Source organism: Rhizobium sp. BK538 (assembly GCF_014197575.1).
Classification (GTDB): Bacteria; Pseudomonadota; Alphaproteobacteria; order Rhizobiales; family Rhizobiaceae; genus Rhizobium.
Window position 1 is genome coordinate 114,050 of the sequence record NZ_JACIFT010000007.1, and the last position, 57,117, is coordinate 171,166.

The window sequence follows — 57,117 nt, forward strand, 5'->3', positions numbered from 1 at the left end:
CCGCCGAACTGCCACCGCATCAGGTCTCGAAAGCCGAGAGGCTCGATACCATCCGGATTGAAGAAGTGCGTGCCGTCGAAGTGATCGGAGACAGGCCCCTGATAGTAGGGATTGCGTCGTTTGGCCGTGGGCATGCAAGAGCGATTCCGTTGAAGAGAAAGCAGATCTGGGATTGGGCGCGCGGTTTTGAAAGGTCGAAACGCCGTCTTTTCTCGACTTTGCCTTGACTCCCGGCGCTTTTTCCTGTTTACCGCCGCGCAATCTGCGACGAGCTTCAAGACTCGAGCCACCGACCGGGACCCGCAAAGGTATAAACTGATCCCGGAGGTCCACACCCGACAGCGCGATGCGCCCTCGGGTGCTTTTTGGCTTTGCGTCTTGTTTTCGTCAAGGAAAAGCACAAGGTTTCCGTCATCCCGGAAATCACAAGGAAGAGCCGATGTTTGAAAACCTCCAGGACCGTCTTGGATCCATTCTGAATGGACTGACAGGCCGTGGCGCGCTTTCGGAAGGCGATGTTTCTGCAGCGCTGCGCGAGGTTCGCCGTGCCTTGCTGGAAGCAGACGTGGCGCTCGATGTCGTGCGCTCATTCACCGACCGCGTCCGCGAAAAGGCCGTCGGCGCCGAGATCCTGAAGTCGATCAAGCCTGGCCAAATGGTCGTCAAAATCGTCCACGACGAGCTGATCGAGATGCTCGGCGGCGAGGGCGTCGGCGTTGATCTGCATGCAGCGGCCCCCGTCGTCATCATGATGGTCGGCCTGCAGGGCTCCGGTAAGACGACGACGACGGCGAAAATCGCCAAGCGGCTCACCGACCGCGAAAAGAAAAAGGTGCTGATGGCATCGCTCGATACGCGCCGTCCGGCTGCGCAAGAGCAGCTTCGCCAGCTCGGTGTCCAGACGAGCATCGACACGCTTCCCGTGATATCAGGCCAGTCGCCGACCGACATCGCCGCCCGCGCCGTGCAGGCAGCCAAGCTCGGCGGCCATGATGTCGTCATCCTCGACACCGCCGGCCGCACGCATATCGACGAGCCCTTGATGGTCGAAATGGCCGACATCAAGAAGAAGTCGAACCCGCATGAAATTCTACTGGTCGCAGACTCGCTGACCGGTCAGGACGCCGTCAACCTCGCCCGCAATTTCGACGAACGCGTCGGCATCACCGGCCTCGTGCTGACCCGCATGGACGGCGACGGCCGCGGCGGTGCGGCGCTTTCAATGCGCGCGGTGACCGGCAAGCCGATCAAGCTCATCGGTGTCGGCGAGCGCATGGGCGAACTCGAGGAGTTCCATCCCCGCCGTATCGCTGATCGCATCCTCGGCATGGGTGACATCGTTTCGCTGGTCGAGCGCGCTGCCGAAAACATCGACGCCGAGAAGGCGGCCGCCATGGCCGCCAAGATGGCCAAGGGCAAGTTCGACCTCAACGATCTCGCCGACCAGCTGCGCCAGATGCAGAAGATGGGGGGCATGGGCGGCATCATGAGCATGATGCCCGGCATGGCAGGGATGAAGGACAAGATGGCCTCGGCCGGCCTCAATGACAGCCTGTTCGGCCGCCAGCTCGCCATCATCGGCTCGATGACCAAGGCCGAACGCGCCAACCCGGATATTCTCAAGCATTCGCGCAAGAAGCGCATCGCCGCCGGCTCAGGCACGGATGCCGCCGACATCAACAAGCTTCTGAAGATGCACCGCCAGATGGCGGACATGATGAAGATGATGGGCGGCAAGGGTAAGGGCGGCCTGATGAAGCAGATGATGGGCGGTCTCGCCGGCAAGATGGGCCTCGGTGGCCTCGGCGGTGGCATGCCCGATCTTTCGAACATCGACCCCAAGCAGCTCGAAGCGCTCCAGAAGCAGGCTGAAGCTGCCGGTCTCGGAAAGCCGGGCGGTGGCTTGCCTGGCCTCGGCGGAATGTCGGGTGGTTTGCCGGGCCTGGGCGGCGCCAAACTCCCTGGCCTTGGCGGCGGTTTCCCGGGTCTGCCCGGCTTGCCGAAGAAAAAGTGAAGGGTCGCTTAGAAGATGATTGATCCTGAAATCAAAGCCCAGCTTTCGAACTATCGCCAGTCGATCGACAACATCGACGCGGCGCTGGTCCACATCCTGGCCGAACGGTTCCGCTGCACCAAAGAGGTCGGCGTTCTCAAGGCCAAGTACAAGTTGCCGCCGGCCGATCCGGCGCGCGAAGAATACCAGATCGAACGCCTCCGCCGCCTGGCGAAGGATGCCAATCTGGATCCGGATTTCGCCGAGAAGTTCTTGAACTTCGTCATCAAGGAAGTCATCCGGCATCATGAGCAGATCGCTGCAGACCACGCCGAAAACGGCGCCGCAGCAAAATGAACCATACCGCCGGATCAGGCGGTCCAGAAAAGTCCAAGGAGTAAAGAAAATGGCACTGAAAATTCGTCTCGCCCGCGGTGGTTCCAAGAAGCGCCCGTACTACCACATCGTTCTCGCCGACGCCCGTTCGCCGCGCGATGGCCGCTTCCTGGAAAACCTCGGTTCCTGGAACCCGATGCTTGCCAAGGACAACGACGCTCGCATCACGCTGAACAACGACCGCATCAAGCACTGGCTTGAGCAGGGCGCACAGCCGACCGACCGCGTTCTGCGCTTCCTCAACGAAGCCGGCCTCGCAAAGCGAGACGCCAAGAACAACCCGGTCAAGGCAAAGCCGGGCAAGAAGGCCCAGGAGCGCGCTGCCGAAAAGGCTCAGAAGGCCGCCGACGCCGCCGAAGCTGCTGCTTCCGCAGAATAATCGGGGACTTTCCCTTATCGAACGGGCGGCATGGCGACATGCCGCCCGTTTTCGTTTCCATTCCACCGCACTTCGTTTAAGAGAAGCCCAGATTTGCGGCTTCATGTGAAGGACGTCATGGCAAAGCTTGAAAATCCGGTTCTGATGGCAACGATCGGTGGCGCCCAAGGGCTGCGCGGCGAAGTGCGCGCCAAGGCCTACACAGCCGACCCGACCGCGCTCGGCGATTACGGCAACCTGCACAGCCTAGATGGGCGTACCTTCGAGATTCTCGATATCCGCGAGATGAAGAACGTCGTCGTCGTTCGCTTCCGCGGCATCAACGACCGCAATGCTGCTGAGGCGCTGAACGGGCTGGAGCTCTACATCGAGCGCGATAACCTGCCGGATGAGGAGCTTGAGGAAGATGAATTCTTCTACGCCGATCTCGAGGGGCTGGAAGCGCTCGACGACCAAGGCGTCAGCTACGGCACCGTGACCGGCATCTTCGACTTCGGCGCTGGCGATCTCCTGGAATTGAAGGGACCGGGCAAACGCCCGGTACTGATCCCCTTCTCTGAGGCCTCAGTCCTCGATATCGACCTCGAGGGTGGCAGGATCACGATCGATCCGCTGGCTGCCGGCCTCGTCGATACCGAAGATGACAGCGCGAAATTCACGCCCGACACGCCGAAAAAGAAGAAGTGAGGCCGCCGATGGCGTTTCGCGCGACCGTGCTGACCCTTTACCCGGAGATGTTTCCGGGTCATCTCGGCTACTCCCTCGCCGGCAAGGCGATGGAGCGTGACCAATGGTCGCTCGATACCGTGCAGATCCGCGATTTTGCCACTGACAAACATCGCACCGTCGATGATACACCCGCTGGTGGCGGCGCTGGCATGGTGCTGAAACCCGATGTTCTCGCCCGCGCCATCGACAGTGCTTCCAAGAACGACAGCCGGCCACGCCTGCTGATGAGCCCGCGCGGCAAGCCGCTGACACAGGAGCGCGTGCGCGAACTCGCATCCGGTGATGGCGTCATCATCGTCTGCGGCCGCTTCGAGGGCGTCGATCAGCGCGTTATCGATGCGCGTGAATTGGAGGAAGTCTCGATCGGTGACTACGTGCTCTCAGGGGGCGAACCGGCGGCGCTGACCGTACTCGATGCGATCGTCCGTATTCTGCCTGGCGTCATGGGCAACGATCTTTCCGGACTGCATGAAAGCTTCGAAGGCGGCCTGCTTGAGCATCCGCACTACACCCGGCCGCAGGAATGGGAGGGTCGGGAAATTCCAGCGATCCTCACATCTGGCAATCACGGCGCGATCGACAAATGGCGCCGCGAGCAGGCACTGCAACTGACCCGGGAACGACGCCCGGACCTGCTGGACGAATAAGAGATGGCCGGCCGCCAGGTATCCACATTTAACGGTCGGGTTGACAAAATTTCCGGGCCGAAGGGGTGACAAAGCCTGCGCAATACGGTATGCGCACGCCCGGAATGGGAAAACTCCCATCAACCACGTAAAGAAAAACAGACGAATTCGCTCCTGCCCTCACCGGCAAATATCTGCGGCTCGACCAAGGATAGATCGTTCAGAGCGCTCTGGCTGTTGAACCAACAAAGAGGTTGAGTCATGAACATCATTCAGCAGCTTGAGGCCGAACAGGTCGCCAAGATCGAAGCCCAGCGCACGCTTCCGGAATTCTCCCCAGGCGATACCCTTCGCGTCAACGTTCGCGTCAAGGAAGGTAATCGTACCCGCGTACAGGCCTACGAAGGCGTTTGCATCGCTCGCTCCGGCGGCGGCCTGCAGGAGAACTTCACTGTTCGCAAGATCTCCTACGGCGAAGGCGTCGAGCGCGTATTCCCGGTCTACTCCCCGGCTATCGAAAGCGTAGAAGTCGTTCGCCGCGGTAAGGTCCGTCGCGCGAAGCTCTACTACCTGCGCGACCGTCGCGGCAAGTCGGCTCGTATCGTCGAGAACACCGGCACCCGCGCCCGCAAGCTGAACGACGCCGAGCGTCAGGCCGTTGCCGAGGAAAAGGCACGTCTGGAAGCCGAAAAGGTTGCAGCAGCTCAGGCGCTCGCAGCCGAAAAGGCAGCTCAGGAAGCCGCCGAAGCCAAGGCAGCAGCAGAAGCTGCCGCAGCGGCTGAGCCGGCAGCAGAATAAGTTTCAATCCTTAGCGATTGTCGGGAAAGGCGGCTTCTGGGCCGCCTTTTTTGTTGCGCGCAATAGAGCGCCACTGCACTCCGACGGCGTCCCGGGCGATCTCCGGTCCTTTGCGAGCCATTGTCCGAAAATTCCGAACAGCCCGTGCGGAATGTATGCCGTTATCGCCGGAGCGAACCTGCCCTATTTCTACCCCGTCTTTAAACGGAGTAGACCATGTCCAACCTTGAAAAATCGGGCACATTCACACTCGGCGACCGCACGGTGACGCGGCTCGGTTACGGTGCGATGCAGCTTGCTGGCAAGGGCGTCTTCGGGCCACCGAAGGACCGCGCCGAATCGATAGCTGTGCTGCGCGAAGCCGTCGAAAGCGGCGTCAACCATATCGACACCAGCGATTTCTACGGTCCGCACATCACCAACCAGATCATTAGGGAGGCGCTGCACCCTTATAAGAGTGATCTTGTGATCGTCACGAAGATTGGAGCAACGCGTGGCCTAGACGCGTCGTGGAATCCGGCCTTCACAAAAGAAGCACTGACGCAGGCGATCCATGACAACCTTGAGAATCTCGGCCTTGACGTGATCGATGTGGTCAATCTACGAGCCATGTTCGATGTCCATGGCCCTGCCGAAGGATCTCTAGAAGAACCGTTGACCGTCCTCGCCGATCTTCAGCGCCAGGGTCTCATCAAACACATTGGCCTCTCCAATGTCACCGCCAAGCAAATCGCGGACGGGCGAAGGATTACCGAGATCGTCTGTGTTCAAAACCAGTATAACCTTGCGCATCGCGGGGATGACGCGCTGATCGAACAGCTTGCGGTGGAAGGGACTGCCTACGTGCCGTTCTTTCCGCTTGGCGGCTTCACGCCATTGCAGTCATCCACGCTATCTGATGTTGCGGCGGAGCTCGACGCAACACCGATGCAGGTAGCTCTTGCTTGGCTCCTGCAGCACGCGCCAAACATCCTGCTGATCCCCGGCACCTCATCACGTACCCACCTCAAAGAGAACCTCGCGGTTGCCGATATCGCCTTGCCGGACGACGCCATCGAGAAACTCGACGGCATTGCAAAGACTGGCTAACCTCTTGGACCTGGACCAGACGGAATGTTCTCCGGGTACTGGCAGTGACATTTGCGACCTATCCCGCAAAAATCTTTGCATGGAAAGGCGGTCTTTGGGCCGCCTTTTCTGTTTTTGGGTGAGCGCATGCGGCAATGCTCTTGCCATTCGCTTCGCAACTATGACAGGTTTCGCGGGCTATTTCGGGGAGATATTTAATGCCGTTCCGCCGCACCGTCCTTGCAGGACTGACCGCTTTGATCCTGTCGCCGCTGGCGACGTTGGCCGCCGACCTTCCGGACCTCAAGGGCAAGTCGGTCGTCGTCGTTACTGAAAATGCCTATCCGCCGCTGCAGTTCGTCGACCCGAAGTCGGGCAAGGCCATCGGCTGGGAGTATGATGCAATGAACGAGATCGCCAAGCGGCTGAATTTCAAGGTCGAGTACCAGAATACCAGCTGGGACGCGATGATCCAGGCTGTGTCGGACAACCAGTACAACATTGGCATGACCGGCATCACCATCAAGGATGATCGCAAGGCCAAAGTGGATTTCTCCGATCCCTACATGCGCTCGCAGCAGTTCATGCTGGTGCGCGGCGACGAAAGCCGCTTCACCGACGCCAAGACCTTCGGTGCCTTCAATGACGGCCTCGTCGGCGCCCAGCCGGGCACGTCGCCCTTTTATACGGCTGTCTATGAAATCCTCGATGGCAACGAACAGAACCCGCGCGTCAAGCTCTTCGAAACCTTCGGCGCCACCGTTCAGGCCCTCAAGGCCGGCGATGTCGACGTCGTGCTGACCGACAGCGTCGCGGCCAAGGGCTATGTCGATGCCTCAAACGGCGGCCTGAAGGTCATCGGCGGCCCGCTCGGCACCGAAGACTTTGGCTTCATCTTCCCGAAGGGCTCCGATCTCGTCGGCCCGGTGAATGCCGCGATCGCAAGCCTGAAAGCCGACGGCACCTTCGACGCGCTGAACAAGAAGTGGTTCCTCGACTACAAGATGGGCGAATGATCCTGTCTTCGGTTAACGCGTAATGGCTCCTCAGCCAGCCCCAAGCGGGCATAGTAAGGGCGACTACCCCTGGTGGCTGGTCGCCCTTGTCGCGATCGGCATCGTCCTTGCCGTCGTCATCATCACCAACGACATCTATGCGCAGGTCTTCCGCACTGTCTTTAACGGCGTCGGCGTCACCATTTTCGTAACGCTGGTGGGATTTGCGCTGGCGACCATTCTCGGCCTCGGCATCGCGCTGCTCGGGCTCTCCGACAGCATTGCGCTCCGCCAGATCTCGCGCTTCTACATCGAGGTCATCCGCGGCGTGCCGATGCTGGTGCTGCTGTTCTATGTCGCCTTTGTCGGCGCCCCCGGCATCGTCGCCGCCTACAACTTCCTGACCCGCCCGCTGGTCCAGGCCGGCTTGAGCGAACCGGTGATGGTGCGCGACTTCTCGCTGATGTGGCGAGCGATCATCGCGCTGATGATCGGCTACTCCTCCTTCATCGCCGAAGTCTTCCGCGCCGGCATCCAGTCGGTCGACCACGGCCAGATCGAGGCCGCCAAGGCGCTCGGTCTGTCGCGCTATCATCGCTTCCGCTTCGTCGTCTTCCCGCAGGCGATCAAGGTGATCTTTCCGCCGCTGTCGAACGATTTCGTCGCCATGGTCAAGGACAGTTCGCTGGTCTCGGTGCTCGGCGTCTCGGACATCACGCAGATGGGCAAGATCTACGCCTCCGGCTCGTTTCGCTTCTTTGAAACCTATTCGATCGTCACCTATATCTACCTCATCCTGACAATCGGTTTGTCGCTTGCGTTGAGGCAAGTGGAGAAGCGCATGCGCGGGAAGGACCGGCGCTAGCGTCCGAATGATTCGAATTGCCGCCGTCGCGAAAAATTGGTATGTGACAGCGCATGGAATCCAAGTTCAGTTGCATTGGGGCGCATATTTTCGTGCTGCAGGATCATTACCGCCTGCCGGCACGCTTCTTTGCGGCCGTTTCCGGTGCACTCAACAGCCGACTTCGTTGATCGAACGACGGCCCGGCGGACCTCACCGCCACCAGCTCCATTTCTCCATACGCATCCAAGAACGGACCTACCGCCATGAGCGCACCGCGTACCCTTTACGACAAGATCTGGGACGACCACCTGGTCGATCAGCAGGACGACGGCACCTGTCTTCTCTACATCGACCGCCACCTGGTCCATGAAGTCACTTCGCCGCAGGCTTTCGAAGGCCTGCGCATGACCGGCCGCAAAGTCCGCGCGCCTGAGAAGACGTTGGCTGTCGTCGACCACAACGTCCCGACCTCGCCCGATCGTCATCTCGGCATCAAGAACGAGGAGAGCCGTATCCAGGTCGAGCAGCTCGCCATCAACGCTGCCGAGTTCAATGTCGAGTACTACTCGGAGAACGACAAGCGTCAGGGCATCGTCCACATCATCGGACCGGAGCAGGGCTTCACGCTGCCTGGCATGACGATCGTCTGCGGCGACAGCCACACCTCGACGCACGGTGCCTTCGGCTCACTCGCCCATGGCATCGGCACGTCTGAGGTCGAGCACGTGCTCGCGACCCAGACGCTGATCCAGAAGAAGGCAAAGAACATGCTGGTGCAGGTCGACGGCGTGCTGCCGGCTGGCGTCACCGCCAAGGATATCGTGCTCGCCATCATCGGCGAAATCGGCACCGCCGGCGGCACCGGCTACGTTATCGAGTATGCCGGCGAAGCCATTCGCGCGCTGTCGATGGAAGGCCGGATGACGATCTGCAACATGTCGATCGAAGGCGGCGCCCGCGCCGGCCTGATCGCGCCTGATGATACCACCTTCGAATACATCAAGGGCAAGCCGCGTGCGCCGAAAGGCGAGGCGCTGGAACAGGCAATCGCTTACTGGAAGACCCTGAAGTCGGATGAGGGCGCGCATTTCGACCGCGTTGTAAAGCTCAACGCCGCCGAACTGCCCCCGATCGTGTCCTGGGGCTCCTCTCCGGAGGACGTCATCTCCGTTCAGGGCGTCGTTCCGAACCCGGACGAAATCCCGGAAGAGACGAAGCGCGCCTCCAAGTGGCGGGCGCTTGACTACATGGGCCTGAAGCCCGGCACCCCGATCACCGAGATCAACATCGACCGCGTCTTCATCGGTTCCTGCACCAACGGCCGTATCGAGGACCTGCGCGCCGTAGCCAAGGTCGTCGAAGGCAAGACCGTTGCCTCGACCGTCAATGCCATGATCGTTCCGGGCTCCGGCCTGGTGAAGGAGCAGGCAGAGCAGGAAGGCCTCGACAAGATCTTCAAGGCCGCTGGCTTCGACTGGCGCGAGCCTGGCTGCTCCATGTGCCTTGCCATGAACGACGACCGTCTGAAGCCCGGCGAACGTTGCGCCTCGACCTCGAACCGCAACTTCGAAGGCCGCCAGGGCTTCAAGGGCCGCACGCACCTGGTCTCTCCAGCGATGGCTGCCGCTGCCGCGATCGCCGGCCATTTCGTCGATATTCGCGAGTGGAACTAAGACAGGAAGCCTCCCTTCGGAAACGAGGGGAGGCTATCTCAGCAGACACCGGACGCATTCGGTGAGACAATAGCGGCGTTCGAACCCTGAGCACGTTTCGGATGGGCAACATGAACGCCGCAAAGTCGACCGCCAAACGGCGCCTCCTCCTTCTTCGTCACGCCAAATCCGCATGGCCGGCAGACGTTGCCGACCACGACCGTCCGCTTGCGGGTCGCGGAGAGAAGGCAGCCCCGCTGATGGGGCGCTATCTTGCCCGTGAAAGGCTTACTCCTGATCTTGTACTGGTGTCATCAGCTCGCCGCACCCAACAGACTTGGGAGCTCATCGCCAAAAAGCTTCCATCCTCAATTGAAAAACAGGATACCGTAGACTTGTACGAAGCCTCCGCGGCCAAAATCGCTGCGGTCATAAAGTCGATCGATCCATCGGTTCGGACGCTTATGCTGATAGGGCACAATCCTGGCTTTCAGGATCTTGCTGATGGCCTGATCGGCGCTGGCGATCCGGAGGCATGTTCTGGCATCAGGCAGAAATTCCCGACGGCCGCCCTTGCGGTGATCGACTTCGATGTCGATCGCTGGAAACAGCTGAAGCCAAAAAGCGGCACGCTGGAACGGTTCGTCACGCCGCGCTCGCTCGCCTAAGCGAAAGCTGCGTCTCCCTCCTCTGACATGGAGAGAAGGGAGAGCAAAGTTTAGATCAAAAGTTAGCGGTGTAGGGATCAGGCCCCATGCGGGCGCTCTTGTCGTCGAGCGTGGCAATCGCCGCCATGTCGGCCGCATCGAGCTTGAAATCGAATACCTTGAAATTCTCCTCGATCCGCGATGGCGTCACCGACTTCGGAATGACGACAAGGCCGCCATCGATATGCCAGCGGATGATGACCTGCGCAGGCGTCTTTCCGTGCTTCTTGGCGATCTCGCCAATCGTTGCATCGGCAACCAACTTGCCCTGACCGAGCGGGCTCCAGGATTCGGTGACGATGTTCAGCTTCTTGTGTGCTTCCTGCGCCGCCTTCTGCTGGAAATCCGGATGCAGCTCGATCTGGTTGATAACAGGAACGACGCCTGTGTCGCCGATGATCTGCTCCAGATGATCGGGATAGAAGTTCGAAACACCGATGGAACGGGCGCGGCCTTCTTCCCTGATCTTCACGAAGGCCTTCCAGGTTTCGCGATACAGCCCGCGGTGCGGCGATGGCCAGTGGATGAGGTAGAGATCGACATAATCCGTACCGAGCTTCTTCAGGCTGCCCTCGAACGCGCGCATGGTCGCGTCGTAGCCCTGGTCTGTGTTGCGGAGCTTGGTGGTAACGAAAATGTCCTTGCGATCTAGGCCGGACGAGCGGATGCCCTCGCCGACGCCTTCCTCGTTGTCGTAGCCGGAAGCCGTATCGATGTGACGATAGCCGGCGGCAATGGCCGTGCGGACCGTCGGTGCTGCAATCTCCTGGGGTGTCTGCCACACGCCGAGACCGACCTGGGGAATGGAATGTCCGTCATGGAAAGTGATGATGGGTTGTTGTGCCACAATATATCTCCGGAAGTTTGAAGAATTGGACGGGGCGTAGTTGAACCCGCAGCCTTTGCGGACTTCCCTGCGCGCATTTCAGCCCTTGCGCCGGTCGAAAAGGCATATAGGTCAGCTCGGCTGGTTTATCACCCCCGCACATCAAAGAACGCGTACGGTCGTGCCCTTGCGCATGAAGGGAAGAAGACGCCGCATATCGCGCGGATGAACGGCCACGCATCCCGCGGTCGGCTCGTAGCCCGGTTTGATCAAATGGAAGAAGATTGCCGAGCCGCGATTTCGCGCGCGCGAAATGATGTTCCAGTCCATGACGAGACAGACATCGTACAGCCCGTCCTTGCGCATCATTTCCTCGTGGCTCGGTCGAAACGGCGCTTTGACGAGCCTATTGTAATTCGCATTCTCGGGCTGGTCACACCAGAGCATTTCCTCGCTGATGCGACGAATCGCGAGCGGCGTCTCAAGGCGCACGGGCCGCTCACCGCGGCGGAAGCCGGAAATCAGCTTCATCGAGGCTATGGGGGTGGCACCATCTCCCTCGCGCTTGAGAACCGTTCGGCCTGAACGACCGATTGCGGCGGGCACCGTAATCGTGCCGAGCTGGACCAGAGCCCGACTTTTTTTGCCCGGTGCAGGACGAACGAGAAGGGTCATCGACTTTATCCGCCTCGAGCGCCTTGTTTTCTCCATTTTTCTCACATGTGTTGGCCATTGCTAGGATCACGATTGAAATCACATAGCATCGTATACGACAACAGCTTGGTCGCCCGATCTTTGCCAATGGTGGAAAATTGGCGTAGGACTAACGGGACCGAAGGCGAGGGATAGAGCCGCATGACCGCACGCACGATTCTCTTGGTGGATGATGATGACGACCTCCGGGAGACGCTCACGGAGCAGCTTTCTCTCTACGACGAGTTCACGGTCCTTCAGGAAATGACGGCGGCCAAGGGTGTCGAGCGCGCGCGATCCACGCCGATCGATCTGCTGATCATGGATGTGGGCCTGCCCGATATGGACGGCCGCGAGGCTGTGAAGCTGTTGCGCAAGGGCGGACTAAAAGCCCCGATCATCATGCTGACCGGCCATGACACGGATTCCGATACGATCCTTGGCCTGGAAGCAGGTGCCAACGACTACGTGACCAAGCCCTTCCGCTTTGCAGTTCTGCTTGCGCGCATCCGCGTTCAGCTGCGCCAGCACGAGCAGAGCGAGGACGCCACCTTCAATGTCGGCCCCTACGTCTTCAAGCCGAGCCAGAAGCTCCTTACCATGGACAGCGGCCAAAAGATCCGCCTGACCGAAAAGGAAGCGGCGATCATTCGCTATCTCTACCGCGCTGAGCAGAGGGTCGTCACCCGCGACGTGCTGCTGGAAGAGGTATGGGGTTACAATTCCGGCGTGACGACGCATACGCTGGAAACCCATGTCTATCGTCTGCGCCAGAAGATCGAACGCGATCCCTCCAATGCCGAAATTCTGGTGACGGAAAACGGCGGCTACAAGATCATACCGTAAGATGGCACTAAACGATGACATTCGACTGTTGTCGCAGCTGCCGCTGTTCCACGGCATGTCCGAGGATCAGCTGCGGCTGATCGCCTTTGGTGCGGATCGACGCGTCATTTCAGCCGGCCAGATGCTCTTTCGCGAAGGCTCGCCGGCGGAAAGCGCCTATGTCATCCTCAGTGGGGGCGTGGAGCTCAGCCGGATCGGCCGCGATGGTCAGCCCGAAATCCAGAGCACGGTCGGGCCCGGCACGCTTCTATCCGAACTTGCGCTGATCACCCTGGTCGAGCGCAAGTTTACCGCTGTTGCGACGGAAGACACCAGCATCATCCGTATCACCCGCTCGCTCTTCCATCGGCTGATCGAGGAATATCCGGATGCTGCCCGGCTGATCGAGAGCCGCATCCGCGACAACATCGCCGAGCTCGCGGCCAAAGCCGCGGCCCAACTGCACCGCTTCACCTGACAGATCAGAGATCGAAATGCGCCGTGACCGGCACATGGTCGGACGGCCGTTCCCAGCCGCGTGCTTCCTTCAGGATATCGATGCGCTGCAGGTGCGGTCCAAGGTCCTTTGAGCTCCAGATATGGTCAAGGCGGCGGCCACGATCGGCCGCTTCCCAGTCCTTGGCGCGATAGCTCCACCATGTATAGAGCTTTTCGTTTTCTGGGATGTGCTGCCGCATCAAGTCGAGCCAGGCGCCACGTTGCATCACCTCGAGAAGACCTTCGGTCTCCACAGGCGTGTGGCTGACAATCTTGAGCAGCTGCTTGTGTGACCAGACGTCGTGCTCGAGGGGGGCGATGTTAAGGTCGCCGACAAGGATTGCCGAGGTGTTCGCCTCGCCATTTGCCTTGAGTTGTTTCATTTCCTCGACGAAATCAAGCTTGTGCCCGAACTTCGGATTGATCGTCCGATCCGGTTCGTCGCCGCCGGCTGGTACGTAGAAATTATGCAGGCGAATGCGCCGGCCACCGCGCTCGAAGACGGCCGAGATGTGTCGCGCGTCGCCGACGCTGCAGTAGTCCTGGCGGTGGTCCTCGACCAGTGGAAAGCGCGAGGCGATGGCAACGCCATGATAGCCCTTCTGGCCATGGATGATGATGTGTTCGTAGCCCATCGCGCGCAGCGGCGAGGCAGGAAACAGGTCGTTCGGAACCTTGGTTTCCTGGAGGCAGAGGATGTCAGGCTTGTGCTTGAGGACGAATTGCTCGACGATCGGCATGCGCAGCCGCAGAGAATTGATATTCCAAGTAGTGACCGAGAAGCCCATTCGATTGCCTTTCAAAACCAGATGAACTGGCTTTAGAGCATAGGCTGCGTCGATGGAACGGATGCGCAAAGAAAAACGCCCCGCGGAATGGCAGGGTGTTTCGTCTGTAAACAGCAAGATTAGTCGCGGTAAGCGGCCGTTCCCGGGATCACTTCGTACGGCACCCTGAACACCTTGTCGTCGAACTGGACGCCGGTCTTGACGTTGAAGACCATTACCGACGTATCCTTGCCCTGGTTGTCGGTGATCGTCCACTGGCGAAGATCATAGGTCTTCGGATCGAACATCATCGTAATCGTCGAGTTACCGAAAACCGTGTTGTTGCCGAGGGCGATCGTCGTCAGGTCGGACTCCTGCTTGACGCTCTTCACCGAACCGGCCGACAAATCGATACGCTGCGCCAACAACAGGCTGAGCGGCGTCTTGGAGAGCGGATAGAGATCCCAGGTCTTGAGCTTCATGTTTCCGACAGCGACGTTCTTCCCGTCCGCGATGACACGGATCGGTGACGGGTTGTCATAGTTGAAGCGCAGCTTGCCGGGGCGCTGGATGTAGAACTTCCCACCCGTCTGCTCGCCGCGCGGGCCGAATTGAACGAATTCGCCCTGCATCGTGCCGACACTCGAGAAGTGGTCCGCGATCGCCTGTGCTGTAGCGTTGTTGGAAGCAGCGGATGCCGCCTGGGCACAGGCAGCAATTGGAATTGCAGATGCCGCAGCGACCGCCAGCGTACCCAAAAGATGGCGCCGGGTCAGCGAGATGCGGTCCACGATGGAATCGGAGTTGTTCATCTATGTCTCCTTTATGCAATTTGAATGCTGCGGAAACGCGGCGCCTTCATGGCGTAGTTCGCAGACCTGCATAAACTAACGGTTTCGAGGCAATCAGGTTTCCGTGAAGCCGGCGTCATTCAATTGCTGCCGGCTTCAGCGGTCGAGAATATCGCCTTCGGTCGGAACCAGAATCTCGCGTTTTCCAGCATGATTGGCGGGACCGATGATGCCTTCCTGCTCCATCCGCTCGATCAGTGATGCGGCGCGGTTGTACCCAATGCCAAGTCTGCGCTGAATATACGACGTTGACGCCTTTCCGTCACGCAGAACAATCGCGACGGCCTGATCGTAGGGATCGTCGGAATCGGAGAGATTGGACGTTCCGGCCGGACCGCCGCCGTAGTCGCCATCTTCGTCGTCATCAGCCGTGATGGCGTCGAGGTACTGCGGTGCACCTTGCGTCTTCAGATAGGAGACGATCTCTTCCACTTCCATATCGGCAACAAACGGGCCATGGACACGTTGGATGCGTCCGCCACCGGCCATATAGAGCATATCACCCATGCCGAGCAGTTGCTCCGCACCTTGTTCACCGAGAATGGTGCGGCTGTCGATCTTCGATGTTACCTGGAAGGAGATGCGCGTCGGGAAGTTCGCCTTGATGGTGCCGGTGATGACGTCGACGGACGGACGCTGCGTGGCCATGATGACATGGATGCCGGCCGCGCGCGCCATCTGCGCCAGGCGCTGCACCGCGCCTTCGATGTCCTTGCCGGCGACCATCATCAGGTCTGCCATCTCGTCGATGATGACGACGATGTAAGGCATCGGCTGCAGGTCGAATTCCTCCGTCTCGTACATTGCCTCGCCGGTATGGCGGTCGAAGCCCGTCTGCACGGTGCGCGAGATCACTTCACCCTTGGCAAGCGCCTGTTCGACGCGGCTGTTGAAGCCATCGATGTTGCGGACGCCGATCTTCGACATTTTCTTGTAGCGCTCTTCCATCTCGCGGACGGTCCACTTGAGCGCAACAACGGCCTTCTTGGGATCCGTCACCACAGGCGAGAGAAGATGCGGAATGCCGTCATAGACGGACAATTCCAGCATCTTCGGATCGATCATGATCAAACGGCACTGCTCGGGCGTCATACGGTAGAGCAGAGACAGGATCATCGTGTTGATGGCAACCGACTTACCGGAGCCGGTCGTACCAGCCACCAGCAGGTGCGGCATCTTTGCCAGATCCGCGATGACAGCCTCACCGCCAATGGTCTTTCCGAGCGCCATGGCGAGCTTCGCCTTCGAGCCTTCGAAGTCCCGCGATGCGATCAGTTCGCGCAGATAGACCGTTTCGCGCGTCGAATTCGGCAGCTCGATACCGATGGCGTTGCGGCCCGGCACGACGGCGACGCGGGCGGCGATCGCGCTCATCGAACGGGCAATGTCGTCGGCAAGGCCAATGACGCGGGACGACTTGATGCCGGGAGCAGGCTCCAGTTCGTAAAGCGTCACGACGGGACCCGGACGAACATGGATGATCTCGCCCTTGACGCCGAAATCCTCGAGCACGCCTTCGAGCATACGCGCATTCTGTTCCAGCGCATCAGCGGACAGCGTCGAATCCCGCACAACATTCTTCGGTTCGGCAAGCAGGTGCATCGACGGAAGCTGGAAGCCTTCGGGACGAATGAACGACCCCTGCTGCTCGCGTTCGACGCGGGCACCAGGCTTCGGCCGCGCCGCAGGCTGCACGACGCGCGGCTCCGGGCGCCCGCCAGTAGACTTGGCCGGCGCGCGTATCATCCAGTCGTCGTCATCAGGCAAGATATCGGCGGGCCGCGGCGGCATGTCGTCGAACGGCAGATCGACGTCCTCGTCGTCATCATTGAGCGAAATGGAGGGCGCAGAAACGACGCGACGCTGCGAAGCAGCGCGTGGGTCCATCGATGGCTCCATGCGTTCTCCGCGCCCGGCCGGCGTCTTGGCGCGAACCGGCTCGTTCAGCTTGCCGAACTCGTCATCATTGAAGTCGTAGGGCGACTCGAAATCCTCCTGCCGCCGCTTGCGCGGACCCATGCCGAGCAGGCGGCGCATGCGCGCCTGGCTCATATACCAGGCGTGCGTCAGCGCACCGAAGGCAAGCCAGCCGCCGTCATCGTCGTCTTCGTCCTCGTCGCCCACCGAGCGCAGCTTGGAGCGCGTGTTTGCGTATTCCGCCTCAGCCTCGTCCTCTTCATCCTCGCTGCGACCGACGAGACCGGCGGCAAACAGCATCATCCACACCGTCGGGACAGCAAACACGCAGCCGACCGCGGTCGCAAATGCGCCGGTCGGATAGGCGCCAACAAACAGCGCCGGAAACCGCAGGATCATATCGCCGATGACGCCGCCGATGCCGTTGGGGATCGGCCAAGTGAGCGGCGGCGGAAAGCAACCGATGACGGCGGAGGAGAGCACGGAGCCGAGGCCCCATGCCGCAGCTCGCGCCGGAATACGACTGAAACGGCGGCCGGAGATCAATGCGAGAGCCCAAGCGACGACGGGCAGCAGCGCGACGACACTGGCAAGACCGAAGAACTGCATGGCGATGTCGGCGAAAGCGGCGCCGCCGTAGCCCAGAATATTGCTCGGTTCGTTCCCGGTCGCATAGGAATAGCTTGGGTCCGCGACGTTCCAGGTCGCGAGCGCTGCGACTGCCAATGCAAGCAGCAGGAAGATCGCGAAGCCAAAAAGCGTCTGCGCCTGCCGGAACATGAAACCCGAAAGGGAAAAACGGTCCGGCCGGCCATCCATTGCTGGCGATGTGCTTCTTGCCATGTGTGTACCCGTCCAATGCGTGAGAGCGTGCGAATCGCCAAGCGTCTGCGCTCAGTACCTTCGCCCCACCTAATCAGAGGACGGTTAAAGCGGTGTTAACCATGCCGTCCCCACATCTTGCACCGGAAAATAAAAAAGCCCGAACCTGTGGAGGTCCGGGCCAAGAGCGGCCTGTTCGGATGAATAGGCCGCGACGGGCTGTTCAGCGGCGCCTGCTTGCGCAGGCGCCGCAATGCCTTGATTACGAATGGTAGGCTGCTTCGCCGTGGGTTGCGAGGTCGAGACCTTCGCGCTCGGCTTCGACGGAGACGCGTAGACCGATGACGACATCGACGATCTTGTAGAGGATCGCGGAGCCGACGCCCGACCATACGATCGTCGTCAAAACTGCCTTCAGCTGAGCGAGAACCTGGGTTGCAGTACCCGGATAGCCCGCCGCGAAATCAGCCGTGGAATAGTCGACGATGCCCGCACCACCGAGCGCGGGGTTGACCAGGATACCGGTGCCGATAGCGCCGAGAATCCCGCCGATGCAATGAACGCCGAAGACGTCGAGCGAGTCGTCGTAGTTGAACTTGTTCTTGACGACATCCACGAAGAAGTAGCAGACCGGCGAAACGATGAGGCCGAGAACGATCGAACCCATCGGCCCGGCGAACCCAGCTGCCGGGGTGACGGCAACGAGACCGGCGACGGCACCCGAAGCTGCACCGAGCATCGAAGCCTTGCCGCGTGCGAAGTTTTCAACGAGGCACCAGGATACAGCAGCGGCGGCCGTTGCGACGAACGTGTTGATCATCGCGAGCGAAGCATAGGCGTTGGCTTCGAGGTTAGAGCCGGCGTTGAAGCCGAACCAGCCAACCCACAGAAGCGAAGCACCGACCATGGTGAGGGTCATGGAGTGCGGAGCCATGATTTCCTTCTTATAGCCCGTCCGCTTGCCAAGCATGATGGCGCCGATCAGACCGGCAATACCGGCATTGATGTGGACGACCGTGCCGCCGGCGAAGTCAAGCGCGCCGTAGGAGAAGATCAGACCCGACGGAGAGGTGTAGGAGCTCGGACCGCCCCAGAACCAGACCATGTGTGCCATCGGGAAGTAGACGAACGTGACCCAGAGGATGACGAAGAGCATGACAGCCGAGAACTTGATGCGCTCGGCAAAGGCGCCAACGATCAGGGCCGGCGTGATGCAGGCGAAAGTCATCTGGAAGCAGACGAAGGTCAGCTCTGGAATCGCAACGCCCTTCGTGAAGGTCTCGGACACGGTGGTCGTATCGACACCCGCGAGGAAGGCCTTCGAGAAGCCGCCGACGAAGCTGTTGAGCGAACCGCCATCGGTGAAGGCCAGCGAATAGCCGTAGGTAACCCAGATGATCATGACCACGGCCGTGATCATGAAGACCTGCATGAGAACCGAGAGCATGTTCTTGGCGCGAACGAGACCGCCGTAGAAGAGGGCAAGACCCGGGATCGTCATCAAGAGGACGAGAACCGTGGAAATCAGCATCCAGGTATTGTCACCCTTGTCGACCGTCATCGCAGGAGCGGCAGCGGCGGCAGCAGGCGCAGCCGTCGTGGCGGCATCCTGCGCGAAGGCAGCGATCGGCGCGAGCAGCGCAGCCGACGCAGCAGCAAGCCGCGTATATGTGGAAGAAAACTTCGAAATTGACATTGAAAGAGGCTCCCTTGCTCTGCCGCTCTTACAGCGCTTCTGTGTCGGTTTCGCCGGTACGGATGCGCACGGCATGGTCGATCGAATAGACGAAGATCTTGCCATCGCCGATCTGGCCGGTCTTGGCGGATGACGCGATAGCCTCAACGGCCTTGTCGACGAGTTCGGAGGCAACCGCGATCTCGATCTTGAGCTTCGGCAGGAAGCTGACCGCGTATTCGGTGCCGCGGTAAATCTCAGTATGCCCCTTCTGGCGCCCGTAGCCCTTCACTTCGGTCACGGTCAGGCCCTGAATGCCGATCGCCGTGAGGGCTTCGCGCACCTCATCCAGCTTGAACGGCTTGATAATGGCCATCACAATTTTCATCTGGTTTTCCATCCTTCGTTACCCTCGGCGCGGAGCCGACTCTCCTTGCCACTGACGTTCCCGAACAGCGACTGGGGATATACATTCAAAGGGCGTGCCAGATTCGAGACGGGAAACTAACTCATTGAAAAATAAAAGTTATATAAATTGACGCCAATAAACAGGCAAATGATTGCCCAATAATCGCTCAGAAAATATCCAAATGAATAAATATGCCTATAATTTATTCATTTGCCCTTTTGCGAATCAGTCCCTCCTGCGCCACAGACGCAATCAGGACACCGTCTCTCGTAAACAGACTACCGCGGGTCAAGCCCCTCGCGCCCGAGGCCGAGGGGCTGTCCTGCGTATAAAGAAGCCAATCGTCGAGTTTTGTGGGCCGATGGAACCACATGGAATGATCGAGGCTGGCGACCTGGATCGTCTGGTTGAAGATCGACGTCCCATGCGGATGGAGCGAGGTATCGAGCAGGGTCATATCGGACAGATAGGCAAGAATGGCAGCCTGATAGTACCGATCGTCGGGAACCGGCCCTGTTGCCCGAACCCAGACATGCTGCACCGGATCAAGCTTCTTGTCCGAGAAATAGTGCGTGAGCGATATCGGCCGGATTTCGATCGGCCGTTCGCGCTCCCAGTATTTGCGAATCGGGGCCGGCGCGTTGGCGAGGAATTGCGCCGCAATCTGCTGTTCATCGAGCAGCTTCTCGGGAACAGGCACCTCAGGCATGGCGATCTGATGATCGAAGCCGGGTTCCTCGATCTGGAACGAACAAGATAGGGCGAAAATCGCCTTTCCATGCTGGATGGCCACGGCCCGGCGTGTATTGAAACTCGACCCATCGCGAATCCGCTCCACCTGATAGACGATCGGCACCGAAGGATCGCCGGGGCGCATGAAATAGGCGTGCAGCGAATGCACGGTTCGGTCGCGCTCCACCGTACGCTGTGCGGCCATCAATGCCTGGGCGATGACCTGACCGCCGAAAACACGCTGCCAGCCAACCTGCGGGCTGCGCCCGCGAAAGATGTCGACTTCGATCGATTCAAGATCCAGCGTGGAAAGCAGGGTCTCCATCGCAGTCGGTTTTTCGGTGTCACGCGTCATTTTGTATAGCTCCGGACGGTAGGAAGTGCGGCAGCGATGATCTATATAGATCAATACGATATTCACAAGAAACGGAGCGAAACTCCATGCGGGACATGCTGGTTGTAGGCGCGGGTTATGTCGGGCTTTCCGCGGCTGTAGCGGTCAAGCAGGCGGCGCCTCATCTCGACGTCGCCGTCGTTGAAGCAGCGCCGGCGGGCGTCTGGCAGAAGGACATGCGCGCCTCGGCCATTATCGCCGCCGCGGCCAGAATGCTTGAGGTTTTCGGCATCTGGGACGAGATAGAGGCCGACGCGCAGCCGATCACCAAGATGATCGTTACCGATTCGAAGACAGCCGATCCCGTACGCCCGGTCTTCCTGACCTTTGATGGCGAAGTGGAGGATGGACGGCCTTTCGCGCACATGATTTCGAATGTCGCACTTGTTCGAGCACTTCGAGGAGCATGCGAACGGCTTGGCATCGAAATTCATCATGGCTTTGGCGCGACCGGGCTTTCCATTGCCGATACGCATGCAACGGTTACGGCCTCGGATGGCAGTGTGCAGGAAGCCCGGCTCGTCGTCGCCTGCGACGGCATCCGCTCACACCTGCGGGATCTGGCAGGCATCAAGACAGTCTCTTGGGACTACGGCCAGTCGGGGATCGTCACGACGGTCGAGCATGAGCGTCCGCATCATGGATGTGCGGAAGAGCATTTCCTTCCGTCTGGACCTTTTGCCATCCTGCCGCTGAAAGGGAACCGCTCCTCGCTCGTCTGGACGGAGCCGACACCTGAAGCCAACCGTCTCGTCACATCCGACGAACTCATCTTTGAGGAAGAGTTGGAGCGCCGCTTCGGTCACAAGCTCGGTACCTTGAGGGTTGTCGGCGAGAAGCGTGCCTTCCCGCTTGGGCTGACGCTTGCGCGGGCTTTCGTGGCGCCGCGCGTGGCGCTCGCCGGCGACGCTGCGCACGGCATTCACCCGATTTCGGGTCAGGGCCTGAACCTCGGCTTCAAGGATGTCGCCGCGCTCGCCGAAACCGTCGTCGAAGCCGACCGGCTTGGCCTTGATATCGGCTCGATCAACATTCTCGAGCGCTATCAGGCATGGCGCCGCTTCGACACCTTCCGCATGGGCGTCACTACGGACGTGCTGAACCGGCTCTTTTCGAACGACATGGCGCCGCTGCGCATCGCTCGCGATATCGGTCTGGGTATCGTGGATCGCCTCCCCGGCCTCAAATCGTTCTTCATCGGACAGGCTGCCGGCACCACCGCCAGGGACAATCCCCGCCTGCTGGCAGGGCAGACAATTTAGTCAGTCGTCCAGCCCGCGCGCCTCTGAGACGAGCATGATCGGAATGCCATCACGGATCGGATAGGCGAGGCGCGCCTTCTCCGAGACGAGTTCATTATGCTCCCTGTCATAGGTGAGCCGCCCTTTGGTCAGGGGGCATACCAGCAATTCCAGAAGCTTCGGGTCAACACGGCTTAGCTTTTCATCCATAAGATGATTCTACTGCAGAACCGTGTCCGAGTCACCGAAGACACGCGCCAGCACGATCTCTGTGATCGCGATCAGCGTTTCCGCCCGCGTTTTCAGATCGGGAGCCTCCAGGAGTGCCTGTTTCTCAGCCGGTCCGAACGGCGACATCATCGCCAGCGAATTGACGAGCGTCAGGTTACTGGCGCGCTCGACGCTTTCCCAATCGGCCTCGAGCTTGTTTGCGTCAAGATAAGCTTTGAAGGCGGCTAGAAGCGCGGCCCGATCAACCGCATCCTCCTCGTCGCGTGCGGAAAGATCGGCGATGAAGGGCGCGATGCGGAAGGTTCGGAAAGGATGATGCGTTTCCTTTTCCTCAAGCAGGCGGAAACGGCAGATGCCGGTGAGGGAAACGATGTAGCGACCATCACCCGTTTCGGCGAACGAGGTAATGCGCCCAAGGCAGCCAACCGGGGCCAGATGAGCCTCCCCCGGCCCTTCCTGGTCGCCCAGTGCGGGCTGGACCATCCCGATCAGTCGATTGCCTGACAAAGCGGCATCGAACATGGCAAGATAGCGCGGCTCGAAAATATTGAGGGGCAACTGCCCTGTCGGCAGCAGCAGAGCGCCGCCAAGCGGAAAGACCGCGATCGTATCAGGCAGATCACCGGGCTTCAAATATCGTGCATTCCCCACTTGCATAGAGACTGGTCCTGCATTGCCAGCGGGCGCGACACGATGCGCCCGCACAAACGGAAATGTGGGGCCCGCCTCCAAAAACACAAGGGCGGCGGGTCGAAACTTGAAGTCCGAATTATGAAAACAGCATGGCGGAGAGCTTGCGCCGCGCCGAGACCGTAACAGGATCCTTGAAGCCCCAGACATCAAAGAACTGCAAGAGCTGACGGCGTGCGCCATCGTCGTCGAAAGCCCGGTCCTTGCGCATGATGTAAAGCAGATGCTCTGCCGATTCTTCGCGCCGACCCTCGACGTTGCGGATCTTGGCAAGTTTCAGCCGGGCTTCGTGATCGTCCGGATTTCGCGCCAAATCCTGCTCCAAAGCAACGGGATCACCGAGCTTGCGCGCTTCCTCAATCTGATCGAGCTTCTTCGACACGGCCTGGATTGCCGGGTCCTTCGCCATTTCCTCCGGCAATTCTGTCAGCGCCTCACGCGCACGCTCATGCTGGTTTGCGGCAATCATGCATTCCACCATTCCCGCCAACGCCTTGGCATTCTCGGGATCGGCCTGCATGACGGCGCCGTAAAGCTGGGCGGCGCCGTTGATGTCGCCGGATGCCAACAGCTCGTCAGCCTCCTTGAGGACACCTTCGATTTCGGCCGCCTGGTCGGCGCCGGCAGGACCGGCGATACGATCGATGAACTGATTGATCTGGCTCTCCGGCACAGCGCCCATGAAGCCATCGGCAGGGCGACCGCCGACGAAGGCGATCACGGCCGGAATCGACTGGATGCCGAGCTGCCCGGCGATCGAGGGGTGGTCGTCGATGTTCATCTTGACCAGCTTGACGCGCCCTTGCGCTTCATTGACGACCTTTTCGAGCACTGGGGTCAGTTGCTTGCAGGGCCCACACCAGGGTGCCCAGAAATCGACGAGAACCGGCTGGTTGCGCGATTCCTCGATGACATCCTTTGTAAAATTCGCGGTCGTCGTATCCTTGATGTAACCGCCCGCACCGGGGGCTGGGGCCGCTCCATAATTTGCAGTTGCCGTCATCTGGCCAATGGAATTGCTGTAAGGATTGTCGTTGCCGCTCATGGATATCTCCCGCCGTGCCGGTCAGCCGGCTTTTCTAGCGCTAAAATCGTATGTCAGGACGTCACTTTCAAGACAAGCGGCTTATGCCCCGTCGCTTCTATAAAGCGAATAAGATCGCTGCTTGCGATCGATGTCGTGGCATCATTGGACAGCGGATGGCAATTGATGATCGCGTCTTCCATCAGATCGGCATCAAGAACGAACGTTACGTTTCCACCCGTATCATTGATGGCCCCAAAAGCCGTGACAGCCCCGGGGACGACACCGAGATACTCCATCAGCTTTTCCGGCTTTCCGAACGAGACCTTGCTGGCGGCGCCGATCAGCGTGTGCACCGTTTTCAGATCCACCGCCGCGTTCTCCTCCACCGTCAGCAGGAAGAACTGATCCTTCTTGTCTTTGACGAAGAGATTTTTCGTATGGCCGCCAGGAATCTCGTCACGCAGCGCGACCGATTCGGCAACCGTGAAAACGGGTGCATGGCTTTTGGTGCTGTGCTTGATATCCAGACCATCGAGAAAGGCAAAAAGGTCATCTCTGGTCTTCGGCGTCGCGTCGGTCATCGTAAAATCCATGCGGTCGGGAGGAGCGATAGGGTGCCTGATTACGTCCCGCCACCGTCTTTTGCAACGCCCGGAGTTGACGCTTTACCCTGCATTTGCGGCGCTTCCGATGACTTCAACCGAGGTTCGAGAATTTTTCTTCGAATTTCCGTCATTTCCCTGTTGCATTTGAAAATCGTTTGGGCGATATAGCGCCCGTCGCCGCAAGGTGGCGCCCACGGTCCTCACAACTACCCCGGACCGATGCGGATTGAGCGGGTGTAGCTCAGGGGTAGAGCACAACCTTGCCAAGGTTGGGGTCGAGGGTTCAAATCCCTTCGCCCGCTCCAGTTTTTCTTGTCCAGGCCAGAGACATAGGTAACAAAACGTACCTAACACATGGGTAACAACCTCGTGCCGAACGGGTTGTCGATTGTTTGCAAGGTTCTCTGCTCCAGGTCGATGCATCCTAAATCATGGTGCATGAAGCAAACGGCTCACTGCGGCTCGATGAGATCGCCGGACAACAAAAAACCGACGATCGGCGGCGCCAAGTGTCGGTTCTCGGAATATGGTTAGCGGGAATAATTGCGAGACGACGTCCAGGCGTTCTCCGCGGCTTCCTTGGTGGGAGCATTGCCGCGCCCATCCCCACGCTCCGCATTGTCGCGTTCAGCTTCCACTTGCCGCTCGGCGATGTAGGGCGTCAGCATTTGCTCCAAATGAGCTGCGGTCAGGCTTACTGCAAAGCTTCTCATCTCATCCCTCTAAGTGTTTACATTGTGTAAACACTTACCGCCTGGCGGCGCCCATCGAAACGGTTCGATCGAGCTCTCCACGTGCTTTTGTTCAGGATAGGAGGAACCATCCCGGAGCTAGGGCATGGCAACCCCGAGTCGCTCGGCATGGGGCGCCAGAGACGCCATGATGTTAGGGTGCAGCACCACTCCATCTACAAGGGCGCCACGCTTTAGCGCCAGGCCGTTCTCTCCCGGCAGCCGAACTCGCGTAACTCCGGGCCGCGGCGGATTGCTGTGGCAGGCATCGGCGAGCCAGCCGGTCTGCCGCAGAAAGGCATCTCGGCCACCAAAGGCGTCCGGATCGAAAACCTGAACCGTGACGGCCGCGTTCGTACCCTTGAGGTCATCCACACGGCCAAGTCCAGCAAGACCCTGCGTGAAGGCTTCGACATGAAGTGCCATGCCATAGCCCTTCTGGCCATGATCAAGCCCTCCGACCGGCAGTAGCGTGCCGCCGCGTTCGATCACCCGCGGATCGCGACTCGCCTCGCCGTTTTCATCCATCAGCCACTCGTGCTCATACTGTCGGCCTTCGCGGACCAACCGCTGCGCCATGTTGACCGTCGTGATCGACGCGCTGATGTCGATCAGGATCGGATCGCCGGGCGTCGGAATGCCATGGGCGACCGGGTTGGGCGTATAGACGCCTTTTCTTCCCCCGAAGGGCGCGACCTGTGCACCGGATGGGCTGGAGCTTGCAATGCTGACCATATAGCCGCGATCGGTTGCAATGGTGAGATAGGCGGCAAGGCAACCGATATGATGGCTGTCGGCAATTGCGATCGTCGCTGTGCCATAGGTGACGGCGCGCTCGCAGGCGAGCTTGACCGCCTCGGATGTCAGCCATGCACCGGGAAGGCGTCGCCCACACCAGGCGACGGCTGGGCCGCGATCGGACAGGATACCCGGCGCGCCCTCACGCTTCATCACGCCATCGGCAATGCTTTGCAGGTACCAGCCGGCCAATGCCAGGCCATGCGTCGTATGCCCCATCAGATCGGCTTCGACGAGATAGTGGGCAACGGCGGCCGCCTTTTCCTCCTCGAGCCCGGCAGTGGCAAACAGCGCCTGCGCGAATTGGCGCAACGTATCCGGTGCGTAGCGGGTATCGGGTGTCTCGCCCATGTTCATCTCCATGATGTCTCGCCACCAAACCGGTCAGCGCGCCAGAAAGCGGGGGTCAAGCGTCCTGCCATCGAGCGCCGCAAGCACGTTCTCGGCCGACATGATCGAAACGGCGTATTTCGCATCGAGCGTGACGCCTGCAACATGCGGGGTCACCAGCGTGTTCGACAGCTGAAATAGCGGATTGTCGATGCCGGGCGGTTCGAGGGCGAAACTGTCCAACCCGGCACCGGCGAGATGCCCATGTTCAAGAGCCGCGATCAACGCCTTCTCGTCGACGACTTCGCCACGCGCCGTGTTGATCAGGAACGCGCCCTGCTTCATCAGCCCGATGCGGCGGGCGTTGATCAGGTTCTGCGTCTCCGACGTCAACGGGCAGTGCAGGCTGACGATGTCTGAGTTTGCAAGAAGCGTATCCAGATCGGTTTCGCGGCTGACGCCATCTTGAAAGGCGCCGTCCAGCGTATGCGGATCGAAGGCCGAGACGATCATGCCGATGACGCCAGCTATCCTGGCAACCGTCTGGCCGATAAAACCGAAACCGACAAGACCGAGCCGCCGGCCGCGCAACTCGCGCCCTTTGTACTGGTTCTTGTCCCAGATGCCGTCGCGGATCAACGCGTCCTGACGCGGCAGATCCTTGACCAGCGCCATGATCAGCGCGAGCGCGTGCTCGGCGACCGAGTGCCCATTGCTGCCTGTCGTCATAGAAACCGGAATGCCGAGCGCTGTAGCCGCGTCCACGTCGATGTCGTTTGTTCCGACACCGTGCTTGGCGATATGCCGGAGCCTGCCGCCCACCTGCATTTCCTCCGGCCCGAGAAGATCGGCGAGCAGGCGCACGATGACTGCATCCGGCTTGTGGGCCCTCATTATTGCGATGACGGCTTGCCGGTCGATATAGGGCGGCGTGGCAATGACATTTGCCCCGGCATCTTCCAGAAGCGCACGACCTTCCGGCGCCAGTTCGCCGCCGAGAACGACAACAGTCTTTTCCATCGCTCATCTCCTCCAAAGAGCAAAGCGGCAGGCGGCGCAACACTGCGCCGTCGACGATCCAGAGCGCTTTCCGGGCGTTACGCCGCCTGTCGGCGTGGGGAGCGCGCCATCAGCCGCGCATAGGCAATGGCCGAGAGCATGTTCACATGGTTGGCCTTGCCCGTGCCGGCGATGTCGAAAGCCGTGCCGTGGTCGACAGACACACGGTCGATCGGCAAGCCGAGCGAGACGTTGACGGCCGTATCGAAGGCGATGAGCTTGATCGGGATGTGGCCCTGGTCGTGATACTGCGCGATCACCAGATCGAAGGCCCCATTGTAGGCTCGGGCAAACACGGTGTCGGCCGAGATTGGCCCCACGACATCGATGCCCTTTGCCTGCGCCAGCTCGACGGCGGGCGCCAGGAATTCGATATCCTCGGTGCCGAACAGACCGTTCTCGCCGCAGTGCGGGTTGAGACCGGCAACCGCGATACGCGCCTTCTTGCCAAGACGCATGAAATGATTGTGACCCGCCTCGATCGTTGCCAGCACGCGCTCGGTCTTGGCGCGCTCGATCGCCCCCTTGAGCGAAATGTGTGTAGAGACGTGGATGGTGTTCAGCCGCTCCGAAGCGAGCAGCATGAACGAGCTTTTCGAACCGGTAAGGTGCGCCAGAAGGCCGGTGTGACCGTCATAGTGATGACCGGCAAGGTTCATCGCTTCCTTGTTGATCGGCGCGGTGACGATGACATCAGCATTGCCAGACATCGCAAGATCGACGGCGCGGCTGATGTATCGCACGGAAGCATCGCCCGCGACCGGGCTGACCTTGCCGATCTCAGGCAGCGGCGCGCCAAGCTCCACCTCCTCGACGGCAATCTTGCCCGCACCCGATGCATCTGCCGGCGCAAAGGAAAGACCTGCCGCTGCGCTACGGTTGGCACGCTCGAGTGCTTGCGTGTTGCCGACGATGACGAAATCCCGCCGCTCTTGCTCCGGCATCGTGGCAAGCGCCTTGACGATCACCTCGGGGCCGATGCCGGCCGGATCGCCGAGCGTTACGGCGACTTTCGCATTCCTGTCCATCACTCACGGTCCTCTTTGAATGGAAGCCAGCCTCAAAAGGCGGCTTCGTAGATCGAGCGGATATCTGCGCGCGAAAGATCACGCGGATTGTTGTCGAGCAGGCGACGGATGGCAAAGGCATCGTCGGCCATCGCGTCCAGATCGCTTGCCGGTACGCCGAGGCCTGAGAGCTTCATTTCAATCCCGAGTTCGGCGCAGAAGGAAAAAGCGGCGTCAAAGACGGACTCGACACTGTCGGAGGTCTTTTGGCCAAGCGCCTCCATAATGGCACGCGTTTTCTCGGAAACCGCCGGGGTGTTGAACGCTAGAACATGCGGAAAGATCAGGGCGTTTGCCGCACCATGCGCCACATGCCAGCGCGTACCGAGCGGGTAGGCGAGCGCGTGACCGCCGGCCGTATTGACCGGGCCAAGACAGAAGCCGCCATAGAGCGAGGCTAGCGACAGGCCTGCACGCGCCTCTGCGTCGGATCCGTCCTTGACGGCGCGGGCCAAATATTTTCCGACCAACCGTGTACCCTCGATCGCGTAGAGGTCGATCATCGGATGCGCCTTGCGATTGGTGAAGGCTTCAACACAATGCGCCATGGCATCGACACCCGTCGCCGCGGTCGTGCGTGCGGGCACGCTGAAAGTCAACGCCGGGTCGACGACAGCGATATCGGCCAACATATGCATGCTCTCGACAGCAAGCTTGGCCATTGTCTTCGGATCAGTGACGAGGGCTCGGATGCCCGCCTCGCTGCCGGTGCCCGACGTCGTCGGCACCTGCGCCAGCGCAACGCGTCGCGGCCCTCTGACCTTGTTCGGCCCGACAACCTCATGCAGCGTCTGCGGCGAGCTGGCGAGCACGGCGGCAAGCTTGGCAAGATCCATGGCGCTGCCGCCGCCGAAACCGACGACGAGCTGAGCATCTGCCGCATTCGCCACCGCCAGCACTTTGTCGAGATTGGTGATATCCGGCTCGGGTGTCACATCAGCAAACACCGTGACTTCACCCTTGAGCGCCAGCGCATCGACACGCGTCGCATTGAAGGCGTCAGAAATGACGAGAACCCTGATATAGCCTTTCTCGCTTGCCCACTTGCCGAGCCGCTCCGCCGTGCCGACGCCGAACTCGATCAAATGCGGCCGGACGATTGTTATCGGCGAATCCAAGCTGACCACTGGATCACTCCTCCCTGCAAATGCCGCGACGCCCCGCGTCACAAAGATGTAAATTTGTTATACAATGCCATCGCATTTGGCAAGCGAGGAGATCACGGGAGCTGGAAGAAATTGCGATTCGCCTTGTCGTTGCGTGCGCAAAGCAAAATCGAAATTCCGGTTATTACACTGATACAAATGATAAAATGGCAAACACCCCCATCTAGCGGTGTTGAGTCCGGACAGGCACTGAATCGCTAGGCAAGTGATATGAAGTTGTCAAAACAGAAGCGCGATTCGACGCGGCTGCCTCTTCTGCGAAGCCGCGTCGGATCGATGAATGCTCACAACTGACAACCTGTGAAGGCGTCACGCAATCGCGTCAGCCGAAAGCCGGACATATTTTATGGCTCGGCGGTAATAGGTATAGGCGACGTGCACGGCGCCATCGGCCCCCTCGACGATCGAAGGGTAGGAAAACTCGCGGTTGACGGAGTCCTTCGAGTTATTGCTGAGGCAATATCCATCTCCGGTGTCGAGGTCGATGCGGCGGGGGAAGCTGGCGCCGCCGTCGCGGGAGAAAGCGAGGCTGAGTGGTGCACGAGGCACGCCCCAGACAGCCTTGCGGCGCTCGACCGTCGGTGCTGGCGCGACCTTGGTCTCCTCATCGCCTTCGATCTCGTCGTACAGCGATTGACGCCGGGCATCCGACGTCAAGGCATTGGAATGGTTGTAAACCATTGCGATCATGCCGTTTTCTAGCTTTGTCGCCTGAATCGACGAGTTGTTGTTCGGCAGACCGATCGGCCGAGGCGCGCTCCAATGCTCACCACCGTCACTCGAGCGGCTATACAAAACCGATTCGGCGAAGCGATTGCGATAGAAGGCCACAAGGTTGTCATCGTCTATCGGCACGATGTTCATATGGACCGCCCCAATGCTATCCGGGACCTCGGCCATGGCCCAGCTCTTGCCCTGGTCGCGCGAGATCAGCACGCCTGCCGTATCCACGTCGCCCGTCCAGCGTTCGCCCGGCAATCCGATGCAGCGAAAGACCGGCAGAAGCCAGGAGCCGGTTTTGTTGACGATGACCGGTTGGCGGACGAAGGTGCCCGGGATGTCGCAGAGAACACGCACCACTCCGAAGGTTTTGCCGCCATCCTCAGAGATCCGACATTTGACAACAGAGCCATCCTGGTTGCCCGATGTTTGCGAGGTATAAAGCAGCCAGACGTTTCCGTCTGGTGCATTGAAAATCAATGGGTTTTGCTCGGATTTCGCCGAATCGTCCGACATCTTTTCCGGTTGCGACCAATGCGTTGCTCCCGGTGCGAGGCGCGACATGTAAATCGAGATGTCGCCCATGCCCTCCATCGTGCCGCCGAACCAGACGCAGGTCAGCGTCCCATCAGGTAAAAAGGCGAGATTGGCGGCGTGGTTCTGAATGCAGGGAGAGGGAAGATATGCATCGGCGCGTCCCTTCTCGCTCGAATTCGCAACGATCTCTCCGGTCATCAGTGCCGGCACGGCCTCGGGTGGCAAACCTGTAAAGCTCATGATCGCGCTCCTTACGGCAGCTTGGCGTAGGCTTCGGAAAGCGCGGCACAATCGGCGTCGCCGATCGGCATAAGTGGCGCGCGCGTGCGCCGCCACGCAGCATTGCCGGTCTTGAGGCTCACCATGGCCTTGATCGTCGGGATCTGCACATAGGAGTTGGAGAGTGTTCTGTAGGCATTGATGCGGGCTTGGGCTACTTCGACCTCGCCTGCTTGCGCCTCGTCATGCACCTTGTCGTAGACGGTGCGCAGCGAATCCGCGACGAGATTGGAGGTTGCCGTGATGCAGCCCGCACCTCCAGCCTTCAATAGCGGTAACAGCAGCGGATCGGCGCCGGCCAGGACGGAGAAGCCCGGATAGGCCGCGATGATTGCCTGCATGTTGTTGAAATCTCCGGCAGATTCCTTAATTCCGACCACCGTGTCGGGGAAGGCTTCTATCAACCTACCGATCAACGGAATAGAAAGCGGAACACCCGAGACCTGCGGGATATGATAGAGAATGACCTGCAGCCTGGCGTCGGCGATCTTTTCCAGAACCTGCGAGTAGGCAGCAAACAGTCCATCGTCGGATACGCCCTTATAGTAGAAGGGTGGCAGCATCACGACCTTCGTCACACCGAGTGAAAGGGCGTGCTTGGTCAGTTCGACGGTTTCCGGAATGGCGACGACACCTGTCCCTGGGAGTAACATGTCGGCCGGCACACCCGCCTTGAGCGCCGCCTCCAGAATTCCCCGGCGCTCGCTGGATGAGAAGGAATTTGCCTCACCCGTCGTGCCAAGCAGGGCGACGCCGTGGCACCCCTCCTGCAGCAATCGCTGGCAGTGCTCGGTGAAGAGACCAAGGTCCGGGCTGCCATCCGCAGTGAGCGGCGTCGCGGCCGCGCTGAACACGCCTGTAATCTTGTGATTGCTCATATCGTCCTCCTCGGATGAACGCCACGAAATAGGGCGGCGGCGGGAAACCCGACCCGCAAGATGGCACTTTCTTCATCCCTCGAAGCTTTGTTGTCAATATGACAATACCGAAAGCTTCGCCGGTGAATTTTTAATATACTGAAAACATTCACGAAAATATTTAGATATTTCGAAAGCGGGCGATCATGATTAATTTTTGTTGACATATTTACATTATCGCGCAAGTGTCTGCGCCATGTCGTGACGCACTTTCGGGAAACAGAGTGAAAGTGGTGCCGTCACTGATTTTGTCATGGGAGGACACGATGACTGATCGGAATGAAGGGAATATTGCGCAGAAAGCGCAGATGTCGCGTCGCGAAGCGCTGAAGCTTGGCCTCGCCGCCGGCGTCGGCCTCACAGTCTTCGGCATGAATGCACGCATCGTACTTGCCGATGATGGCCAGGTTCTAAAGGTTGCTAATCCGGCCTTCAACCAAGATTGGTCGCCACTGCGCGGCGGCGGCGTTCCGTTCCGCTGGAACTCGATCTGGTGGGCCTCGCCGATGTATTTCGACAGCGAAGGCAAGATCAAGCCTTACGTCTTCACCAGCTGGGAATCCCCCGATAACAAGGTCTGGACCTTCAAGATCGACCCCAAGGCTGTCTTCTCCGACGGCAGCAAGATCACCTCGGCCGACGTCAAGGGATCCTGGGAAGTCGCCTCCATGCCCAATACCAAGAGTCAGCGTGCAGACCAGGTGCTGAGCAAGGTTCAGGGCTATAAGGAAATCGGCGCCGGTTCCGGCAACGAATTGACGGGCGTCGCCACCCCTGATGAAGGCACGGTTATCGTCACCCTGACGGAAGCCGACCCGATCTTTTTCATGCGCCTGGCCAACCACATCGTTCCGATCGCCAAGGCCGCTCAGTCGCGCGGCAGCGACGGCGAGGAAGTGGCCGACTGGTATAAGCCCGACAATAGCGCCGTTTATTCCGGCCCGTTCAAGCTCACCAGCATCGACATCGACGCCGGCAAGCTGGTGTTCGAGCCGAACGAGAATTTCTTTGGCCCAAAGCCGAAACTCTCGCGCATTGAAATCACCTCGATCGAAGACAACGTCACCGCGACGTCGCTGATCAAGTCGGGCGAATTCAATGCCCACACCGAATTGGTCACCTCGACGATCATCCAGGACCTCGGCCCTGAGTTTTCCGCCGGTCCGCTGATCCCGACCAGCCAGCACTTCTGGTTCAACATCAGTCGCGCGCCGATGGATGATCCGAAGGTTCGTCAGGCTCTGATCATGGCGATCGATCGCGACGGTCTCTTCAAGGCTTCCTATCCGGATGGCCCACACAAGAAGGCCGATCAGATCCTGAATTCCGTGCCCGGCGCCGACAATTCCGGCTTCGAGCCCTATCCTTACGATCCCGCAGCCGCCAAGAAGCTGCTTGCGGAATCGACCTACGGTGGTCCCGAGCGCCTGCCGAAGATTCTCTTCGTCGGCATTTCCGCACCGGCAATCCAGGCAGCAGCTCAGTTCATTGCCGAGCAGTGGCGCCAGAACCTCGGCATAACGGCCGTCGACATGAAGCCGCAGCAGGACTCCTATGCCGGTCCGGACCAGAATGCGGTCCAGATCTTCCGTGATGACGTCGGCACCCGCGTTCCCGATGCCGTTTCCTACCTTGCCGGCTGCATCGCCTCGACCTCGTCGAACGCACAAAACAAGCTTGGCGGATACAAGAACGACAAGGTTGATGCGGCGCTCGCCGAAGCTGCGACGAAGGCCGTTGACGATCCGCAGCGCATCAAGCTCGCACAGGATGCCCAGAAGGCATTCCGCGAGGATTGGGCCTTCATTCCGTGGTACTCTCAGGCGATGTCGCGCTGGGCCACCAAGGAGGTCAAGGGCATGGACAAGAACCTCGACTGGCAGGTCGTGGCGCCCTGGGATATTTCGATCGGCTAAGCCGGCACGAATTCTGAAATAGATAGCCCTCGGGCATACTAGCAACCGCGCGAAGACCGCAAGGCCTTCGCGCAAGTTTCAAGAAGACATCGCATGTCCGCGTTGATGCGGAACGTGTCTGCCAACCGGTGGGAGGTAACCTTGTTACGCTACGTGCTGACCCGGTTTGCCATCTGGATTCCGTCCGTTCTGATCGTGATGCTGGCCGTCTACGCGCTGGCCTTCTACGGCGCCGGCGATCCGATTAAGTTGATCTTTCTGCGCGCGCCCGGCGATGTCGCCTATAATCCGCAGCGCATCGAAGCCATCCGCGAAAGTGCTGGTCTGAACAGGCCCTTCATCGAGCAGTTCGGCCTCTACGTCTGGAACCTGTTGCATGGCCAGTTCGGCAATTCATTAATCTCGGGCCGCTCAGTCTGGGCCATGGTTTCGGCTGCGGCCCCTGTCTCCTTCAAGCTGGCACTCTGTTCCATCATCCTGACGACGATCGTTGCCATTCCGCTTGGCATGATCGCTGCGATGAACCAGAACAGCCGGCTCGACTATGCAATCCTCGGCTCGGCTCTGTTCTTGTGGGCGATCCCGGCCTACGTTGCCGGTCCGCTGCTCATGGTCGGTCTCATCGTTCTCCTGCCGGGCGCCAGCGTGCCCTATGGATGGGGCGGCATCTTCGACATGCGCATCCTGCTGCCGCTCGTCGTGCTTTCCTTCCAGCCGATCGCGCTGATCGTGCGCCAGACGCGCGCCGCCGTCATCGAGGTGCTGTCTGAGGATTTCGTCCGCACCGCCCGCGCTAAGGGCGTGCCCGAAATCGTCGTGGCGCTGCGCCATATCCTGCGTCCGGTGCTGACGCCCGTCGTGACACAACTCGGCCTGATCATGATCACGATCGTCAACGGCGCAATCTTCGTAGAGCTGGTCTTCGGTCTGCCCGGCCTCGGTCGCCTGACCGTGCAGGCGCTGACCAATTCGGACTACCCCGTCATTCTGGCGATCACGCTCATCGGATCTTTCCTGGTGATGATATCGAACCTTCTCGTCGACGTTCTCTATCCGCTGCTTGATCCGCGTGCCAACGATGCAAGAAGGAGCCGCTGACCATGTCCGCCGTCCCTCTCTCTCCCGCCGCAACCCAGGAAGAAGCACCTGTCAGCCTCTGGCGTGACGCCTGGTATCGCCTGAAGCGCAATAAGCTCGCCGTCTTCGGCCTGGCCGTCGTCGCGATCCTCGCCTTTACCGCGATCTTCGGCCCCTACCTCACGCCCTACGACTATCTGAGCCAGGATCTCCAGTCCCGAAATGCCGTTCCGTCGCTGCAGCATCTCTTCGGCACCGACGATCTCGGCCGTGATGTGTTCAGCCGCGTCGTCTTCGGCACCCGTACGGCCTTCCTGGTCGCGGTCATCGTCACCGTCATCGCGGTTCTCGTCGGCACGATCCTCGGCGCCATCGCCGGCTTCTTCGGCAATCCGTTCGACCGCGTCATCATGTGGCTCACCGACATGACCATGTCCGTGCCGAACCTGCTCCTCGTCGTCGTCATCAATGCATCATTGAAATCACCGATCACAAAGTGGATGGAGGCGCAGTATCTGGTGACGCTCAATCCCTTCTATCGCCAGACCATCTGGGTCGATTTCATGCTGGTCTTCGGCTCGATGGCGCTGATCTCCTGGCCGCCCTATGCGCGCCTCGTTCGCGCCCAGGTACTGTCGATCCGCAGCCGGCCTTATATCACCGCAGCCCAGGCGCTCGGCCTTTCGAACTGGATCATCATGAAGCGCTATGTCGTTCCGAATGCGCTCGGTCCGTTGATCGTTTCCGTCAGCGCCGGTCTCGGCACCGCTATGGTCCTGGAAAGCGCCTTCAGCTTCCTCGGCGTAGGCGTCAATCCACCGACCCCAAGCTGGGGTAACATGATCTCCGACGGCTTGCGTGTCTGGCAGCATTATCCGCATCTTCTGGCCGCACCGGCAGCCGTTCTCGGCCTTGCCTCTGTCGCCTTCAGCTTCCTCGGCGATGGCCTCAACGACGCACTCAATCCGCGGGGAGCTAAGTGATGAGCACCACCCGATCCAATGAAAAACTGCTGGATGTTCGCGGCCTGACGGTCGAGATCGATGGAAGAAATGGCCCGGCGGTCGTGGTCGATGGCATCGACCTTCACGTCAACAGAGGTGAAACCCTCGGCGTCGTCGGCGAATCCGGCTGCGGCAAGAGCCTGACCATGCTGAGCCTGATGCGGCTGCTGCCGAACAAGATCAAGGTGACCAAGGGTTCTGCGAGCTTCGACGGCAATGACTTGCAGAAGATGTCAAACAAGGAACTGCGCAAGGTGCGCGGCGGCGATATCGGCTTCGTCTTCCAGGATCCGATGACCTCGCTCAACCCGGTCATGCACATCGGCGACCAGATCTGCGAGCCGTTGATCTATCACCGCGGGATGAGGAAGGCAGAGGCTCGCGTCCGCGCCGTCGAACTGCTGCGCCTCGTCGGCATTCCCGGCCCCGAAGAGCGGCTGCGGGCCTATCCGCACGAACTCTCCGGCGGCATGCGCCAGCGCGTGATGATCGCCATCGGCCTTGCCTGCAATCCGAAACTGCTGATTGCCGACGAACCGACGACCGCGCTCGACGTCACCATCCAGGCGCAGATCGTCGATCTGGTGAAGGACCTGCGCGCCAAACTCGGCATGTCGGTCGTCTGGATCACCCACGATCTGGCTTTGATTGCCGGCCTCGTCGATCGCGTTGCCGTGCTTTATGCCGGAACAGTGGTGGAAGACGCGCCGGTCGATGAACTCTACGCCCGACCGAGCCACCCCTACACGCGTGGTCTGCTAGCCTCGATTCCGAAGCTGTCGGATGCGCCGGCAAGCCGGCTCTCCTCGATCGGCGGCACGCCGCCGGAGCCGGGTCGTCGCCCGAAGGGCTGTCCGTTTGCGCCGCGCTGTCCGCTGGCGGAAGCGATTTGCCACGAGCGAGTACCGAAGCTCGAGCCGCTGGCGGGCGCCGGCAATCACCGGGCCGCCTGCTTCGTCGTCCAGAAAATGCAGGAGGCCGCGTGATGGGTGCCCAACCGCTGCTCAAGGTCGAAAACCTCGTCAAGCATTTCCACGTCAAGCTCGGCGCCTTCGGCGAGCGTGCTGCGACCGTCTATGCGCTCGACAACGTCAATCTCGACATCATGGAAGGCGAGACGCTGAGCCTCGTCGGCGAATCCGGCTGCGGCAAGTCGACGACCGGCTTTACCATCCTCAACCTTTACAAGGCGACCAGCGGCAAGGTCGTCTACAAGGGGCAGGATCTGGCGACGCTGGATGAGAAACAGATGCGGCCGTTCCGCCGCGACCTGCAGATTGTCTTTCAGGATCCCTATTCCACGCTCAACCCGCGTATGACGATCGGTGAGGCGATCGGTGAACCGATCCTCTTCCACAAGCTCTGCACCAAGGCGGAGCTGAAGGACAGGGTCGCCTCACTCCTGACCGACGTCGGCCTGCCCACGCGTTTCGCCCAGCGCTATCCGCACGAGCTTTCCGGCGGCCAGCGCCAGCGTGTCGTCATTGCCCGCGCGCTCGCCTGCCGGCCGAAGTTCATCGTCTGCGACGAGGCAATCTCGGCGCTCGACGTCTCGATCCAAGCGCAGATCATCAACCTGCTGCTCGATCTGCAAGAGAAGTATGGCCTGACCTACCTGTTCATCGCCCATGACCTGGCCGTCGTGCGCCATATCAGTACCCGTGTCGGCGTCATGTATCTCGGCCGCCTGGCGGAGCTCGCGACGCGCGAGGAGCTGTTCGAAAACCCGCTGCACCCCTACACCAAGGCTCTGCTCTCCGCCGTTCCCGAAACCGATCCGGAACTGGAACGCACGCGCAAGCGCCAGATCCTGCAAGGCGACGTGCCGAGCCCGCTCAATCCGCCGAGCGGCTGTCGCTTCCATTCGCGGTGCCCAATCGCCATGGACGTGTGCAGCAAGGTTGTGCCGGAATGGAAGGAAGCCAAGCCTGGCCATCTTGTCGCCTGCCACGCTGTCAACGCAGGACAGACCGCATGATGCTAAAGGTCGCGATCATCGCTGACGATTTGACCGGCGCGCTCGACACGGGAACCCCCTTCTTCGACGCCGGACTTTCCGTCGCTGTCGCGATCGACGTCGGGGCCATATCGGAAACGCTTGCGACCGATTGCGAGGTCGTGGTGGTCAACACGGCTTCAAGAGCTCTCCCGGAGGAGGAAGCGGCAAGGAAGGTCAGCGCTGCGGCGAAGGCCCTTCTTGCCGCCTCACCTCAAATCGTTCTGAAAAAGATCGACTCCCGGCTTAAGGGGAATGTTGCGGCAGAAAGCGAAGCTTTGACTGCCGTCTTCGGTCACGGGGCAATCGTGGTGGCACCAGCCATTCCCGATCAAGAGCGTTTGACCCGCAACGGTCACGTCGTCGGTCGTGGTGTCGACAAGCCGCTACCGATTGTCGAACTTTTCGAGGCAAATAACGGCCAAGTGATCGTCCGCGATGCTGAAACGCACAGCGATCTCGACCGGGTGGTTGGCGCTTACGACTGGAAGACGACCCTTGCCGTCGGCGCCCGCGGTATCGGAGCTGCACTTGCCCGCAAGATCGGCCAACCGAACAGGGCAAGCAAACCTTTTGCCGCATCGAGCCGGACTGTCTTCGCTTTCGGCTCCCGCGATCCGATCACGACAGAGCAGATGACCAAGTTGCAAGTTTCCGGCGCTTTGACGTCAACCATCGATGCGCCCATGGGAGCGTTGACGTACGAGGAACGATTTGGCCTACCAATACTTTTGCGGTGCACGGGCGAAATCACCGGCGAAGCTGCAGCAGTTGCCGACCGCTTCGCGAAAGGCGTAAAATCGGTCATAGAGATGATGCGCCCGGAAATGCTGGTGGTCGGCGGCGGCGATACGGCGTTGGCAGTGTTTCACGCACTCGGAATTCGAGTCCTGAGGCCACAGGGCGAAATCGAGGCGGGTATTCCCTGGTTTGACGTCGTAACGTCAGATGGCCTGCGTTTCCGATGCGCGGTTAAGTCCGGGGGCTTCGGTAGTTCTGATAGTTTGGTAAGACTGATTGCACAGAATCAGGCGGCATAAGACAATGCCGGCGGGGAGAATGAAAGTGGACGAAGCAAACGGTGTATCGGCGAATGCGCAAGCGGCGCCTGCGGCTAAGCCGGAGCGCGGCAAGGCCGTCAAGCTGGTCGATCGGGTCTTCGACCAATTGCAGGAGCGTATTCGCTCGGGAAACTATCCGCCAGATTCACGCCTGCCTGGTGAGCACGAGCTTGCATCGATGCTTGGTGTCTCGCGCCCCATCGTGCGCGACGCGTTGGCACGGTTGCGCGATCAGGGGATCGTCTATGCCAGGCAAGGAGCCGGTACCTTTGTCAGCGCCCACGGCTCACCAACGGCGCAGCTTTCCTATTCGCCGGTCAAGACGATCGCCGACATCCAGCGCTGCTATGAGTTTCGCCTGACGATCGAGCCCGCGGCCGCCTACTTTGCCGCCAAGCGCCGTGACGAGGCGGCGATTCAGAAGATTGCCGCAGCGCTAGCCGATCTGCGTGAGGCAACCAGCCACCAGCTTCATCGCACCGACGCCGACTTCACGTTCCATCGTGCGGTCACGGAAGCTGCCAACAATCACTACTACACGGCCTCGATCGATGCCCTGAAGGCGCATATCGCGGTCGGCATGCACCTTCACGGCCTATCGCTCCTTGGTCCGCGTCAAGGCCTTGAGCAAGTCTATGAGGAGCACAACAAGATTTACCTCGCTATCGTCGAAGGCCGCGCGGAAGATGCGCGGGCGCTGATGAAGGCGCATCTCGAGGGGTCGCAGAACCGCCTCTTCGAAGGCCGTGCGCTGGACCTTTCGATGTAGGCTGCGGCAGTCGGCTTGACAGCTCGGCTGCTCTGGCTCTAACCTTTTCACATTCACCAGGGGGGTCCCGGCAGGGGGCTGAGATACTGCTATCGTGCGCAGTGACCCGTTGAACCTGATCCAGTTCATACTGGCGTAGGGACGGTGCAAGCGCTCGAAGGCATTGGATTCTCGCGTGGAATCCGTGTCGGCGTCTTTTCATCATTCCGGCTGAGGACTGGGTCTCCAAACCTAAAACTTGGAGCCTCAACCATGAATATTGCCGCAAAGAACATCACCCCGGCCGTTACGACAGGCCCATTGCCGGCCTCTCGGAAAATCTACATTCCGGGGGAAATTCACGCCGACATCCGCGTGCCGATGCGCGAAATCAGCGTCCACCCGACATCAGGGGAACCGCCGGTCACGGTCTATGATTCCTCAGGCATCTATACGGTCGAAGGTGCTGACATCAGCATCGAGCAAGGGCTTCCGGAACCGCGTCGCAATTGGGTCCTCGCTCGCGGCGATGTCGAAGCCTATCAGGGCCGCCAGGTGCGCCCTGAGGATAACGGCTTTGCCAGTGGCGAACGGCTGACGCCGGAATTTCCTGCCAAGCGCCAGCCGCTCCGCGCAAAGGACGGCAAGGCCGTCACCCAGCTCGCCTATGCCCGCGCCGGCATCATCACGCCCGAGATGGAGTTCATCGCGATCCGCGAAAATCTCGGCCGCAAGGCACAGGCGGAAGCCATCACGCGCGATGGCGAGAGCTTCGGCGCTCGGATTCCGGATTACGTCACCCCGGAATTCATCCGGCAGGAAGTGGCTGCCGGTCGTGCGATCATTCCCGCCAACATCAATCACCCCGAATCCGAACCGATGATCATCGGCCGGAACTTTCTGGTGAAGATCAACGCCAATATCGGCAACTCCGCCGTCACCTCTTCCATGGCCGAAGAGGTCGAGAAGATGGTCTGGGCGGCACGCTGGGGCGCCGATACCGTCATGGATCTTTCCACCGGCCGCAACATCCACAACATTCGCGAATGGATCATTCGCAACTCTCCACTGCCGATCGGCACCGTTCCCCTCTATCAGGCACTGGAGAAGGTCGAGGGCATTGCCGAGAACCTGACCTGGGAAGTCTATCGAGACACCCTCATCGAACAGGCGGAGCAGGGCGTCGACTACTTCACGATCCATGCCGGGGTGCGGCTTCACTACATCCCGCTGACCGTCAACCGCGTCACCGGCATCGTCTCGCGTGGCGGCTCGATCATGGCCAAGTGGTGTCTTCATCACCACCGCGAGAGCTTCCTCTATGAGCACTTCGAGGAAATCTGCGACATCTGCCGCGCCTATGACGTCTCGTTCTCGCTCGGCGACGGCCTGCGTCCGGGTTCAATTGCCGATGCCAACGACGCCGCGCAATTCGCCGAACTGGAAACCCTCGGCGAACTGACGAAGATCGCCTGGGCTAAGGACTGCCAGGTGATGATCGAAGGCCCCGGCCACGTGCCGATGCACAAGATCAAGGAAAACATGGATAAGCAGCTCGCCGTTTGCGGCGAAGCACCGTTTTATACGCTGGGGCCGCTGACCACCGACATCGCACCGGGCTACGATCACATCACCTCCGGCATCGGTGCTGCTATGATCGGCTGGTTCGGGACGGCGATGCTCTGCTACGTCACCCCGAAGGAGCACCTGGGTCTCCCCGACCGCAACGACGTCAAAACCGGTGTCATCACCTACAAGATCGCCGCTCATGCCGCCGATCTCGCCAAGGGACACCCGGCAGCTCAATTGCGCGACGACGCACTGTCGCGCGCCCGCTTCGAATTCCGCTGGGAGGATCAGTTCAACCTGTCGCTGGATCCCGAGACAGCCCGCAGCTTCCACGACGAGACACTGCCGAAGGAAGCGCACAAGGTGGCGCACTTCTGCTCCATGTGCGGCCCGAAGTTCTGCTCGATGCGGATCTCGCACGACATCCGCGCCGAGGCGCAGAAGGAAGGGCTCGACGCCATGGCGGCGAAATACCGCGAGGGCGGCGATCTCTATATGCCGATCGACGCCACCCAAGGGTCGCGTGACTGAGATGCATGTCCTAGTCAAAGGGGCCGGCGTTGCCGGCCTCGCGGTCGCGCACGAACTCAGTCTTCGTGGTGTCGACGTCACCGTTGCGGATCCAAGCTCTAGCCAAGCAGCCTCCTGGCTCGCGGGCGGCATGCTCGCGCCCTGGTGTGAGCGTGAAAGCGGGGACGAAGCCGTCTTGCTGCGCGGCCGCGATGCCATCGACCGGTGGGACACGATGCTGTCGGGCGAGGTACACCGAAACGGAACGCTGGTCGTTGCTCCCGCGCGCGACCAAAGCGAACTCGATCGGTTTGCCGGTCGCACCAGCGGCCATGAATGGTTGGGCGAAGAGCAAATCGCCGCGTTGGAGCCGGCTTTTGCCGGGCGCTTCAGGCGGGCCCTGTTCTTCGCGTTGGAAGGACATCTCGATCCAAGGCGCGTGTTGGGTCTGCTGCGAGAAAAGCTCCTCGCCCGGCGTGTCGCATTCATCGAGCAAGTCACCGAACATACCGACTACGACGACATCGTGGACTGCACGGGCGCAGCACGAATCGGGCAAACGAGCGGACTTCGCGGCGTTCGCGGCGAAATGCTCTATCTGGAAACCCGCGAAGTTACCCTCGCCAGACCCGTTCGCCTGCTGCATCCCCGCTTCCCCGTTTATGTCGTTCCGCGTGGAGATGGCCTCTTCATGGTGGGCGCCACCATGATCGAGACGGAGTTCGGCGGTCCGATCTCGGCGCGTTCGATGATGGAGCTGCTGAACGCCGCCTATGCAGTGCATCCCGCCTTCGCGGACGCTGCCGTCGTCGAAACCGGCGTCGGCATCCGCCCGGCATTTGCCGACAATTTTCCCCGCGTGGTCCTCGAGCATGATGCGGTCGTGCTCAACGGCCTCTATCGCCATGGCTTCCTGCTGGCGCCCGCAATGGCCCAGGACGCTGCGGACCTTGTCTTCTCCAGAACTGAACCAGGAGGAAAAAGCCGATGAAACTGATCGTCAACGGCGAGCATCACGACCTCATTGCACCAACGCTGTCCGAACTGCTGACGCTGATGGAATACGAAGGCGACTGGCTGGCGACTGCCGTCAACGGCGAAATCGTCCACCGCGAGGATCGTGCCGACCACGCACTCAACGACAACGATCGGATCGAAATCCTGTCGCCGATGCAGGGGGGCTGACCATGCTTAAGCTTTACGACACCGAAGTCTCCTCTCGCCTGCTTCTCGGTACCGCACGATATCCCTCACCGGCGATCCTCGCGGAGGCCGTGAAGCGATCGAAAACGGAGATCGTCACTATCTCCCTGCGCCGCGAGACAGCCGGTGGGCGAAATGGCGGTACCTTCTTCGAGATGATCAGGGCGCTCGGCGTTCGGATTCTGCCGAACACAGCCGGCTGCCATGGGGTCTCCGAGGCCGTGCTGACGGCTAAGATGGCACGCGAACTGTTCGGCACCAATTGGATCAAGCTGGAAGTGATCGGCAATCACGATACGCTTCAGCCCGATGTTTTCGGCCTGGTGGAGGCCGCACGCATTCTTTCAGCCGACGGCTTTCAGATCTTTCCTTACACGACCGACGACCTCGTGGTGGCGGAGAAGCTGCTCGAAGCGGGTTGCCGCGTATTGATGCCCTGGTGTGCCCCAATCGGCAGTGCCGCGGGGCCGCTGAACCTCACGGCGCTGCGCTCCATGCGCGCACATTTCCCGGACGTTCCGCTCATCATTGACGCCGGCATCGGTCGGCCATCGCACGCGGCAACCGTCATGGAGCTCGGCTTCGACGCCGTCCTCTTGAACACCGCCGTTGCCGGCGCCGGCCACCCGGTTGCCATGGCCAGTGCATTCGCCAAGGCGATCGAATCGGGCCACGAGGCCTTCGGTGCCGGCATGCTGGAGCCGCGCGATGTCGCGGTTCCGTCGACACCGATCATCGGAAAGGCCGTATTCGCATGAAGCTCGATCCCTTTTATCTCATCGTCGATAGTGCCGAGTGGATTGCGCGGCTGGTGCCGCTCGGCGTCAAGCTTGTGCAGTTACGGATCAAAAATAAAACAGCGGTCGAGCTGCGCGCCGAAATCCGAACAGCAAAGACAATTTGCGCTGTGCATGGCTGTCAGCTGATCATCAACGACTACTGGCAGCTTGCCGTTGAGGAAGGATGCGATTTCGTCCACCTCGGTCAGGAGGATCTGGAAGCGGCCGATCTCGGCACCATTCGTGCCGCCGGCTTGAAGCTCGGGCTGTCAACCCACGACGATGCTGAACTCGATACAGCGATGGCGGCAAAGCCGGATTATATCGCGCTCGGCCCGATCTATCCGACCATTCTCAAGCAGATGAAATGGTCGCCGCAAGGACCGGAACGCCTCCGCATATGGAAGGCGCGAGTGGGCGCCCTGCCACTCGTTGCCATCGGCGGGTTGAACGCCGATCGCATCGAGACCGTCTTCGCCCATGGAGCAGATAGCGCTGCTGTCGTTACTGACATTACGCTGAGCGCTGATCCGGAGGCGCGAACGAGGCAATGGCTTCACGCCACGGCGTCCCGGCGGACAGTGTTTACCGGCGCATAACCGCACGCGGCGGCCGAGATGGCGGCCCCGCGTGCTTTTGTCCCTCCAAAAATCATTGAATTGCACACGACGCTTCGCCATGTTGGTGTCGGGGCTGAATAACAAGTTGGGCTTGGCACGTATGTTACAACGGACCGAGGAAACGGATGTCGCGCTGATCGACAGGCTTCAGCAAGGCGCATTCAATTATTTCCCGAAGCACTACAATCCCGACAACGGGCTGGTCGCGGACACGTCCATCGCGGGTGTTCCCTGCAGCATCGCCGCGGTCGGCTTTTCCCTGTCGTCCTATCCCGTCGCTGTCGAGCGTGGCTGGATGCAGCGCTCCGACGCGATCGAGTACACGCTGAAGACGCTTTGCTTCTTTGCCAACGGTCACCAAGGTCGTGAGCGGCATGCGATCGGCTATCGCGGCTTCTTCTATCACTTTCTGCATATGGACACCGGCCATCGGGCCTGGAACAGCGAGCTGTCAACCATCGACACCACGCTTCTGGTTGCAGGCATGTTGACGGCCGCGGCCTATTTTGATCGCAATACCGAAGCCGAGACGGAGATCCGCAGGCTCGCGAACTTGGTTTACGAGAGAATCGACTGGCACTGGGCGCTGAACAAAGGCCAGACCATTTGCATGGGCTGGAAGCCGGGCAGTGGCTTCCTGCGCTGGCGCTGGCAGGGCTACGACGAAGCGATCCTGCTTTATACGCTGGCGCTGGCTTCCCCGACGCATCCGATCCCGACGTCGAGCTACGATGCTTTTACCGCAAGCTACTCCTGGATGCTGTTCGGCGACCAACCTTATGTCTATGCCGGCCCGCTCTTCATTCACTTTTTCTCGCATGCCTGGATTGATTTCCGCGGAATCCAGGACAAGGCGATGGCCGATCGCAACTGGGATTATTTCCGCAACACCCAGGTATCGATTGCCGTGCAGCGTGATTACGCGGAGCGCAATCCCGGCCACTTCGTCGGCTACAACAAGGACGTCTGGGGTCTATCCGCCTCGGATGGCCCGCCTCCGACGCGCAACATGCGTGGCGGTCGCCATCCGCGCGTGCTCGGCTATGCTGCGCGCGGCGCACCGCTCGGACCAGATGACGGCACCATCGCACCCTGGGCCGCGCTCGCGTCGCTACCGTATGACCGCCAGGCGTCGCTCGATGGCCTTCGCGCCCTGATGTCCACGTATCCGAACCTGCTCTACGAGGATCGTTTCCCCGGCGGGTTCAATCCGACCGTGAAGACCAAGCGACCGGAAGGCTGGGTGGACGATCGCTGCGTCGGCATCGATCAGGGACTTCTTGTGATGACGATCGAAAACGATCGGTCCGACTTCATCTGGGGCCTGATGCGACGGTCACCCGTCATCCGGCGCGGTCTTGAACTGGCGGGCTTTAGCGGTGGCTGGCTGTCGGAAGACGAAGGCTCTGAACTGAAGATCGCCTGATCAGCGGCTTCCGAGAACGTGCGCCTTGCCGGCGATATCGAGACGAACACGATCTCCGCGCTCCGGAAGCGCCACGCTCGATGTCTTGATCATGATCGGCGGCAGGGCCACTCCCTCAAGCGACACGGCGACAGTGCAGGTCGCTCCACCGAATTCCACTTCGACGACACGTCCGCGATAAGTCTGCTCGCTTTCATCAGCAACGACCCTGATCTGTTCGGGCCGTAGCATGATCTCGACCTTGCCCTGGCGGTCCCCGTCGACCGCCACGCGGCCGAGCGCGCAGTCAGCAAAGCCGTTGCGAACGATCGCCGGAAGCATCACGGCGTCGCCGAGGAACAGGGCTGTCTCCCGATCGAGGGGCTGCAGGTAAACCGATTGCGGCGACCCGGCCTGGATCAATCTGCCTTCCCGCAGGACGGCAACCTGATCGGCAAAGGAGAGTGCTTCCGCCTGATCATGAGTAACGAGGATCGTCGTGATACCTGCGGACTGAAGAACGCGCGCCACGGCCTTCCGCATATTCTCGCGCAGTCCTGTATCGAGTGCCGAAAACGGTTCGTCGAGCAACATCAAGCGCGGCTTGCGGCCAAGTGCGCGGGCAAGGGCCACACGCTGCTGTTGGCCACCGGAAAGCTGGTGCGGCCGACGGGTGAGCATGTTGCGGTCAAGCTCGACCATATCAAGCAGCTCGATAATGCGTCGTTCGCGATCGGGCGCACCGCGCTCGAAGCCGAAGCCGATATTGTCGGCGACACTCAGATGGGGAAACAGCGCGCCGTCCTGCGACACGATACCGATGCCTCGTTTGTGTGCGGGCACCGCTACAGGACCGTCAGCCAGAAGCTCATGGTCGAGCGTCACGCGACCGCCGTCGGGTTGCTCGAAACCGGCGATGATGCGCAGCAGCGTCGTCTTGCCCGACCCTGAAGGCCCGACGACGGCAGTGCGGCTTCCGGCGGCAACATCGAGTGAAATATTCTGCAATGCCTGGACATGCCCGTAACGCTTGCTGATGCGATCGATCGTAAGCAGCGTCATTGTCCGGCAGTCCGTTTCGATTGGGCATAAAGAAGAAGCGTGAGCGGCAGCGATAACACGACCATCATGAATGCGTATGGCGCCGCCGCCACGTAATCGATCTCGCTGGTCAGCGACCAGAACCTCGTGGCAAGCGTCTCCACCCCATTCGGCGCCAGCATCAATGTCGCGGTGAGCTCGTTGGTAATCCCGAGACCAACAAGCGCAACGCTGGCCGCCGCACCCGGCGCAGCCAACCGCATGGTGATCTGCCTCACTGCTTGGGCGGGCGTGCGGCCAAGGCCCATCGCGGCACGCTCCAGCTCCACGGGTGCCTGGGCGATACTGGCCCGGAGGCCCACCATGGCACGCGGCAGAAACAGCAGTATGTAAGCAACAATAAGGGTCGCGAAGGTCTGATAGAGAGGCAGAACGAGACGGACCGTAATCGTCACCAGCGCGAGCGCCACGACCACACCCGGCAACGAGCCGACATAGTAGTGGCAGGCCTCGAGCAGGCGCTGGAGACGCCCCGGTGCGCGCACGGAGAGCCAGGCCATCGGTGCGGCAGCAATCGTCGCAAGCGCGCCGCCGGCGATAGCAAGAACGATGGTTTGCGCGAAAGCATTGCCGACCGTGTCGACACGCCAGACCTCGAGCCCGCCGAAATAGAGCCACCGCACCAGCGTTACGAGAGGAACGCCGAGCGCCAGAGCCGCCAGCCCCACCTGAAGCACGATCGCCGGCACCACGAACCAGCCGAGCCGCCGGCGATCCGCAGGCCGCGCCGAGCCGGATCCGACCCGGGCATATCGCTCATTGCCGCGCAACAGGATTTCGAGACCCAGCAGAAACAGGCAGCAGCAGACAAGGACACCGCCCAGCATGTTGGCCGCGGGGCTGTTATAGGCGGATTGGAACTGGTCGACGATGGCGGTAGCGAAGGTGTCGAAACGGATCATCACGTAGAGACCGTATTCCGACAGCAGGTGCAACGCGATCAGCAGCGAGCCGCCGCAGATGGCGAAGCGCAGCTGCGGCAGGATCGTACGGAAGAACAGACGCCAAGGCCCAAGGCCGAGGGAGGCGGCAGCATCCTCGATGGCGGGATCAAGCCGACGCAAGGCGGCAGCGACCGGGAGGTAGAGAAACGGAAAATAGGCGAGCACGGAAACAAAGACGCCGCTCTGCAGGCCGCGCATGCCCGGAACGAGGCTGATCCAGGCGTAACTATGGACGAAGGCCGGCACCGCGAGCGGCGCAACCGCCAGCCACGACCACAGCCGGGCGAAGGGTATGTCCGTCCGTTCGACCAGCCAGGCAAGCGTCACGGCAAGAGCGATCGACAGCGGAATGGTAAAGGCTTCCAACAGCACCGTGTTGACGAGCAATTCGCCGACGCGCGCGCGGAACACCAATTCCTTGACGGTCTGCCAGCCGACATCAAAGGTTATCCAGCCGATGAAGCCAAGCGGCACCAGGCTGAACAGCGCCACGACGGAGGCAAAGAGGATGACGGCAGCGTGGGGCAGATGCGCCCGCAGCCGATCTATTCCCGCCACCGGCCGCGCCATCGGCCTTTCATGGCCGGGAACAAGCAATCTGTTGTCCTGCAGCAAGGCCGCCGCCTTCATACGCTGAAAAAGGAAGGCAACCGCCTATGAAAGGCGGTTGCCGATTTCGTCATGCCCTACGTTTTTCTTGAGCCAAAAGCAACAGTTTTGACCCGCAGGGGCCTGCGAAAGGACTAGATGATGCCCGCGGCCGTCATCAGTTCCGTCACCTTCTTGCTGTTCAGCTTGGCCGCATCAACCTTCGGTGCATCGAGATCAGCCAGCGGAACGAGCTTGTCGTTCGAAGCGGCATCCTTACCGATGGCATATTCGTAGGACGTACCGCTCTTCAAGATGTCTTGGCCGGGCTTGCCGGTCACGAACTTCAGGAAGGCCTGAGCTTCCTTGGCATGCTGGCTCGACTTCAGAGCGCCACCGCCGGAAACGCTGACGAATGCACCCGGATCCTGGTTCTTGAAGTAGTGCAGCGCAACGTTCTTGCTGTTTTCACCGGTCTTCGCCTGATCGCCGAACCAGTAATAGTGATAGATCACCGCACCCTCGACTTCGCCGGCATTGACCGCCTTCATGGCGACGCTGTTGCCCTTATACGGAGTGGAATTTTCCTTGAGCGCCTTGAGCCACGCCGCCGTTGCTTCCTCGCCCTTGAGTTCGAGCAAAGCGCTGACGATCGCCTGGAAGTCAGCGCCGGCCGGCGAAGCGCCCCAACGACCCTTCCAGGCCGGATCCGCAAGGTCGAGCAGCGACTTCGGCAGCTTGTCTTCAGTCAACTTCGTCTTGTCATAGACAAAAACGGTCGAACGGGCGGCAATGCCGGTCCACATGCCGTCAGACGGACGATATTGCTCCGGAACTTGGTCTAGCGTTTCCTTATCGACCGGCGCAAAGAGGCCGGCGGCATCGACCAGCGTCATGGCCGGAGAGTTCTCGGTCAGGAAAACGTCGGCCGGCGACGCATCGCCTTCCTGAACGATCTGGTTGGCGAGCTGCATGTCCCCGCCCTGGCGCATCGTTACCTTGATGCCGGTTGCCTTGGTGAATGCATCGATCCACTCGCGCCCGAGGCTCTCATGTTGAGCGTTGTAGACGACAATGCCTTCGGATTCCTGCGCCACAGCGGCGCCGGTGGCGAGCGAAGTTGCGGCAACAAGCGACGCAGCAAGCGCCAGCGCGCCGGAAACGCGATTAAGGGAAGTTTTCATGAAGCCCTCCATGGTGTTGCACCCGAGATCCCCGAGGTGATGGGAGCCCGTATATTTTTGTTGATCTGGCATTTCAAGTTTTAGAGATGCTTCGGGGATCACAAATACTTGAAATCGTTCGTCAACTTTAGAATCGTTCTAGCTAGAGCGAATAGATGGTGGCAACAACTTCATCCTCGACCTCGAGGCCGCTTTCCAGCGCCTGTCTACGAGCCGTTTGGCCGCGACGCCCGGGGAGCCGCACGCCGGGGTCGGACGAAATCTGGTCCGCCAACCTGACCAACCTTTCCGCCACGCCATTTCCACCGCTAGCGGCCGGGTTGATGACAACAAGCATCTGCCCAAGACCGGGCGCTGAACCCTTGTCGTCAAAAAGCGAGGAGGACTCGAAGGAGAAATTGGCCCCGGTCAGGGCGCCGGCAAGGAATTCGACCATCATTGCTAAGGCCGCACCTTTGGCCTCTCCAGATGGGGCCATCGTCCCCTCGAGTGCGGCAAGGGCATCCGTCGTCGGCTGACCGTCCCGGTCAAAGGCCCAATCAGCAGGGATATCAACGCCTTTCTGGCGTGCGGCCATCACTTTGCCACGGGCGACGCGCGAGAGCGCGAGATCAATGACGAGAGGGTCAGTCTTCGGGATCGGCGCGGCAAACGCGATGGGATTCGTTCCAAAGACGGGTTTCCGCCCGCCCCAGGCGGCCATGGAGGCGGTGGCGTTGGCAACCATCAGAGCGACAAACCCCATTTCCGCAAACCGCTCGACGGTCAGCGCAAGAACGCCGGCGTGGTGCGAACGGTGAACTGCCGCCAAGGCAATGCCCTGCTCCCTGACAATCTCCGGAAGAACCGAGGCGGCGAGATCAAACGCAGGATAGGCATAGCCGTGGCAGGCATCGATCCGCACAACCGCAGGAAACAGTCGTTCGAGCTGCGGCTTGGCAAATCCATCGACCTTGCCTGCCCTCGCCTGCTTTGCGTAAGCCTCGACGCGGCGCAGGCCATGACCTCCCTGTCCAGCCGCTTCGGCAGCAACAAGCGCCCTAGCGACCGAGCGCGCATTTGCCTCGTCCACGCGATTGCGCGTCAGGGCATCGATAACCAGCGTTTCCGCCGCAGCCAAAGTCAAATGCATGGCGACCTGCAAAAAGGAAAAAGGGTGATGACGTGTTATGTCATCGCCCTTCCAGCTGCAATGCAGCAGCAGTCATTCAACGTCAAACTTCACGCCCTGTGCGAGCGGCAATGTCTTGCCGTAGTTGACCGTGTTCGTCGCCCTGCGCATGTAGGCTTTCCAGGCGTCGGAGCCGGATTCGCGGCCACCGCCGGTTTCCTTCTCGCCGCCGAACGCACCACCGATTTCGGCTCCGGACGGACCGAGGTTGATATTGGCAATTCCGCAATCCGAACCACGAGCCGAAACGAAGGTCTCGGCTTCGCGCATGTCATTCGTGAAGATCGAAGAAGAAAGCCCCTGCGGCACGGCGTTGTGCAGTTCCAATACCTGATCGAAATCCGTGTACTTCATGACGTAGAGGATTGGCGCAAACGTCTCATGCTCGACAGGGCCAGTCTGTGAGGGCATTTCAACGAGCGCCGGACGGACATAGAAGGCGTCTCCCGCACCGTTTTCGACGCGCTCACCCCCGGTGACCTTGCCGCCAGCCGCCTTCGCCTGTTCCAATGCGGACTGCATATTGCCGAACGCCTGCTTGTCGATCAGCGGCCCGACGAGCGTACCGGCCTCCAGCGGATTACCGATCGACACCGAGCCATAGGCCTTCTGCAGGCGCGGAACGAGCTTGTCATAGACGCTCTCGTGAACGAACAGGCGGCGCAATGTCGTGCAGCGCTGGCCGGCCGTACCCATGGCTGAAAAGGCAATGCCACGCAGCGTCAGATCAAGGTCGGCGGTTGGGCAGATGATCGCGGCATTGTTGCCGCCGAGCTCTAGGATCGACCGCGCGAAACGCTGCGACAGGCGAGGACCGACAGCGCGGCCCATGGCCGTCGAGCCGGTCGCGGAGACGAGTGGCACCTTGGGATGGTCGACGAGGACTTCCCCGACATCGCGACCGCCGATGAGCAAGGTCGAGAGGTTGGCAGGCGCGACGCCGCCTTCGGCAATGAACCGCTTCAGCGCCCTTTCAAAAAGCGCTTGAACGGCAAGCGCCGTCAGCGGTGTCTTCTCCGATGGCTTCCAGACCGTCGAGTTGCCGCAGACAAGCGCCAACGCCGCGTTCCAGGACCAGACGGCGACCGGGAAATTGAAGGCCGAGATGATGCCGACGACACCAAGCGGATGCCAGCTTTCCATCATTCGGTGTTCCGAGCGCTCGGTGGCAATGGTTAGACCATAAAGCTGGCGTGACAGGCCGACGGCAAAGTCGCAGATGTCGATCATTTCCTGGACTTCGCCGAGCCCTTCGGACGTGATCTTGCCAACCTCGATCGAGACAAGCCGCCCGAGAGCGTTCTTCGCAGCACGAAGCTCTTCGCCGAGCAGGCGCACGAGTTCGCCGCGCTTCGGAGCAGGGACGGCCCGCCAATCGAGGAACGCCTTGTGGGCGGCCTCAATCGCAGCCTTTGCCTCGGAAGCCGAGTGCTCCTTCAGCGCCCCGATCTCCTTGCCAGTGACCGGAGAGGTGACACGGAGCGTGCCGCCCGTATAGCGGTGGGCACCGACGCCCAATTCTGTGAGCAGTCTTTTCGTCTCGGTGGCGAGATCAAGTGCAGAAATGGTCATGGGTTCAACCTCGTTTCTCAAAAGCGGGCGTCGGCGATATGGGCCAGTTGGGCGCCGGCTTCGTACCACATTTCCTTCACGGCGCGGAAGCTCGGTTCGGACGGCGCGGTAAGCGGCAGCGGCAGGTCCGCTTCCGTCGTCTGCCCCAGGATAAGCTGGGCAAGCGTGCGGCCGAACACCGTGCCGGGCGCGATCCCGCGACCATTATAGCCGGAGAAGCCCACGACATTCGGCGCGAACCTGTGGAACCGCGGCAACGCATTGGCGGTCATCCCGATCTTGCCGTACCACTCACACTCGAACTCGACGTCCCCAAGCTGCGGAAAGAGCTTCTTCAAAGACCGTTTGGCCCAGGCCGTGTGGATCCCAAGCCCGGTATTGCGCAGAGCACCAACGCTGCCGAAGACAAGACGTCCGGCCTGATCCATGCGGTAGGACGACAGGATTTCCTTCGTATCCCAAACGCCTTCGCGCCCTGCAAGAATCGAACCGCGCAGATTGTCGCTGAGCGGCCGGGTGGCCAGATTGAAATAGGGTAGGTGCACCTGCTCGTTGCGCACCGCTTCCCAGGGACCGGTGCTATATGCGTCGGTCGCCACGATAATCCAGTCGGCCGTGACCTCCCCCTTTGCGGTCTTGATGGTCCAGCGATTGCCTTTCCGCTCGGTCCCGATGACGGGGCTCGACGTGTGGATTGAAACGCCAGCCTTGACCGCCGCATGTGCAAGGCCGCGGGCGTAGGCGAGCGGCTGCAGCGTGCCTGCGCGCATGTCGAGCAACGATCCCGTATAGGCACTGCTGCCGACACGCTTGACCGTTTCGGCGGCGTCAAGCAGCACCACCGGCGCCCCGCGTGCCGCCCATTGCCGGGCGCGATCCTCAATCTCCTTCAAGCCACTCGCGCCAACGGCGACGTGAAGCGTGCCGTTCCGTTCGAGCTCACAGGCAATGCCGTGCTTGTCGATCAACTCCATCACCAGCCTTGGAGCGTTGCCCAACAGGTCGAGCAAACGCTCGCCGTAAACAGGGCCGAGAACACCGGGAAGGTCGTCAGGCATCACCCACATGCCGGCGTTGATCAAGCCGACGTTGCGGCCCGCGCCGCCGAAGCCGATCTCCGCAGCTTCCACAAGCACGACCTTTGAGCCCGCCTCGGCCAGATGGAGACTTGAGGAAAGCCCCGTATAGCCTCCGCCCACGACAACGACGTCGGCGCTCACGGCGCCGGTAAGCGCGGAAGTCACAGGCGGCTGCGGAGCGGTTTTTTCCCAGAGGCCGTGGGAGCGGGGATCGTTCAGCATCGATCAAATCCATCCATTAAACTGGCGACATTCTAGCGCCGTGCCTTTGCTCATGAAACCACTGATCAGGCTGCCGGCCACAACCTCGGGAACGGTGGGCGCGGCAGATCGATCGCATTTCCAGTTCATTCCGATTCCGTCACATGAATTACTTTACAAAGCCCCAGATGCCGTAAATATCGACATTTAGGAAACAGCTTATTCTCAAATGGAATGATGGATGCTGCCGTCACGAAGATTTCTTCCCTCGACATCCTTGCTGGTCGCATTTGAATCTGTCTCACGCACTGGCAGCGTGACGGCTGCGGCGCGTGAACTCGACCTCACACAAAGTGCCGTCAGCCGCCAGATCAAGGCACTGGAAGAGCAGCTCGGCGTCGAGCTGTTTCTGCGCGAACGTCAGACCGTGCGGTTGACCCTCGCCGGCGACGCCTATGCGCGCGAGATTCGCGAGGCACTGCGACGCATTTCGAGTGCATCGCTGAACCTCCGTGCCAATCCGCATGGCGGTACGCTCAATCTGGCCATTCTCCCGACATTCGGGACGCGCTGGCTGGCCCCGCGGCTCGGACGCTTCCTTACTGCCAATCCAGGGGTGACGATCAACCTCGTCACCCGACTGTCGCCCTTTGACTTCCGGCTCGATTCCATAGACGCGGCCATTCACTTCGGTCACCCGCATTGGCCTGGCGCGGAGCTGACATTTCTCATGTCGGAGAGGACCGTCCCGGCCTGCAGCCCCGAGTTCCGCAGCCGGCACGCGATCAGCACGGCGCAAGATTTGCTCGGCGTTCCACTGCTGCATCTGACGACGCGGCCGGATGCCTGGGAGCGCTGGTTCGCCGACAATGGCGTGAATTTTCAGACCGTGCACGGCATGCTCTTCGACCAGTTCGCGACCGCCGCCCAAGCGGCGATGGCGGGTCTCGGCGTTGCGCTGCTGCCGACCTTTCTCATCTACGACGAGCTGAAGCGCGGCGACCTGATTGCCGCCGTCGATCGCGAAATGGAAAGCAGCGAGCGCTACTACCTTGCCTATCCGACAGAACGGGCCGACTACGCGCCTTTGGAAGCATTTCGCCGCTGGATCGTTCGAGAAGCCGCCATCTGACGGAACAGCTTGCGCCGACATGGCGCTTTCGACCATTATGCGCCGAACCAGAATATGATGCAGGAAACGTCGATGAAGCCAATTTTCGTTCAGCTCCAATGCGCACCCGGCAAGACCTACGAGGTCGCCGACGCCATTTACCAAACAGAGCGCGCTTCCGAGCTCTACTCGACGAGCGGCGACTATGATCTTCTGCTCAAGGTCTACATCGAAGAAGGGCAGGACATTGGCAAGTTCATCAACGATAACATCGCCAACATACCCGGCATCGTGCGTTCGCTGACAACGCTGACCTTCAAGGCGTTCTGAGCAGCCGTTTCAAACGCCTGCCAATCCCGCAATGGCAGGCTTGGGCTTTAAAATGAGACGGCTCGCGAGCTACCTAGGCTTGTGATCTCACCGGACGGCGCTTCTCCATCTGCCGACCCCGATTGCGGAAGCAACCGGACGCGTTTGGCGGCGCCGGGGGCAAGATGAAACCAGTCGTCGTCCGGTCGATAGCCATCAATACCGATGTGGACGGACTGTGCGAACCTGTCGACTGCGATATCGAGCCCCCACGCATTGTCCTTTCGCGTCACCGCCACCTGGATTTCGGCATCGTGGAAGGCCTTCGAGCGCCCCAACGGAAAATGGAAGGCGTCGGCGACCACCAGACCACCATCCGGCAGACGCAAGCGAGCAACGGTGACGTCGTGAGAGGGTGGGCCGAAGCGGAAGGCGTAGGTCGTGTCGAAAAATGCGCCAAAGAGATCGGTGGCGGCAAAGGTCTCGCGACTTCTCGGCGCCAAAGTCAGAATGCGGCCGCCACTGACGACGTGCTGCTTGCCGTGCCTCAAACAAACCAGCTCGAGATCAAGCTGGAGAGCGTGCTCGGTCTCATTCAGCACGTGAACGTCGAGGCCATTCGTGCCCTCGTCGGTCACGACCACCTGCACCGGCCGGAAAGCGCGGCACAGGGCATACCAGGCCGGCTTCGGCTCGCCGGTTGAATCGATCACACCCCAACCGGCACCAGGCATCAGATCCTGCAGCGTCCAGACCAATGCGCCGTTGCATGTCGACCCATTGCGGCGCCATTCGGCGAAGGTTGCTTCCACAACTTCGCCCGTGACGACGCGGGAAAGATCGAGGTACCGCTCGCGATCTTCACGACGAAGCCGCGCCGGATCCTCGCGATAGAGTTCTGCCAGATAGAAATCCCTTACGTCCTCGAAATCCCACGACGCGCCGCGGTCGCGGGGGACACGCGATTTCCATAGCGGACTGTGGACCGGCGGAACATCCAGATGGCGTTGCAGCGTTGGCTGCTGTGGCACATGAGCGAAAGCCAGGCTCTCGGCCGCGAAGCGAACATTCGCTCGTCGAGCATCGTCAAGCGGTCGCATATAGGCGCCGACGCCGTAGTAATGGGTAACCCCAACGTTCGCAGAAAACGGCATCGCGCCGCCCGAAGGTGAATTTGGCACATACGGGACGTCGGGCCGCATGCGTCCGGCAATCGCCGGAATAATCTCCTCCGTGATCGGACCCGACCAATAGTCCTGCGGCAATCCAAGCATGGCCGCCTGCTGGTAGATTTCGCTGCCGCCGCACAATACCGCGAGTGACGGGCATCCCTGGACGGCGTGCAGGAGTTCCTCAACCTCCGCGTGGACATGCGCCGTCAGCGCTTTGTCGTTCTTCGGATAGTCGAAATTGGCGAACATGAAGTCCTGCCAGACAAGCAGGCCGAGTTCGTCACAGAGCTGAAAGAACTCCGGTGTCTCATAGGCCATCGTCCCGCCAATGCGGATCATGTTCATGCCCGCCTCTGCGGCCAGGCGCAAGAACGGCTCGTAGTCCGACCGGCCGCCCGGCAGCCGAACGATATCGGCGGTCGTCCAGACAGCACCACGGCAGAAGATGCGTTCGCCGTTGATCAACAGCGCAAAATCATCTCCGTGCGATCCGCGATCAATGTCAATCCGCCGAAAACCTGTTCGCCCTGCATGATGCGCGACGCCGTCGATGACAATCGAGTAATCATAAAGTTGAGGCGCGCCATGCGTGTGCGGCCACCAGAGATCAACGCCCTTCAGCTTCAGAATCGCCGAGTGGTGGCTGTCTCCAATCTTTTCGAAGGCCTGCTCGATCTCTCCACAACGAAGCATCAAATCCGGATTGTCGACATTCGTGTGAAGCGAAACGCTCAACCGCCCGGTACCGTCCGCCTCAAGCACGGCACGGACAGTGACATTGTCGATCGAAACGATATCGC

At 60.5% G+C, this 57,117-nt stretch carries 56 protein-coding genes, 1 tRNA gene and 1 riboswitch (2 of these 58 only partly in view); of the genes, 30 read left to right on the plus strand and 27 right to left on the minus strand.

What is annotated here, in order from left to right:
* Positions 1-134 carry the start of an MBL fold metallo-hydrolase gene (locus FHX09_RS10530; RefSeq protein ID WP_007794362.1) on the minus strand. It extends 871 nt beyond the left edge of the window, so only the first 134 of its 1,005 coding nucleotides appear in the window; the start codon lies at positions 132-134; its stop codon lies beyond the left edge, outside the window.
* A 305-nt stretch (positions 135-439) separates the two neighbouring features.
* Between FHX09_RS10530 and ffh the strand changes: the two genes are divergently transcribed.
* From ffh to FHX09_RS10585, 11 genes are all read left to right on the plus strand, one after another.
* Entirely contained in the window at positions 440-2,014 is a 1,575-nt protein-coding gene (ffh, locus tag FHX09_RS10535; RefSeq protein WP_132588608.1) for a signal recognition particle protein, read from the plus strand.
* Positions 2,015-2,029: 15 nt separating this feature from the next.
* A complete protein-coding gene (locus FHX09_RS10540; protein ID WP_007794368.1) occupies positions 2,030-2,350 on the plus strand; it encodes a chorismate mutase in 321 nt (106 codons plus the stop codon).
* Positions 2,351-2,399: 49 nt separating this feature from the next.
* Positions 2,400-2,768 carry a 30S ribosomal protein S16 gene (gene rpsP, locus FHX09_RS10545; RefSeq protein WP_007794371.1) on the plus strand — a complete coding sequence of 123 codons (369 nt, stop codon included), beginning with the start codon at positions 2,400-2,402 and terminating at the stop codon, positions 2,766-2,768.
* A 117-nt stretch (positions 2,769-2,885) separates the two neighbouring features.
* On the plus strand, positions 2,886-3,455 hold the full coding sequence (gene rimM / locus FHX09_RS10550) for a ribosome maturation factor RimM (protein WP_132588609.1): 570 nt from the start codon (positions 2,886-2,888) through the stop codon (positions 3,453-3,455).
* A gap of 8 nt (positions 3,456-3,463) precedes the next feature.
* Entirely contained in the window at positions 3,464-4,144 is a 681-nt protein-coding gene (gene trmD / locus FHX09_RS10555; RefSeq protein WP_007794377.1) for a tRNA (guanosine(37)-N1)-methyltransferase TrmD, read from the plus strand.
* A gap of 240 nt (positions 4,145-4,384) precedes the next feature.
* On the plus strand, positions 4,385-4,921 hold the full coding sequence (gene rplS, locus FHX09_RS10560; protein WP_007794379.1) for a 50S ribosomal protein L19: 537 nt from the start codon (positions 4,385-4,387) through the stop codon (positions 4,919-4,921).
* A gap of 216 nt (positions 4,922-5,137) precedes the next feature.
* Complete coding sequence (locus tag FHX09_RS10565; RefSeq protein ID WP_132588610.1) at positions 5,138-6,010, plus strand: aldo/keto reductase family oxidoreductase; 873 nt, start codon at positions 5,138-5,140, stop codon at positions 6,008-6,010.
* A gap of 197 nt (positions 6,011-6,207) precedes the next feature.
* The gene (locus FHX09_RS10570) at positions 6,208-7,005 is read left to right on the plus strand and encodes a transporter substrate-binding domain-containing protein (protein WP_007794384.1); all 798 of its coding nucleotides are present in this window, start codon (positions 6,208-6,210) and stop codon (positions 7,003-7,005) included.
* A gap of 22 nt (positions 7,006-7,027) precedes the next feature.
* Positions 7,028-7,849 carry an amino acid ABC transporter permease gene (locus tag FHX09_RS10575; protein ID WP_007794386.1) on the plus strand — a complete coding sequence of 274 codons (822 nt, stop codon included), beginning with the start codon at positions 7,028-7,030 and terminating at the stop codon, positions 7,847-7,849.
* 245 nt (positions 7,850-8,094) lie between these two features.
* Positions 8,095-9,504, plus strand: coding sequence for a 3-isopropylmalate dehydratase large subunit (gene leuC / locus FHX09_RS10580; RefSeq protein WP_132588612.1), 1,410 nt, complete (start codon positions 8,095-8,097; stop codon positions 9,502-9,504).
* A 110-nt stretch (positions 9,505-9,614) separates the two neighbouring features.
* Complete coding sequence (locus FHX09_RS10585) at positions 9,615-10,151, plus strand: histidine phosphatase family protein (protein ID WP_184449904.1); 537 nt, start codon at positions 9,615-9,617, stop codon at positions 10,149-10,151.
* Between the two features lie 55 nt (positions 10,152-10,206).
* Here the strand turns inward: FHX09_RS10585 and FHX09_RS10590 are convergent, their stop codons facing one another.
* Both FHX09_RS10590 and FHX09_RS10595 read right to left on the minus strand, forming a co-directional pair.
* Positions 10,207-11,037, minus strand: a complete 831-nt coding sequence (locus tag FHX09_RS10590) for an aldo/keto reductase (protein WP_007794394.1) — start codon at positions 11,035-11,037, stop codon at positions 10,207-10,209.
* Between the two features lie 141 nt (positions 11,038-11,178).
* The gene (locus tag FHX09_RS10595; protein WP_184449972.1) at positions 11,179-11,700 is read right to left on the minus strand and encodes a L,D-transpeptidase; all 522 of its coding nucleotides are present in this window, start codon (positions 11,698-11,700) and stop codon (positions 11,179-11,181) included.
* Between the two features lie 171 nt (positions 11,701-11,871).
* Between FHX09_RS10595 and FHX09_RS10600 the strand changes: the two genes are divergently transcribed.
* Positions 11,872-12,555, plus strand: coding sequence for a response regulator transcription factor (locus tag FHX09_RS10600; RefSeq protein WP_007794400.1), 684 nt, complete (start codon positions 11,872-11,874; stop codon positions 12,553-12,555).
* Between the two features lies 1 nt (position 12,556).
* Positions 12,557-13,012, plus strand: a complete 456-nt coding sequence (locus tag FHX09_RS10605; protein WP_132588614.1) for a cyclic nucleotide-binding domain-containing protein — start codon at positions 12,557-12,559, stop codon at positions 13,010-13,012.
* Between the two features lie 4 nt (positions 13,013-13,016).
* Here FHX09_RS10605 and FHX09_RS10610 read toward each other — a convergent pair whose 3' ends face one another.
* From FHX09_RS10610 to tesB, 6 genes are all read right to left on the minus strand, one after another.
* On the minus strand, positions 13,017-13,820 hold the full coding sequence (locus FHX09_RS10610; protein ID WP_132588708.1) for an exodeoxyribonuclease III: 804 nt from the start codon (positions 13,818-13,820) through the stop codon (positions 13,017-13,019).
* Positions 13,821-13,939: 119 nt separating this feature from the next.
* Positions 13,940-14,611, minus strand: a complete 672-nt coding sequence (locus FHX09_RS10615; protein WP_132588615.1) for an outer membrane lipoprotein carrier protein LolA — start codon at positions 14,609-14,611, stop codon at positions 13,940-13,942.
* Positions 14,612-14,746: 135 nt separating this feature from the next.
* Positions 14,747-17,410 (minus strand): DNA translocase FtsK, encoded by a 2,664-nt coding sequence (locus tag FHX09_RS10620; protein WP_183719694.1) that lies wholly within the window; start codon positions 17,408-17,410, stop codon positions 14,747-14,749.
* Between the two features lie 241 nt (positions 17,411-17,651).
* Positions 17,652-19,085: an ammonium transporter gene (locus FHX09_RS10625; RefSeq protein WP_007794419.1), complete on the minus strand. Its 1,434-nt coding sequence runs from the start codon at positions 19,083-19,085 to the stop codon at positions 17,652-17,654.
* Between the two features lie 28 nt (positions 19,086-19,113).
* Positions 19,114-19,464 (minus strand): P-II family nitrogen regulator, encoded by a 351-nt coding sequence (locus tag FHX09_RS10630; RefSeq protein ID WP_007794422.1) that lies wholly within the window; start codon positions 19,462-19,464, stop codon positions 19,114-19,116.
* 211 nt (positions 19,465-19,675) lie between these two features.
* On the minus strand, positions 19,676-20,560 hold the full coding sequence (tesB, locus tag FHX09_RS10635; RefSeq protein ID WP_007794423.1) for an acyl-CoA thioesterase II: 885 nt from the start codon (positions 20,558-20,560) through the stop codon (positions 19,676-19,678).
* Between the two features lie 53 nt (positions 20,561-20,613).
* Here tesB and FHX09_RS10640 point away from each other — a divergent pair, with 53 nt between their 5' ends.
* Entirely contained in the window at positions 20,614-21,861 is a 1,248-nt protein-coding gene (locus FHX09_RS10640) for a ubiquinone biosynthesis hydroxylase (protein WP_348649164.1), read from the plus strand.
* Here FHX09_RS10640 and FHX09_RS10645 read toward each other — a convergent pair whose 3' ends face one another.
* From FHX09_RS10645 to FHX09_RS10660, 4 genes are all read right to left on the minus strand, one after another.
* The gene (locus FHX09_RS10645) at positions 21,862-22,050 is read right to left on the minus strand and encodes a Trm112 family protein (protein ID WP_007794429.1); all 189 of its coding nucleotides are present in this window, start codon (positions 22,048-22,050) and stop codon (positions 21,862-21,864) included. It lies immediately after the preceding gene.
* Between the two features lie 9 nt (positions 22,051-22,059).
* Positions 22,060-22,728, minus strand: coding sequence for an LON peptidase substrate-binding domain-containing protein (locus FHX09_RS10650; RefSeq protein ID WP_007794432.1), 669 nt, complete (start codon positions 22,726-22,728; stop codon positions 22,060-22,062).
* 112 nt (positions 22,729-22,840) lie between these two features.
* Complete coding sequence (gene trxA, locus FHX09_RS10655) at positions 22,841-23,806, minus strand: thioredoxin (protein ID WP_132588618.1); 966 nt, start codon at positions 23,804-23,806, stop codon at positions 22,841-22,843.
* A gap of 53 nt (positions 23,807-23,859) precedes the next feature.
* Complete coding sequence (locus FHX09_RS10660) at positions 23,860-24,369, minus strand: prolyl-tRNA synthetase associated domain-containing protein (protein WP_132588619.1); 510 nt, start codon at positions 24,367-24,369, stop codon at positions 23,860-23,862.
* 254 nt (positions 24,370-24,623) lie between these two features.
* Here FHX09_RS10660 and FHX09_RS10665 point away from each other — a divergent pair.
* Positions 24,624-24,698 (plus strand) — tRNA-Gly (locus FHX09_RS10665).
* 225 nt (positions 24,699-24,923) lie between these two features.
* Here FHX09_RS10665 and FHX09_RS10670 read toward each other — a convergent pair.
* The 7 genes from FHX09_RS10670 to FHX09_RS10700 all read right to left on the minus strand — a co-directional run bounded on the left by FHX09_RS10670 (position 24,924) and on the right by FHX09_RS10700 (position 31,958).
* Complete coding sequence (locus FHX09_RS10670) at positions 24,924-25,106, minus strand: hypothetical protein (RefSeq protein WP_007794501.1); 183 nt, start codon at positions 25,104-25,106, stop codon at positions 24,924-24,926.
* Between the two features lie 117 nt (positions 25,107-25,223).
* Positions 25,224-26,273, minus strand: a complete 1,050-nt coding sequence (locus tag FHX09_RS10675) for an Ldh family oxidoreductase (protein ID WP_132588620.1) — start codon at positions 26,271-26,273, stop codon at positions 25,224-25,226.
* Positions 26,274-26,306: 33 nt separating this feature from the next.
* Positions 26,307-27,272, minus strand: a complete 966-nt coding sequence (locus tag FHX09_RS10680; protein WP_184449906.1) for a hydroxyacid dehydrogenase — start codon at positions 27,270-27,272, stop codon at positions 26,307-26,309.
* Positions 27,273-27,349: 77 nt separating this feature from the next.
* On the minus strand, positions 27,350-28,339 hold the full coding sequence (gene pdxA / locus FHX09_RS10685) for a 4-hydroxythreonine-4-phosphate dehydrogenase PdxA (protein WP_184449908.1): 990 nt from the start codon (positions 28,337-28,339) through the stop codon (positions 27,350-27,352).
* Positions 28,340-28,371: 32 nt separating this feature from the next.
* Positions 28,372-29,505: an iron-containing alcohol dehydrogenase gene (locus FHX09_RS10690; protein ID WP_132588623.1), complete on the minus strand. Its 1,134-nt coding sequence runs from the start codon at positions 29,503-29,505 to the stop codon at positions 28,372-28,374.
* 348 nt (positions 29,506-29,853) lie between these two features.
* The gene (locus FHX09_RS10695) at positions 29,854-31,041 is read right to left on the minus strand and encodes an exo-alpha-sialidase (protein WP_184449910.1); all 1,188 of its coding nucleotides are present in this window, start codon (positions 31,039-31,041) and stop codon (positions 29,854-29,856) included.
* An 11-nt stretch (positions 31,042-31,052) separates the two neighbouring features.
* On the minus strand, positions 31,053-31,958 hold the full coding sequence (locus FHX09_RS10700; RefSeq protein ID WP_132588625.1) for a dihydrodipicolinate synthase family protein: 906 nt from the start codon (positions 31,956-31,958) through the stop codon (positions 31,053-31,055).
* 305 nt (positions 31,959-32,263) lie between these two features.
* Between FHX09_RS10700 and FHX09_RS10705 the strand changes: the two genes are divergently transcribed.
* From FHX09_RS10705 to FHX09_RS10765, 13 genes are all read left to right on the plus strand, one after another.
* Positions 32,264-33,913: an ABC transporter substrate-binding protein gene (locus FHX09_RS10705; RefSeq protein ID WP_132588626.1), complete on the plus strand. Its 1,650-nt coding sequence runs from the start codon at positions 32,264-32,266 to the stop codon at positions 33,911-33,913.
* Positions 33,914-34,054: 141 nt separating this feature from the next.
* Entirely contained in the window at positions 34,055-35,011 is a 957-nt protein-coding gene (locus FHX09_RS10710) for an ABC transporter permease (RefSeq protein WP_184449974.1), read from the plus strand.
* 2 nt (positions 35,012-35,013) lie between these two features.
* Positions 35,014-35,973, plus strand: coding sequence for an ABC transporter permease (locus tag FHX09_RS10715; protein ID WP_132588627.1), 960 nt, complete (start codon positions 35,014-35,016; stop codon positions 35,971-35,973).
* Positions 35,973-36,980: an ABC transporter ATP-binding protein gene (locus tag FHX09_RS10720; RefSeq protein ID WP_184449912.1), complete on the plus strand. Its 1,008-nt coding sequence runs from the start codon at positions 35,973-35,975 to the stop codon at positions 36,978-36,980. The genes FHX09_RS10715 and FHX09_RS10720 overlap by 1 nt, the downstream gene beginning before the upstream one ends.
* Entirely contained in the window at positions 36,980-37,972 is a 993-nt protein-coding gene (locus FHX09_RS10725) for an oligopeptide/dipeptide ABC transporter ATP-binding protein (RefSeq protein WP_007794536.1), read from the plus strand. The genes FHX09_RS10720 and FHX09_RS10725 overlap by 1 nt, the downstream gene beginning before the upstream one ends.
* A complete protein-coding gene (locus FHX09_RS10730; RefSeq protein ID WP_184449914.1) occupies positions 37,969-39,030 on the plus strand; it encodes a four-carbon acid sugar kinase family protein in 1,062 nt (353 codons plus the stop codon). The genes FHX09_RS10725 and FHX09_RS10730 overlap by 4 nt, the downstream gene beginning before the upstream one ends.
* 25 nt (positions 39,031-39,055) lie before the next feature.
* Complete coding sequence (locus FHX09_RS10735) at positions 39,056-39,820, plus strand: FadR/GntR family transcriptional regulator (protein WP_184449916.1); 765 nt, start codon at positions 39,056-39,058, stop codon at positions 39,818-39,820.
* A gap of 48 nt (positions 39,821-39,868) precedes the next feature.
* Positions 39,869-39,980, plus strand: a riboswitch (TPP riboswitch).
* Positions 39,981-40,072: 92 nt separating this feature from the next.
* Positions 40,073-41,899, plus strand: coding sequence for a phosphomethylpyrimidine synthase ThiC (gene thiC, locus FHX09_RS10740; protein WP_184449918.1), 1,827 nt, complete (start codon positions 40,073-40,075; stop codon positions 41,897-41,899).
* A 1-nt stretch (position 41,900) separates the two neighbouring features.
* Positions 41,901-42,869 (plus strand): glycine oxidase ThiO, encoded by a 969-nt coding sequence (gene thiO, locus FHX09_RS10745; RefSeq protein ID WP_037083010.1) that lies wholly within the window; start codon positions 41,901-41,903, stop codon positions 42,867-42,869.
* Positions 42,866-43,063, plus strand: a complete 198-nt coding sequence (thiS, locus tag FHX09_RS10750) for a sulfur carrier protein ThiS (RefSeq protein ID WP_007794550.1) — start codon at positions 42,866-42,868, stop codon at positions 43,061-43,063. The genes thiO and thiS overlap by 4 nt, the downstream gene beginning before the upstream one ends.
* 2 nt (positions 43,064-43,065) lie before the next feature.
* A complete protein-coding gene (locus FHX09_RS10755) occupies positions 43,066-43,839 on the plus strand; it encodes a thiazole synthase (RefSeq protein WP_132588631.1) in 774 nt (257 codons plus the stop codon).
* A complete protein-coding gene (locus FHX09_RS10760; protein ID WP_184449920.1) occupies positions 43,836-44,459 on the plus strand; it encodes a thiamine phosphate synthase in 624 nt (207 codons plus the stop codon). Before FHX09_RS10755 ends, FHX09_RS10760 begins: the two co-directional genes overlap by 4 nt.
* A 121-nt stretch (positions 44,460-44,580) precedes the next feature.
* A complete protein-coding gene (locus FHX09_RS10765) occupies positions 44,581-45,906 on the plus strand; it encodes a glucoamylase family protein (RefSeq protein WP_183719715.1) in 1,326 nt (441 codons plus the stop codon).
* Here FHX09_RS10765 and FHX09_RS10770 read toward each other — a convergent pair whose 3' ends face one another.
* The 6 genes from FHX09_RS10770 to FHX09_RS10795 all read right to left on the minus strand — a co-directional run bounded on the left by FHX09_RS10770 (position 45,907) and on the right by FHX09_RS10795 (position 53,746).
* On the minus strand, positions 45,907-46,947 hold the full coding sequence (locus FHX09_RS10770; protein ID WP_184449922.1) for an ABC transporter ATP-binding protein: 1,041 nt from the start codon (positions 46,945-46,947) through the stop codon (positions 45,907-45,909).
* Complete coding sequence (locus FHX09_RS10775; RefSeq protein WP_132588634.1) at positions 46,944-48,560, minus strand: iron ABC transporter permease; 1,617 nt, start codon at positions 48,558-48,560, stop codon at positions 46,944-46,946. Before FHX09_RS10775 ends, FHX09_RS10770 begins: the two co-directional genes overlap by 4 nt.
* A 113-nt stretch (positions 48,561-48,673) precedes the next feature.
* Positions 48,674-49,702, minus strand: coding sequence for an iron ABC transporter substrate-binding protein (locus FHX09_RS10780; protein WP_007794571.1), 1,029 nt, complete (start codon positions 49,700-49,702; stop codon positions 48,674-48,676).
* 142 nt (positions 49,703-49,844) lie between these two features.
* A complete protein-coding gene (locus tag FHX09_RS10785; protein WP_132588635.1) occupies positions 49,845-50,834 on the minus strand; it encodes an Ldh family oxidoreductase in 990 nt (329 codons plus the stop codon).
* Between the two features lie 72 nt (positions 50,835-50,906).
* Entirely contained in the window at positions 50,907-52,445 is a 1,539-nt protein-coding gene (locus tag FHX09_RS10790) for an aldehyde dehydrogenase family protein (protein ID WP_132588636.1), read from the minus strand.
* A 17-nt stretch (positions 52,446-52,462) separates the two neighbouring features.
* Positions 52,463-53,746, minus strand: coding sequence for an FAD-binding oxidoreductase (locus FHX09_RS10795; protein ID WP_132588637.1), 1,284 nt, complete (start codon positions 53,744-53,746; stop codon positions 52,463-52,465).
* A 220-nt stretch (positions 53,747-53,966) separates the two neighbouring features.
* Between FHX09_RS10795 and FHX09_RS10800 the strand changes: the two genes are divergently transcribed.
* Positions 53,967-54,857, plus strand: a complete 891-nt coding sequence (locus FHX09_RS10800) for a LysR family transcriptional regulator (protein ID WP_132588638.1) — start codon at positions 53,967-53,969, stop codon at positions 54,855-54,857.
* A 72-nt stretch (positions 54,858-54,929) separates the two neighbouring features.
* Positions 54,930-55,166, plus strand: a complete 237-nt coding sequence (locus tag FHX09_RS10805) for an Lrp/AsnC ligand binding domain-containing protein (protein ID WP_007794587.1) — start codon at positions 54,930-54,932, stop codon at positions 55,164-55,166.
* Between the two features lie 47 nt (positions 55,167-55,213).
* On the opposite strand, the gene FHX09_RS10810 is transcribed toward FHX09_RS10805, so the two are convergent.
* Positions 55,214-57,117 carry the 3' portion of a glycoside hydrolase family 2 protein gene (locus tag FHX09_RS10810; protein ID WP_132588639.1) on the minus strand. The gene runs 571 nt beyond the window's last position, so 1,904 of the gene's 2,475 nt are visible here — the last part of the coding sequence; its start codon lies beyond the right edge, outside the window; its stop codon occupies positions 55,214-55,216.

Excerpts from the sequence above, each read along its gene's own strand:
- ffh (WP_132588608.1), top strand. The coding sequence starts at position 440 with ATGTTTGAAAACCTCCAGGACCGTCTTGGATCCATTCTGAATGGACTG.
- FHX09_RS10540 (WP_007794368.1), top strand. The coding sequence starts at position 2,030 with ATGATTGATCCTGAAATCAAAGCCCAGCTTTCGAACTATCGCCAGTCG.
- rpsP (WP_007794371.1), top strand. The coding sequence starts at position 2,400 with ATGGCACTGAAAATTCGTCTCGCCCGCGGTGGTTCCAAGAAGCGCCCG.
- rimM (WP_132588609.1), top strand. The coding sequence starts at position 2,886 with ATGGCAAAGCTTGAAAATCCGGTTCTGATGGCAACGATCGGTGGCGCC.
- trmD (WP_007794377.1), top strand. The coding sequence starts at position 3,464 with ATGGCGTTTCGCGCGACCGTGCTGACCCTTTACCCGGAGATGTTTCCG.
- rplS (WP_007794379.1), top strand. The coding sequence starts at position 4,385 with ATGAACATCATTCAGCAGCTTGAGGCCGAACAGGTCGCCAAGATCGAA.
- FHX09_RS10565 (WP_132588610.1), top strand. The coding sequence starts at position 5,138 with ATGTCCAACCTTGAAAAATCGGGCACATTCACACTCGGCGACCGCACG.
- FHX09_RS10570 (WP_007794384.1), top strand. The coding sequence starts at position 6,208 with ATGCCGTTCCGCCGCACCGTCCTTGCAGGACTGACCGCTTTGATCCTG.
- FHX09_RS10575 (WP_007794386.1), top strand. The coding sequence starts at position 7,028 with ATGGCTCCTCAGCCAGCCCCAAGCGGGCATAGTAAGGGCGACTACCCC.
- leuC (WP_132588612.1), top strand. The coding sequence starts at position 8,095 with ATGAGCGCACCGCGTACCCTTTACGACAAGATCTGGGACGACCACCTG.
- FHX09_RS10585 (WP_184449904.1), top strand. The coding sequence starts at position 9,615 with ATGAACGCCGCAAAGTCGACCGCCAAACGGCGCCTCCTCCTTCTTCGT.
- FHX09_RS10600 (WP_007794400.1), top strand. The coding sequence starts at position 11,872 with ATGACCGCACGCACGATTCTCTTGGTGGATGATGATGACGACCTCCGG.
- FHX09_RS10605 (WP_132588614.1), top strand. The coding sequence starts at position 12,557 with ATGGCACTAAACGATGACATTCGACTGTTGTCGCAGCTGCCGCTGTTC.
- FHX09_RS10610 (WP_132588708.1), bottom strand. The coding sequence starts at position 13,820 with ATGGGCTTCTCGGTCACTACTTGGAATATCAATTCTCTGCGGCTGCGC.
- FHX09_RS10615 (WP_132588615.1), bottom strand. The coding sequence starts at position 14,611 with ATGAACAACTCCGATTCCATCGTGGACCGCATCTCGCTGACCCGGCGC.
- FHX09_RS10620 (WP_183719694.1), bottom strand. The coding sequence starts at position 17,410 with ATGGCAAGAAGCACATCGCCAGCAATGGATGGCCGGCCGGACCGTTTT.
- FHX09_RS10625 (WP_007794419.1), bottom strand. The coding sequence starts at position 19,085 with ATGTCAATTTCGAAGTTTTCTTCCACATATACGCGGCTTGCTGCTGCG.
- FHX09_RS10630 (WP_007794422.1), bottom strand. The coding sequence starts at position 19,464 with ATGGAAAACCAGATGAAAATTGTGATGGCCATTATCAAGCCGTTCAAG.
- tesB (WP_007794423.1), bottom strand. The coding sequence starts at position 20,560 with ATGACGCGTGACACCGAAAAACCGACTGCGATGGAGACCCTGCTTTCC.
- FHX09_RS10645 (WP_007794429.1), bottom strand. The coding sequence starts at position 22,050 with ATGGATGAAAAGCTAAGCCGTGTTGACCCGAAGCTTCTGGAATTGCTG.
- FHX09_RS10650 (WP_007794432.1), bottom strand. The coding sequence starts at position 22,728 with ATGCAAGTGGGGAATGCACGATATTTGAAGCCCGGTGATCTGCCTGAT.
- trxA (WP_132588618.1), bottom strand. The coding sequence starts at position 23,806 with ATGAGCGGCAACGACAATCCTTACAGCAATTCCATTGGCCAGATGACG.
- FHX09_RS10660 (WP_132588619.1), bottom strand. The coding sequence starts at position 24,369 with ATGACCGACGCGACGCCGAAGACCAGAGATGACCTTTTTGCCTTTCTC.
- FHX09_RS10670 (WP_007794501.1), bottom strand. The coding sequence starts at position 25,106 with ATGAGAAGCTTTGCAGTAAGCCTGACCGCAGCTCATTTGGAGCAAATG.
- FHX09_RS10675 (WP_132588620.1), bottom strand. The coding sequence starts at position 26,273 with ATGGGCGAGACACCCGATACCCGCTACGCACCGGATACGTTGCGCCAA.
- FHX09_RS10680 (WP_184449906.1), bottom strand. The coding sequence starts at position 27,272 with ATGGAAAAGACTGTTGTCGTTCTCGGCGGCGAACTGGCGCCGGAAGGT.
- pdxA (WP_184449908.1), bottom strand. The coding sequence starts at position 28,339 with ATGGACAGGAATGCGAAAGTCGCCGTAACGCTCGGCGATCCGGCCGGC.
- FHX09_RS10695 (WP_184449910.1), bottom strand. The coding sequence starts at position 31,041 with ATGAGCTTTACAGGTTTGCCACCCGAGGCCGTGCCGGCACTGATGACC.
- FHX09_RS10700 (WP_132588625.1), bottom strand. The coding sequence starts at position 31,958 with ATGAGCAATCACAAGATTACAGGCGTGTTCAGCGCGGCCGCGACGCCG.
- FHX09_RS10705 (WP_132588626.1), top strand. The coding sequence starts at position 32,264 with ATGACTGATCGGAATGAAGGGAATATTGCGCAGAAAGCGCAGATGTCG.
- FHX09_RS10715 (WP_132588627.1), top strand. The coding sequence starts at position 35,014 with ATGTCCGCCGTCCCTCTCTCTCCCGCCGCAACCCAGGAAGAAGCACCT.
- FHX09_RS10720 (WP_184449912.1), top strand. The coding sequence starts at position 35,973 with ATGAGCACCACCCGATCCAATGAAAAACTGCTGGATGTTCGCGGCCTG.
- FHX09_RS10725 (WP_007794536.1), top strand. The coding sequence starts at position 36,980 with ATGGGTGCCCAACCGCTGCTCAAGGTCGAAAACCTCGTCAAGCATTTC.
- FHX09_RS10730 (WP_184449914.1), top strand. The coding sequence starts at position 37,969 with ATGATGCTAAAGGTCGCGATCATCGCTGACGATTTGACCGGCGCGCTC.
- thiC (WP_184449918.1), top strand. The coding sequence starts at position 40,073 with ATGAATATTGCCGCAAAGAACATCACCCCGGCCGTTACGACAGGCCCA.
- thiO (WP_037083010.1), top strand. The coding sequence starts at position 41,901 with ATGCATGTCCTAGTCAAAGGGGCCGGCGTTGCCGGCCTCGCGGTCGCG.
- thiS (WP_007794550.1), top strand. The coding sequence starts at position 42,866 with ATGAAACTGATCGTCAACGGCGAGCATCACGACCTCATTGCACCAACG.
- FHX09_RS10755 (WP_132588631.1), top strand. The coding sequence starts at position 43,066 with ATGCTTAAGCTTTACGACACCGAAGTCTCCTCTCGCCTGCTTCTCGGT.
- FHX09_RS10760 (WP_184449920.1), top strand. The coding sequence starts at position 43,836 with ATGAAGCTCGATCCCTTTTATCTCATCGTCGATAGTGCCGAGTGGATT.
- FHX09_RS10765 (WP_183719715.1), top strand. The coding sequence starts at position 44,581 with ATGTTACAACGGACCGAGGAAACGGATGTCGCGCTGATCGACAGGCTT.
- FHX09_RS10770 (WP_184449922.1), bottom strand. The coding sequence starts at position 46,947 with ATGACGCTGCTTACGATCGATCGCATCAGCAAGCGTTACGGGCATGTC.
- FHX09_RS10775 (WP_132588634.1), bottom strand. The coding sequence starts at position 48,560 with ATGAAGGCGGCGGCCTTGCTGCAGGACAACAGATTGCTTGTTCCCGGC.
- FHX09_RS10780 (WP_007794571.1), bottom strand. The coding sequence starts at position 49,702 with ATGAAAACTTCCCTTAATCGCGTTTCCGGCGCGCTGGCGCTTGCTGCG.
- FHX09_RS10785 (WP_132588635.1), bottom strand. The coding sequence starts at position 50,834 with ATGCATTTGACTTTGGCTGCGGCGGAAACGCTGGTTATCGATGCCCTG.
- FHX09_RS10790 (WP_132588636.1), bottom strand. The coding sequence starts at position 52,445 with ATGACCATTTCTGCACTTGATCTCGCCACCGAGACGAAAAGACTGCTC.
- FHX09_RS10795 (WP_132588637.1), bottom strand. The coding sequence starts at position 53,746 with ATGCTGAACGATCCCCGCTCCCACGGCCTCTGGGAAAAAACCGCTCCG.
- FHX09_RS10800 (WP_132588638.1), top strand. The coding sequence starts at position 53,967 with ATGCTGCCGTCACGAAGATTTCTTCCCTCGACATCCTTGCTGGTCGCA.
- FHX09_RS10805 (WP_007794587.1), top strand. The coding sequence starts at position 54,930 with ATGAAGCCAATTTTCGTTCAGCTCCAATGCGCACCCGGCAAGACCTAC.